Below are 54,993 nucleotides of genomic sequence, written 5' to 3'. Positions count from 1 at the left end.
CCAACTGTTCGCTGGCGGTAATATCCAGTACCACTAAATCGTCATAAGGATGAGCGCGCATCCACAGGAATAATGACTCTTCATCCTGTTCCACCGCTTCATCATCAAAGAAAGCCAGCGCGCGACTGGCATCCAGCCCTTCATAGCTCAGCAGGCTACGGCGGCTATCCACTACACCCGCCAGCACAAATTCAAATCCGGTACGCGCAGAGAGCGTGCCCTGCTCGCGAGCAAACAGCTCCAGCCAGCGTGAACCAATATTGCCTTTACCAAACAGCACGAGGCCAATACGCTTTTCCGCTCGGAACAGCGACTGATGGAGTCCCTGAATAAGGCTTTCGGTCGGGCCTGCACGCAGCACGGCAACGAGGCTAATGCCCTCTTCCGATTGCCAAGTAAACTCTACCGGCTGGCCTTTCAACTGCTGCCAGAAACGGTGGCAGTGCAGCGGGTTACGGGTGACGCCTGCGCCAACCATCGCTACCAATGCCAACCCCTGACGCAGACGCAGTTCGCCCGGCAGGCCGGCTTCATCGAGAATTTTCAGCGCGCTGTCAGCGACTTCTGAGGTGTAGCAGAATTGCAGCAGTTGATGATCGGCATGTACGCCCACCGCCAGCGGGCGGATTTGCGCGCGCTTAAGCAACTGGTCAATGTCTTTATATGCCAGCTTGAAATCTTGGCTGGCGGGTACGCGAAATTCAATAAGGCAAACATCGTCATGGCTGGTGACAATACGTGCGCCGGTGCCGGAAGCCAGTACGCGCTCTATGCGCGTGGAACCTTGATCCGGCGTGTAGCTACAGCGCAATTGCAGGTCGATGTCGCTGCCGGAAACCGGCTGCAGTGTACGCGTGTGCAGTACTGGTGCCGCCAGACGCGCCAGCTCGCTGGCTTCGTCCAAACGCAGCAGCGGCAGCAGGCAGGCATCTTTCACTTTGCGCGGGTCGGCGCTGTAGACACCGGCGACGTCGCTCCAGATGGTGACGCGGGAAACGCCCGCCAGCGCACCAATTTGCGTCGCCGAGTAGTCAGAGCCGTTACGCCCCAGCAGTACGGTTTCACCCGCATGGTTGCGGCTGATAAAACCGGTGACAACCAAGCGCTTACCAGGATGCTGGGCCAACAGTTGTTGCAGCAGTGGATAAGAGAGACCTTCATCCACCTGCGGCTGGGCGCTGCGTTCGGCGCGTAAAAAAGCGCGCGCATCGAGCCAGGCGGCATCCAGGTTTTGCAGCTTGAGGACTTCAGCCATCAGGCGTGCAGACCAGACTTCACCGTGGCCGACCACTTCGGCATAGACTGCGTCGTTCACACCCGCGTCCAGCAGACCGGCCAGACGTTCCAGATCGTGGATAAATTCAGCAATCAAGCCGTCAGCAATTTCGGCAGGCAGCAGGCCACTAATCAGATCCGACTGATAGCGGCGCAGCGCTTGCTGAACCTGATGCGCAGAGAGGCGATCGGTCTGGCTGAGCTTCAGCCAACTGATCAGTTGGTTAGTGGTGCTACCGGCGGCGGAAACGACCATCATGTCGCCGGGCTGCGAGTACTCGACCATAATGCCGGCAACGCGCAAATAACACTTCACATCCGCCAGGCTACTGCCACCAAATTTATGCAGCTGACGCTCTTTCGCCCCTGCCTGCGCAATCACACTCATTTTTACCCCTCGGCTGCGATCCGGAATCCATTTTCCAGATCGGCAATTAAGTCTTCACTATCTTCGATACCGGTTGAGATACGCAAGAGCGTCTCAGAAATGCCCGCAGCGGCGCGCGCTTCCGGCGCCATACCTGCGTGCGTCATAGTTGCCGCATGAGAAATCAGGCTCTCTACGCCACCCAGCGATTCCGCCAATGTGAACAGCGACAGCCCGCTCAGGAAGCGACGCAATGTTTGCTCATCGCCGCCCAGCTCAAAGCTCAGCATCGCACCAAAACCTTTCTGCTGACGCGCGGCAATTTCGTGGCCCTGGTTTTCCGGTAAAGAAGGATGATACAGCTTTTTCACCAGCGGCTGCGTCTTCAGGAAATCGACAATGGCATAAGCATTACGCTGCGCCACTTCCATACGCGGAGAGAGCGTACGCAGGCCGCGTAACAGCAGGTAGCTGTCGAATGCGCTGCCGGTGACGCCGATATTATTCGCCCACCATGCCAGTTCTGTGACCGTTTCCGGATCTTTTGCAATCACCACGCCGGCCACCACGTCCGAATGACCGTTCAAGTACTTGGTGCAGGAGTGCAGCACCAGGTCAGCGCCTAAGGCCAGCGGATTTTGCAGCGCCGGGCTCAGGAAGGTGTTATCCACCACGCTTACCGCACCCGCTTCGCGGGCCAGCTGGCAGATTTTCGCAATATCCACCACGCGTAACAATGGGTTACTTGGGCTTTCCACTAGGACCAGTTTCGGTTTTTCCGCCAGCGCCGCTTTTAATGCTTCTTCATTGCCTTGGTCAACAAACAGCACGCGATAGCAGCCGCGTTTGGCCAAGCTATCAAACAGACGGTAGCTGCCGCCGTAGCAGTCGTGCGGTGCAACCAGCAGATCGCCAGGTTTGAGGAAAACGGTGGTCACCAGATGAATCGCCGACATCCCCGTATTGGTCATGACCGCGCCTGCCCCCCCTTCCAGCTCGGCCAGCGCCCGCTGAACAACATCACGCGTCGGGTTTCCACGACGAGAGTAGTCATGCGCACGCGGCTCATTAAAGCCGGTAAAGTTATAGGTGCTGGAAAGATGAATGGGCGGGACAACACAACCATACTGCTCGTCGTCATTTAATCCGCTACGCACTGCGATGGTGGCCTGTTTACGGGTCATGAGGATTCGTTCCTGGCAAGGTCTGTGAAAAGTCAGGCTCCAGAGTAAACATTGTTATCATAGCCGTCAATACATCTAGACTTCTAAACTTCTTTGCGTATAGATTGAGCTATTGGCAAATAGCCGTTAAAATTATATGCATTAGTGCACATCTGTGACGGCTAAACTCGTGCCAGAACGGGGCCGCTGCGGTAAACTGCGCGCGATCATGGCCGTGACCCGGCCTGTTAACTCATGACTAGAGGATTAAAGGTATCTCATGGCTGAATGGAGCGGCGAATATATCAGCCCATACGCTGAGCACGGTAAGAAGAGTGAGCAAGTAAAAAAAATTACGGTTTCCATTCCTCTGAAGGTGTTGAAGATCCTCACCGATGAACGCACGCGTCGTCAGGTCAACAACCTGCGCCACGCCACCAACAGTGAGCTGCTGTGTGAAGCGTTCCTGCATGCATTTACCGGTCAACCGTTGCCTAACGATGAAGACCTGCGTAAAGAGCGCAGCGATGAAATTCCAGAAGCGGCGAAATTGATTATGCGTGAGCTGGGGATTGACCCAGAGACGTGGGAGTACTGATTACCGATCGGTAGGCTTAAAAAAAAGCAGAAATGATTTTCTGCTTTTTTTCGAATTTTTTCCGCGCAAGACCGAAATTCGGACACAAAAAAAGCGCCCTAAGGCGCTTTTTTCGCTTGGCAACTTACTTGCTGCCTGGGATGCTGAAACGCTTGTTGAAGCGGTCAACACGGCCACCGGTAGCAACATCACGCTGCTTGCCAGTATAGAACGGGTGGCATTTACCGCATACGTCCAGGTTCAGATCGTGACCTACGGTAGAGCGGATTTTCATGATGTTACCGCAAGAGCAAGATGCAGTAATTTCTTCGTATTTCGGGTGAATATCTTTTTTCATGGGGAAAACCTCGGTTAAGGCCGCGTCGCTCTTCCAGCCCTAACGCCAGACACCACGCGATGTTAATAGTATATTTCCTGATGCCAAAATGCATCAAAGGCGGCGAATCATACAGAATTTGACCAGCATATGCAAACTGATCCGCACTCCTGTAATGTGTATACTGTCTCGCCAGATTTCAAGTCAGGAACAAAACATGCCCGTTGCTCACGTTGCCCTGCCTGTACCACTGCCCCGCACATTCGACTACCTGCTGCCTGATAACTTCAGCGCCAAAGCAGGCTGCCGCGTGCGCGTGCCATTTGGCAAACAAGAGCGCGTGGGCATTGTGGTCGCAGTCAGCGAAAACAGCGAGCTGCCGCTTGGTGAACTCAAAGCCGTTGCCGAAGTGCTGGACGCTGAGCCGGTCTTTTCAACCTCCGTCTGGCGTTTACTGCTGTGGGCGGCGGACTACTATCATCACCCGATTGGCGACGTACTGTTCCACGCGCTGCCTATTTTGTTGCGCCAAGGAAAACCCGCCAGCGCAACGCCGCAATGGTTCTGGTTTGCCACCGAACAGGGTCAGGCTGTTGATATCAACAGCCTGAAACGCTCGCCGAAACAGCAGCAGGCGCTGGCGGCGTTGCGTCAGGGGAAAATCTGGCGTCATCAGGTTGCGGAGATGGAGTTTAACGAGAGCGCCATGCAGGCGCTTCGCGCAAAAGGTTTTTGCGAGCTGGGTAGCCTAGCGCCGGACACCATCGACTGGCGTGCCACCTACTCCGTGCCGGGCGAACGACTACGTCTGAACACCGAACAGGCCACGGCGGTAGGCGCCATCCACAGCGCCAGCGATGAATTCTCCGCGTGGCTGTTGGAAGGGATAACCGGTTCAGGTAAAACCGAAGTCTATCTCAGCGTGCTGGAAAACGTGTTGGCGCAGGGAAAACAGGCGCTGGTGATGGTGCCTGAAATCGGTCTAACACCGCAGACCATCGCACGTTTTCGCGAACGCTTTAACGCGCCGGTTGAGGTTCTGCACTCCGGGCTTAACGACAGTGAGCGCTTGGCGGCATGGCTAAAAGCCAAAAACGGCGAAGCGGCAATTGTTATCGGCACCCGCTCTTCGCTGTTTACGCCGTTCAAAAACCTCGGTGTTATTGTCATTGATGAAGAGCACGATAGCTCTTATAAGCAGCAGGAAGGTTGGCGTTATCATGCGCGCGACCTCGCCGTCTGGCGCGCTCACAGCGAACAAATCCCGATTATCCTCGGCTCGGCCACGCCTGCGCTGGAGACATTGCTTAACGCCCGTCAGCATAAGTACCGGATGCTGCGCTTAACCCGCCGCGCCGGTAACGCACGTCCAGCGCATCAGCACGTGCTCGATTTAAAGGGTCAGCATTTACAGGCCGGGCTTTCTCCCGCCCTCATCAACCGCATGCGTCAGCACTTGCAGGCCGATAATCAGGTTATTTTGTTTCTAAACCGCCGCGGTTTCGCGCCAACGCTTCTGTGTCACGATTGCGGCTGGATTGCGGAATGCCCGCGCTGCGACAGCTACTACACGTTGCATCAGGCGCAGCATCATCTCCGCTGCCATCACTGCGACAGCCAGCGCCCGATTCCGCGCCAGTGTCCTTCCTGCGGCTCCACGCATATGGTGCCGGTGGGTCTTGGGACCGAACAGCTTGAGCACGCGCTGGCCCCGATGTTCCCCGGCGTACCGCTGTCGCGTATCGACCGCGATACCACCAGCCGTAAAGGCGCGTTAGAGCAGCATCTGGCAGAAGTCCATCGCGGCGGCGCGCGCATTTTAATTGGCACCCAGATGCTGGCGAAGGGGCACCATTTCCCTGACGTTACGCTGGTTGCCCTGCTGGACGTCGATGGCGCACTGTTCTCCGCCGACTTCCGCTCAGCTGAGCGCTTTGCCCAGCTCTACACCCAGGTTTCTGGCCGTGCAGGACGCGCAGGGAAACAGGGCGAAGTGGTATTGCAAACGCACCATCCAGACCACCCGCTACTGCAAACGCTGCTGTACAAAGGCTATGATGCCTTTGCCGAACAGGCGCTGGCTGAACGCCAGACCATGCAACTGCCGCCGTATACCAGCCACGTGCTGATCCGGGCGGAGGACCACAACAGCCAACAGGCCCCGCTATTCCTGCAGCAGTTACGCAATCTCATTCAGGCAAGTCCGCTTGCTGACGATAAGCTGTGGGTCATTGGGCCGGTGCCCGCCCTCGCCCCCAAACGCGGTGGGCGTTACCGCTGGCAGATTTTGTTGCAGCACCCTTCACGCGTGCGGTTGCAGCACATTGTCACCGGCACGCTGGCGCTCATCAACACGCTTCCGGAGTCCCGCAAAGTGAAGTGGGTTCTCGACGTTGACCCTATTGAAGGTTAATGCAGAGTTGAGAGCCGGATCGTGAAATAAAACAATCATCACACTTTTGATGAAAATTCTGTAACAGATCCCCCTAACTATCTGATAAAAATGTGTCAGATGTCAGGTCACAAAGGATGTGCCTGCGCCAGTGAGTGAGGAGAGGATCAGGTGAAGGCTAAAAAATCGGTTGTTGCCGCAACCATGAAAGATGTTGCCCTACAAGCGAATGTCTCTACGGCAACCGTATCTCGTGCATTAATGAATCCCGAAAAAGTTTCGCAAGCCACGCGCAACCGCGTCGAGCAGGCGGCGCTGGAGGTAGGTTATCTCCCGCAGCTGCAGGGACGTAACATGAAGCGCAATGAATCGCGCACCATTCTGGTCATCGTTCCGGATATCTGCGATCCCTTCTTTAGTGAAGTGATACGTGGGATTGAAGTTACCGCAGCGGCGCAGGGTTATCTGGTACTGATTGGCGATTGTGCGCATCAGAATCAGCAGGAAAAAACCTTCATCGATTTAATCATCACTAAGCAGATTGACGGTATGCTGCTGCTGGGTTCTCGTCTGCCGTTCGACGCCAGCATCGAAGAGCAACGCAATCTGCCGCCGATGGTCATGGCTAACGAATTTGCTCCTGAACTGGGCCTACCAACGGTACACATCGACAACCTCACCGCCTCATTCGACGCCGTTAACTATCTGCACGAACTCGGGCATCAGCGCATTGGCTGTATCGCGGGTCCCGAAGAGATGCCGCTTTGCCATTATCGTCTGCAGGGATACGTTCAGGCGCTGCGTCGTTGTGGCATTACCGTTGACCCTCACTACATCGCTCGCGGTAACTTCACTTTTGAAGCCGGGGCTACTGCGCTCGAACAACTGCTCGCCTTACCACAGCCGCCAACCGCGGTCTTCTGTCACAGCGATATCATGGCGCTGGGCGCGCTCTCCTTTGCGAAGCGCAAAGGGCTAAAAGTCCCGGAAGATCTGTCCATCATTGGCTTCGATAACATTTCGCTGGCGGAGTTTTGCGATCCCCCGTTGACCACCGTTTCTCAGCCGCGTTTCGATATTGGCCGGGAAGCGATGCTGCTGCTGTTGAACCAGCTCAGCGGGCAGGTTGTTGATAGCGGTTCGCGTCTACTGGATTGCGAACTGGTGATCCGCGGCAGCACAAGCAAAATATGATGCAAAGCCGGGTGCTTTAGGACTTGCTTGTCTGGTCAAAGCCCCGCCGCTTAAGTAACATGTCGGGCTAACTAACGGAAAAAGACAGCGAAACGATAGTGGCACAACGAGACTATGTACGCCGCAGCCAGCAGGCACCTTCGCGGCGAAAGAACGGCGCTTCACGGAATACACGGAAAAAGCAGAATAACTTTCCGGCGGTCTCTCCTGCCATGGTGGCAATCGCGGCTGCGGTAGTGGTCGCTTTTATCGGCGGTTTATACTTCATTACGCATCACAAAAAAGAAGAGTCTGAATCGCTGCAGAACCGCCAAATAGCGGGGAATGGACTGCCGCCAAAACCGGAAGAACGCTGGCGTTACATTAAAGAGCTGGAAAGCCGCCAGCCGGGCGTCCGTGCGCCAACCGAACCGTCTGCAGGCGGGGAAGTGATCAACCCAAGTCAGCTCACCGACGAACAGCGCCAACTGTTGGCACAGATGCAGGCGGATATGCGCCAGCAGCCGACGCAGCTCACCGAAGTACCGTGGAATGAGCAAACGCCTGCGCAGCGTCAGCAAACGCTACAGCGTCAGCGTCTAGCCCAGCAGCAGGTACAGCAGCAGCAGTGGACGCAAACGCAGCCGGTACAACAGCCGCAAACCCGCGCTACTCAGCCGGTTCAGCAACCGCGTCAAACGCAAACTCAGCAGCCGGCAAAATCTACCGCCGCCAACTCGGCGTATCAGGATCTGCTGCAAACGCCTGCGCACACCACCGCTTCACAGCCAAAAACCCAGGCCGCCGCGCCGGTTGTTCGTGAAACAACGCCGCCAAAAGCGACCGAGAAAAAAGATGAACGTCGCTGGATGGTACAGTGTGGTTCATTTAAAGGCGCCGAGCAGGCTGAAACCGTCCGCGCCCAGCTGGCGTTTGAAGGTTTTGACTCCAAAATCACCACCAATAACGGCTGGAATCGTGTGGTTATCGGCCCGGTTAAAGGCAAAGACAACGCTGATAGCACCATTGCCCGCCTGAAGATGGCCGGTCACGCAAACTGCATTAGGCTCGCTTCTGGGGGTTGAAACCCCCAAAAACCCCCCCATCTATAGTTACATTCTGCCCCGTACGCGGTACGGGGCCTCTTTATTCGTAGCTGCAACAAAGGGGTCTGCTCGTGACAACAATCGTAAGTGTTCGCCGTAACGGCCACGTAGTAATCGCCGGTGATGGTCAGGCCACATTGGGCAATACCGTCATGAAGGGCAACGTGAAAAAAGTGCGTCGTCTGTACAACGACAAAGTGATCGCCGGTTTTGCGGGCGGTACTGCGGACGCCTTCACGCTGTTCGAACTGTTTGAACGTAAACTGGAAATGCACCAAGGCCATCTGGTGAAAGCCGCCGTTGAGCTGGCGAAAGACTGGCGTACCGATCGTATGCTGCGCAAGCTGGAAGCCCTGCTGGCAGTCGCGGATGAAACCGCGTCGCTTATCATCACCGGTAACGGTGACGTCGTGCAGCCTGAAAACGATCTGATTGCTATCGGTTCTGGCGGCCCGTACGCCCAAGCCGCTGCCCGCGCACTGCTGGAAAACACCGAGCTTAGCGCGCGTGAAATTGCTGAAAAGGCGTTGAATATTGCAGGCGATATCTGCATTTATACCAACCATTTCCACACCATCGAAGAATTACCGTCTAAGGCGTAAGGATCTCCCATGTCTGAAATGACCCCACGCGAAATCGTCAGCGAGCTGAACAAACACATCATCGGTCAGGACGCGGCTAAGCGCTCCGTGGCTATCGCCTTACGTAACCGCTGGCGCCGTATGCAGCTCGATGAAGAGCTGCGCCACGAAGTGACGCCAAAAAATATTCTGATGATCGGCCCAACCGGCGTCGGTAAAACCGAAATCGCCCGTCGTCTGGCCAAGCTTGCTAACGCGCCGTTCATCAAAGTTGAAGCCACCAAGTTCACCGAAGTTGGCTATGTAGGTAAAGAAGTTGATTCCATCATCCGCGATCTGACCGATTCGGCGATCAAAATGGTGCGCGTACAGTCGATTGAAAAAAATCGCTACCGTGCCGAAGAGATGGCGGAAGAGCGCATTCTCGACGTGCTGATCCCACCGGCAAAAAATAACTGGGGCCAGTCTGAACAGCCGCAGGAACCTTCTGCTGCGCGTCAGGCATTCCGCAAGAAGCTGCGCGAAGGCCAGTTGGACGACAAAGAGATTGAAATCGATCTCGCTGCTGCACCGATGGGCGTAGAAATTATGTCGCCTCCAGGTATGGAAGAGATGACCAGCCAGCTGCAGTCCATGTTCCAGAACCTGGGCGGCCAGAAGCAGAAGCCGCGTAAGCTGAAAATCAAAGACGCGATGAAACTGCTGATTGAAGAAGAAGCGGCGAAGCTGGTAAACCCGGAAGAGCTCAAGCAAGACGCTATCGATGCGGTTGAGCAGCACGGTATCGTGTTCATCGATGAGATCGATAAAATCTGTAAGCGCGGTGAATCCTCCGGCCCAGACGTCTCCCGTGAAGGCGTACAGCGCGACCTGCTGCCGCTGGTTGAAGGCTGCACCGTCTCCACCAAGCACGGTATGGTCAAAACTGACCACATCCTGTTTATTGCTTCTGGCGCATTCCAGGTGGCGAAACCGTCTGACCTGATCCCAGAACTGCAGGGTCGTCTGCCGATTCGCGTAGAGCTGCAGGCGCTGACCACCAGCGACTTCGAGCGCATTCTGACCGAGCCAGATGCGTCCGTCACCGTACAGTACAAAGCGCTAATGGCGACCGAAGGCGTGAATATCGACTTCACCGAAGACGGGATTAAACGTATCGCCAAAGCAGCATGGCAGGTTAACGAAACCACCGAGAACATCGGCGCCCGTCGCCTGCACACCGTCCTTGAGCGTCTGGTGGAAGATATCTCCTATGACGCCAGCGAGATGAGCGGCCAGAGCATCACAATTGATGCGGAATACGTGAGCAAACATCTAGATGCATTAGTCGCAGATGAAGATCTGAGCCGTTTTATCCTATAATCGCGTTCACTGCATTTTCATCTTTAATTGATGGGGCTGAAAAGCCCCATTTTTATTGGCTAATTACTATGACAAATACACCTGTAAGCCGCTCTCAGGCCTGGCTGGAAAGTCTGCGCCCCAAAACGTTACCTCTGGCCTGCGCAGCGATCATCGTTGGCACCGCGCTATCTTGGTGGCAAGGGCACTTTAACGCGGGCGTTGCCGTGCTGGCGCTTATCACCGCAAGCCTGCTGCAAATCCTTTCTAATCTCGCCAACGATTATGGCGATGCGGTGAAAGGCAGCGATAAGCCGGACCGTATCGGGCCATTGCGTGGTATGCAAAAAGGGGCGATCACCCAAGAGCAGATGAAGCGCGCGTTGATTATCACCGTCGGGCTTATCTGCATCTCTGGCCTTGCCCTGCTATTTACCGCCTCGCAGACCACCGGTGACTTTATCGGTTTCTTGGTGCTGGGTTTGTTGGCGATTATTGCCGCCATCACCTACACCGTCGGAACGCGCCCGTATGGCTACATCGGCCTTGGCGACATCTCGGTGCTGATCTTCTTCGGCTGGCTGAGCGTGATTGGCAGCTGGTACTTGCAGACGCATACCCTGAGCAGCGCCATTATTCTGCCGGCCACCGCCTGCGGCCTGCTGGCAACGGCGGTGCTTAATATCAATAACCTGCGTGACATCGACAGTGACCGGGAAAATGGTAAAAACACGCTGGCCGTGCGCTTGGGGCCGGTTAACGCTCGCCGCTACCACGTCTGCCTGCTGATGGGGACGCTGGTCTGTCTGGCGCTGTTCAACCTGCTTTCACTGCACAGTCCGTGGGGCTGGTTGTTTATCCTCAGCGCACCGCTGCTGGTGAAACAAGCGCGCTTTGTGGTACGCGAGCGCTCGCCGCTGGCGATGCCGCCAATGCTGGAACGGACGGTAAAAGGCGCGTTATTAACTAACCTGCTGTTCGTCATCGGGATTGTGCTAAGCAAGACGCTGGCTTAACTGACAAATATCAATTAACAATTGATGATTTTGCCAACAATGCGTAGAGCGCGATATACTAAAATCACTCGCAGCAACTGAGCGTTAATCCTATGAAATACGATACTTCCGAGCTTTGCGACATCTACCAAGAAGATGTCAATGTAGTGGAACCCCTGTTCTCTAACTTTGGCGGACGGCTGTCGTTCGGTGGGCAAATCATCACCGTAAAATGTTTCGAGGATAACGGGTTGCTGTACGATCTGCTCGAACAGAACGGCCGGGGCCGCATTCTGCTGGTCGATGGCGGCGGTTCTGTCCGTCGTGCGCTGATCGACGCCGACCTCGCCCGTTTAGCCACGCAAAACGAGTGGGAAGGCATTGTGGTGTACGGCGCGGTGCGTCAGGTTGATGATTTAGAAGAGCTGGATATCGGCATTCAGGCGATTGCCGCTATTCCGGTTGGCTCAGCGGGCGAAGGCGTTGGCGAAAGCGACGTGCGCGTCAATTTCGGCGGCGTGACCTTCTTCTCCGGCGACCATCTCTATGCCGATAACACCGGCATTATCCTGTCGGAAGATCCGCTGGATATCGAGTAACCCACACCAATAAAAAAGCCTTCTCATTGAGAAGGCTTTTTTTTGCTCGTCATCTGCCCGTTTCCGGGCAAGTGGCAAATTAGTACAGCTGCTTAGCGCATTCCAGCCAGTCACCTTTGAACGGACGCTTCATGCTTTCGATAGCGTCGATGATGTCATGGTGAACCAGTTTTTCGTTCTGAATACCGACGCAACGACCGCCGAAGCCCTGCTGCAGCAGTTCAATCGCATATGCGCCCATACGGGACGCTAGGATGCGGTCGTAAGGAACCGGGGAGCCGCCGCGCTGAATGTGACCCAGAACGGTTGCACGCGTCTCACGGCCCGTCTCAGCTTCAATGAAGTGCGCCAGCTCGTCGATGTCACACATGTGTTCGGTGATCGCCACAATCGCGTGTTTTTTACCTTTGGCGATGCCCGCTTTGATTTCAGAAACCAGATCGTCACGCTTGAATTCAACTTCCGGCACCACGATAAACTCACAGCCGCCTGCAATTGCTGCCGCCAGAGTCAGATCGCCGCAGTAACGCCCCATCACTTCAACAACAGAAATACGCTGGTGGGAAGAAGAAGTGTCGCGCAGACGGTCAATCGCTTCTACCACGGTGCTGAGCGCCGTAAAGAAGCCGATGGTGTAGTCGGTACCTTTGATATCGTTATCGATGGTGCCCGGCAGACCGATGCATGGGAAGCCCATTTCGGTCAGACGTACGGCGCCCATGTAAGAACCGTCACCGCCGATAACAACCAGTGCATCAATACCGCGTTTCTTCAGGTTTTCGATAGCCACTGCGCGAATGCTTTCATCGCGGAATTCCGGGAAGCGCGCGGAGCCTAGGAATGTGCCGCCACGGTTAATCATGTCGGACACGCTGTAACGGTCTAGCGGAACCATACGGTCTTCGTACAGGCCTAGGTAACCGTCATAAACACCCATGACTTCAATACCTTCCGTCAACGCCGCGCGTACAACACCGCGGATCGCGGCGTTCATGCCCGGCGCATCACCGCCACTTGTCAACACACCGATTTTCTTAATCATGACTACCTCTGAACTTAGGAATGCTAAAAATTAATTCTTCTGCCCGAAGCGCTCCCAAATATAACGGGAGAGAACGACTCTATACAGAGATAGTATATCAAGCGCTTCTTGCTGAATTGATTCAGGTCAGGCTAAACGGCGGTTATTTATACAAATAATGCCAGTCCAGCTCACGTTTTGTACAACCACTGCGAAAGTTCAAATTCCTCTGTTTCCCTGCGGGACAACAGAGCAGGGATCCTGATGAATAATCACATCGGACCCTGGGAAGCGACGCAAAATGGCCTGCTCAACCTGGTCCGCGATGTAATGCGCTTGAACCAGAGGCAGGTTATCTTCCATTTCCAGATGGATCTGAATAAAGCGGGTCGGCCCTGACTGCCGCGTTCGGAGATCGTGAGCACCGCTTACGCCAGGCCAGGCGTTCACGATGTCGAAAATTTCCTGTCGTTCTTCATCGGGCAACGCACGGTCTAATAACGATTGAACCGCTTCGTACCCCATGCGTAGCGCGCTATATAGAATATAGATGCCAATCCCTAATGCAAACAGCGCATCCGCACGATGCCAGCCGTACCAGGAGAGGCCAAGTGCAACAAGAATCGCACCGTTCATCATAACATCAGACTGATAATGAAGCATATCAGCACGTACGGCCTGACTTTGCGTTCTTCTTACCACCCAACGCTGAAACGTAACAAGAACCAATGTGCTAATGAGCGCAATCACCGTAACTATTACGCCAATGCCAGGCTGGCTCATTGGCGTAGGCCGAGCCAAATGCTGAAAGCCGGTTAAAAACAGGAACAATGCCGATCCTGAAATGAACATACTTTGCGCCAGCGCCGCCAGCGATTCGGCTTTTCCGTGGCCGAAAGTATGCTCTTCATCCGCCGGCTGCAATGAGTAACGCACCACTAGCAGGTTGGTCAGCGAGGCGGCGATATCCACCAAAGAATCCACCAATGCCGCCAGAATACTGACCGAACCGGTGTACCACCACGCAAAAATTTTTATCACCAGCAGCAGCGATGCCATCACCGTTGCCGCAATCGCCGCACGACTGACCAGTCGGCCATAAGTTTGATTCATAAACACTCCCGCCTTCAGATCTGCGTAGTATAGCGGAATGTATGAGGGGTGCGCGGTGACGAATTTAAGACAAAAAAAACCCCCACATCATGTGGGGGAAGACAGGGATGGTGATTTATTTATCGCCATAACCTCATGAAACAAAAGGATTTGTTTCATATGATGTCCACACATCGTCCACATCGAAAAAAAGCCCCGCGTCTGCGGGGCCTTCATTATATCGCTAAATTTAGCTGATCGCGTCCGTAATGCGAGGCAGGAAAAACACCGGCAGGGATAAAATCAGGGGATAACTCTTCGCGGCGCTCACGTTTAGTGACTATCTTTTCAACGCTGTTAAGCGTGGTGAATGACAATCCGCATTCCATGTTCTGGCACTGGTGATACTGCCTGTATATGGTTTGCTCTTCGTTTAGTGGCTTACTGGTACGTGTGCGGGCCGTAGCGCCGCAATGTGGGCATCTGAACATAATGGTGACTCCCCTGGGGAGTTGAACTCATCGCCATTCTATTCAGTTTCTGCGATCCAGTCAGATATTTTTGCTTCAAAGTTAAGCTGTGTAGTAAATCCATTGCTATCAACGTCATGCTGTACCTTGCTGATTATCCAGTCCTGGGCGTCAATATCTGCCTTAAAACCGGTCACCGTCGAATGCATTTCCGGGTACAACTCCGCACGCCCGCGCGCCAGGGTGATCGAAAACTCCGCCGCGCCGCGCTGTAACTGCTGCCACTTTGCCGCCGCTGCGCGCCTGGCGGCTTCTTCGTTCTGGAAGGTTTTACGCATAATAAAAACGTTACCTTCAGCGCCTTCAATGTAGTCACCTTCCCTGCTGCTGCTCTTATCCTTTTTTTTCGTTGTAGCACGGCGATGAACGCTAACCTTTTTCTTTTTCCCGTAGTTCAGATCAAGCCAGTACGCGCGGACGCCGGTATAAGCGTCACGATCAGCAACCCGGAAGCGGTGCCGGTCTCCACTGCTGCGAGTGATGGCAATCGACGGAATAGCCTTCCCTGATGCAGTGAAACCACCACCCGGCACGATAAACAGCAGACTTCCATTTTTTACCGTGGCGATGGCCCCTAACATTTCCGCCATTCTGGTCAGAAATGACATATCGCTTTCCTGAGTCTGATCGGCATGGTCAATTTCCACATCCATCAACATATCGCTGATTTGCGGCATCAGGTCATACCGTTTTGCGATAGCAGACACAACCCGCTCCACAGTCACATCATGCCAGGAGACTTCACGCTTAACGTTAAACTCTTCTCTGAAATCTGCACTTCTGGCGGTCACGGTGATACGGTCGGGCGGCCCGTCGTGCGCCACTTCATCAACCGTGTAGATGCCCTTATAAACCAGCGCTTCACCCATCCACCCCAGCCAAAAAGACAACTCAGCGCCACGCGGCGGAAGAGCAACGCTTCCATCAGTGTCATCCAGCTCTAATGTCAGCTGATCGGCGTCAAAACCCCGGTTGTCCGTCAGGCTGATGGATATCACGCGATCTGATAATTCTGTTAACACCTTCCCGCCTTGCCGGACGCTGAATGCTGGTATTTTTAACGCCTCAGTCAGGATGTCATCGACACCGCCAGCCGCGCCCGAAATCATACTGCTGATCACTGAAACACTCATATACCCTCCCGTTTTGCTGAATAATTCCACGCGGGCGCGCGTGGGAGAATTCGTTTTAGTTGTCAGAGAGATAGCACAACCAGAAAGGCGTGAAGCCGTTACGTCAATCAGCAATCATGGTGGCGAACTCAACAAAACGTAATGGTGACAAACATGTCTGAGACACGTTTTCACGGTGCTCGCACCAAAGAAGAAACCGACATCACGAGGGTAATTAACGACATTGACTCCAGCGTCATTGGCGTGATTGTCGTCGCTGATGACGCAGACGAAGACGCTTTCCCACTTAACATCCCAACGCTTATCACGCGGCCTCAGTCGATGCTCGGCAAGGCAGGGAAAACAGGGACGTTGTACAAAACACTGAAAGCTATTTCAGACCAGGCAAGCGCGAAAATCATTGTTGTTCGTGTTGCCACGGCTAAACCGCCGGAGGAAGGGAAAACAGCGGAAACACAGTCGCAGTTGATTATTGGTGGCTCTGATGCTGACGGTAACTACACCGGCATGTATGCGCTACTGACCGCCGAACAAAAAACGGGATATCGCCCGCGCGTCCTGGCAGTGCCGGAATACGATACCGAAGAAGTAACATCACAGCTTTGCGTGATCGCCAAACAGCTTCGCGCCTTTGTTTATGCTGGCTGTAACGGCTGCAACACACTGGCAGAGGCCCGGCAATATCGTGAAACCTTCGCATCACGTGAACTCATGCTGATCTGGCCTAACTACATTGCCTATAACCAGGTGTCTGGGGCAAATGAAGAGTTTCCCGCCCCAGCCTATGCGGTAGGGCTGCGCGCGTTTATTGACAACCAATACGGCTGGCATCGCTCTCTGTCTAACATCGCCGTCAGTAACGTGCTTGGCATGTCGAAGGACGTTTTCTGGGCACTCCAGGCTGAAGACAGCGACGCCCAGACACTGAACAACGATGAAATCACCACCATCATCAAGCGTAACGGCTTCCGCTTCTGGGGCAACCGTACCACTGACACCAATGAATTTACTTTTGAGGTGTACACCCGTACGGCGCAAATCCTAGCGGACACCATCGCAGAGGCACAGTTTGAAACCGTTGACGGGCCACTTACCCCAACCAACGTGAAAGACGTGGTGAGTGCAATTAACAAGAAACTCAGCGCACTTGTGACCGCTGGCAAGCTGCTTGGCGCGGAGGCGTGGTTTGACATTGTGGACAACCCGACCGCAAACCTGATTCAGGGAAAAGTGGCGATCCGTTACAAGTACACGCCAGTGCCGCCAATGGAAGATTTAACGCTGATCCAGACGTTCACCGATGAATATTTTGAAGGCGCGTTTTCGTCTCTGGGGAGTAACTAAATGGCGATTCCAGCAAAATTGCGGCTGTTCACCTGCTTCGTGAATAGCGTAAACAATATCGGCAAAGTGACATCTGTGACGCTGCCAAAACTGACCCGGAAAACGGAAGACTACCAGGGCGGCGGCATGATTGGTTCCGTTGCCGTCGATCTCGGACTGGATAGCGGCGCACTTGATGCAACGATGGTTGTTGGCGGTCTGGTTCAGGCACTGCTTCTGGAGTACGGCGGCGATCTGGACGGTACGCTAATCCGCTTTACAGGGGAGTATTACACGTCTGGCGAGAGCCAGATCGTTGATGTGGAAATGCGCGGCAAGTTCACTGAAATCGACGGCGGCGAAAGCAAACAGGGTGAAGACACATCCGTGACCTACGCCATTAAAAACACGTACTACAAGCTGTCAATTGACGATAAACCCCTATGGGAAATCGACCTGCTGAACTTCGTGTACAAACGCAACGGCGAAAATATTTATCCTTCCCGCGTGATGTCTGCGCTTGGCATGGGTAGCTAACAACCACTACAGGCGCGGCATCGTGGTGATGCCGCCCGGAGATTAAAACGATGACCGAACAAAACACCGTAACACTGACCCGCCCGATTACCCGCGACGGCAACGAAATCAAAACCATCACGATCACTGACGAAGTAAAACAGGCTGGCACCCTGCGCGGCCTTCGCCTGGTGAACGTCATGAATATGGACGTGGACAGCATCAGCACCCTGTTAACCCGCTGCACCTCCCCACGCCTGAAGCTCAAAGAAATCAGCGAAATGGAAACGTCTGACTTTGTTGAACTTTGTGAGGTGCTAACGCCTTTTTTAGCACCGAAGGAGCCTGGCACGAAGAGCGAGACGGAGACGGAGAGCGAGTAATCGCACCCCACTTTGACCTGATCGATGATCTGGTTGCTGACATTGCAGTTATTTTCAACTGGCCGCCCTCAGAGGTTTTCACTATGTCCCTGAGTGAGGTGATAGCCTGGCGTGAACGGGCGGCTATCCGAAGCGGAAACAGTGAAGATGAAAGACCTTAATATTCGCGTTGCCTTCAGTGCGATTGATAAGTTAACCCGCCCGGTAAATGCCGCCCGCAACTCAGTGGGCGGCTTATCAGAATCCCTCAAAAAGACACAGTCCTCTATCAAGGATCTGGAAACGCAATCCCAGGCATTCAACCGCCTGAATGAGCGCGTTAAAAAGACATCCCAGCAACTCGCCACAACACAGCGCGCTTTTGACGGCCTGAATAAAGCCCAGAAGACCGGCACCGTTCTGACCGACGCACAGCGCGAGCGCATGACAGCGCTGGCGGCAAAACTTGATCGCCTGAATGCCAGCCGGTCACAGGAAACCGCAAAACTCCAGCAAGCATCCCAGGCACTGCGCGCGCACGGCGTCTCGCTGGCTGGCGGTGATCGCACAATTCAAAGCGCCATCAGACGCACTGAGCAATACAACCAGACGCTTGAGAGAGAACGGCGACAACTTGCCGCCGTGACCAATGCGCGCGCCCGTTACGACCGACTGAGCACCACAGCGGGCAAATTACGCTCCGGCGGCGCAATGGCAGTTGGCGCAAGCGCGGGGGCGGGTTACGCCGCCGGACGCTTCCTGGCCCCTGCTGTTGGTTTTGATGAGGAAATGTCGCGCGTAGGCGCACTGACCCGCCTGGACAAAGGCGATGAACAATTTGCCGCCCTCCGCGCCCAGGCCAAAAAACTGGGCGCTGAAACCGCATTTACCACGCGAGACGCCGCCAGCGGGCAAGCCTTCTTAGCAATGGCTGGCTTTACACCACAGTCAATTCAGGCCGCGTTGCCTGGCGTTCTGAATATGGCGCTAGCCGGTGGCATGGATCTGGGTGAATCCGCTGATATCGGTTCAAACATCCTGACCCAATTCAAGCTGTCATCAGATCAGATGGACAGGGTTGGCGATACGTTAACCGCCGCTTTTACCCGTACCAATACCGACCTGCGCGCCCTGGGTGACACAATGAAATACGCGGGGCCGGTGGCGGCTAATCTGGGGATTAGCCTTGAACAGGCTTCAGCGATGGCGGGTATGCTTGCCAATAACGGTCTGCGCGGCAGTGACGCGGGTACAGCATTGCGTTCCAGCCTATCCCGTCTTGCCTCACCACCAAAAGCCGCCGCTGATGCCCTGAAAGAGCTAGGCGTGTCGGTTGCCGACGCCAACGGGAAAATGCGCCCGATGGAAACGGTACTGTTAGACCTTTTCAAAGCCACGCAGAAATACGGGCAGGTTGATCAGGTATCTTTCTTCAAAAATATCGCCGGTGAAGAGGCCTTTGTGGGCCTTCAGACACTGGTACAGGCAGCAGGTTCGGGAGAACTACAAAAGCTCACAAAAGAACTTCAGGGCGCTGCCGGTGAATCCGCTACCGTCGCAAAAAAAATGGCTGACAACCTCGGCGGCGATCTGAAAGAACTCGACAGCGCCTGGGAAGCATTCCGCATCCAGATTGAAGAACTGGCGGACGGCGCACTGCGAAAACTCACCCAGACACTGACCGGCACGATCGGCGTGATGACTGAATGGGCGAATAAGAATCCGCAGCTATCAAAAACCCTTCTGGCTGTTGGCGGCAGCGCGCTGGCCCTCACCGCCGGGATTGGCGCAACGTCCCTGGCTATTGGCTTACTTCTGGGGCCACTGGCAAAACTTCAACTCGGCTTTACCCTGCTAACCAGCGGGAGCGGGCTGGGTGGCGCGGTGACACTGTTCAGCCGCATGTCTGGCGTTATATCCGGGCCGCTTGGCGGTGTCCGGGGCTGGGGCATCGTCTTCAGTAGCATGACCGGCAACGCCGGGAAACTGGCTGGCGCGCTTGCCCCATTGCGCGGGCTGCTTGCCGCCGCGTTTATCTCGCCAGGTGCCGCCCTGGGCGGAATTGTAAAAGGGCTTGGTAGTCTACTGCTCCGCCTGACCGGCATACCGGCAATCATGGGGATCGCTAGTTCGGCCCTCTCAATGCTCGGCGGCACGCTATCATTGCTGTTAAGTCCGATCGGGCTGATTGGCGCGGCCTTCATTGCCACAGGGTTGCTTATATGGCGATTCTGGGAGCCGATCAAAGCCTTCTTTGCGGGCTTCTTTGCCGGTGTGATGCAGGCGCTTACACCGTTCCGGGATGCCTTTGCCGGGCTGGCCCCCGTCTTTGATGTGATCTCGAATGCCGTTTCACAATTGTGGCAGTGGTTCAGCAACCTGCTTTCACCAATGACGACCAGCAAAGAGACGCTTGATAAATGCGCAAGCGCTGGGGAGACATTCGGCAAAGTGTTTGGCTTGGCAATTCAGGGGTTAATGTTGCCTCTGACCGGGCTAGCCAAAATGGTTGGATGGATACTTGAAAAGCTGGGGCTGATTCCGTCCGGGATTGAAGCAGCAAAAGCAAAAGCTGAGAAGTTACAGAAGGAACTAACACCGGCAGGATTGGCTATGCTGCAGGACAAAGTTGGCGCGCTCACTGGTGATGTAAAAGCGGTGACCGCACCACCTATCGCACCGCCATCACCGGTGATTGCCGCAGATACAGGAACACAACGACGCTTACAGAAAATTGCCGACAACACCGGCGGGATGCTGGATGAAACCAAAAAACGGATCGGCCCCGGCGATATCGTGTTTAAAAACCTGCCCCGCGCATTAGCCGTCCACGGCGCATGGCAGGAAGCACAATCAACCCAAGGCGCTAACCTGACCCAACTGAGCGGGCGACCGGTTATCGCAGCGGCATCAGCCCCGATTAAACCGGCGGCTGAAATACAGGCTATTGGCGGACAATCCAGTAAACAAATCAGCAGATCGGCGCAAAACACCACGCCTGATGAAATGCATATTCACATTCATATGCACGGCAATTTCAGCAACGACGCCCGCGACATTGCGCGCATGACCGCCGACGCAGTACAGGCAGAATTTAATAAGCGCTTCCGCTCACGTAGCAGCTTCAGTGACAATGAATAGGAGAGCAAAACAATGATGATGGTTTACGGAATGTTCGTCTTTGAGTTAAAAACCGTTCCCCACCAACAGTTACAGCAGTCTAAGACCTGGCGGCATGTGAAGAACGAACGCATAAACCGATCGGCAAAGTGGCAATACATTGGCGCGGGTGATGATCAAATCACCCTATCCGGCGTTTTGTACCCATCAGTGACCGGCGGCAAGGTGAGTCTAACTGTGCTCGATACACAGGCATACACCGGACGCCCCTGGCCTCTTATCAGCGGCACCGGGCGGATCTATGGCATGTATTCGATAACACAGCTTCAGACCACCGATACTGAATTTGACCAGTATGGGGAGCCGAAGAAAATAGAGTTTACGATCACGTTTCAAAGGCAGGATGAAGACCTGCGCGAAAGCCTCCAGTCTTCATCAGTGAGTGATTTACTCGGCAACCTGCAAAACACAGCCAACTCAGCACTGAATAATATCAGCGCCGCTGCATCAAGCCTATTCTAAACAACTGCATTACTGGCTTTCATTTCCCCGTCTCAACCTTCACAGTGGCGGGGAATTTTTTATATAACGTCGATATCCCGACATCAAAAAGCAAGGCAACCCGCTGGCGAGTCTCACCGGCAGCAATCAACCGCCCCGCTTGCGCCCATTGATCATCAGATAGCTTTGGGCGACGCCCGCCAATCCTCCCCTGTTCCCTAGCAGTCTTCAGGCCCGCTCGCGTCCTCTCAACAATCAATTCACGCTCCATTTCAGCCAGCGCCCCATAACATGAAAGAAAAAGCGCCCCATCGGGGTTGATGTATCAATGCTATCTGTCAGGCTTTGGAAATTTACCGATCGCTGGCGCAACTCCTCCACAAGTACAACCAGGTGCCGCATACTGCGCCCAAGCCGATCCAGCTTCCACACAACAAGCGTATCCCCCGGAGACAGGTTTTTTAATAGCTTCTTAAGCCCCGGCCTATCTGATGTTTTACCACTGATTTTATCCTCAAATATCAGCTTACATCCCGACCGTTCCAGCGCGTCACGCTGTAATGCGGTGTTTTGGTCATTTGTTGATACGCGCACATAGCCAATCTGCATCGACTTTCCCTCATGCAAAAGCCGGGATGATGCCAGTCAGGGCGCAAATTCGCATTTTCTTAAACGTTGGTTTTGGAGAAGGTGCTAACTGGGTTATGTTACCTGGAGGAATGATAATTCAGCGTGCTTATCTTGGATTTCCTGTCGGCACCAATGTAAGACACATAACTTTCCCCCGGTCGTTTACAACAACGAACTATTCCATCTCAATTAACTGGAATGATATCGGTACTGTAACAACTGAAACACAATCGCCAGCAAATGTGGCGGTTGTTCATCAAACAAAATCATTAACAGGGGCCAGCATCTGGCAGGCAGGTCCCGGGGGATTTAATGTGGACATTATAGCGGTGGGGTATTGATATGTACGTATGGAGCGCTAAAGCAAATGGCTTTTTCCCCATATCGGAGAAAGAAAAATTTGAGGTATCAGGTCTGTGGCCTGATGATGGTGTAATAGTCAGTGAGGAAGAACATAAAAAGTTATTTACGGATATTCCACCAGGAAAACAGATTGGAACACTGAATGGAAAACCAGCACTGATAGATATTCCTCAGCCGACCAAAAAGGAATTAATAGCTATTGCTGAAGTTCAAAAATCCCAATTACGGGAAAAAGCTGACAGTGAAATATCCTGGCGTCAGGATGCTGTTGATGCTGATATCGCAACTGATGAAGAAACTTCAACTCTCACCGAATGGAAGAAATACCGTGTGCTGCTGATGCGTGTTGATACTTCAACAGCACCCGATATTGAATGGCCTACGCCTCCGGCAGTTCAGGCCAGATGACATCCGGCGCGGTGCTGGTATCTGTTGCCGTCACCGCGTCAATGTAATCAAGCACGGCGTTAAGGCGGGTTGTTTCTGCCTGCGTCAGCTTCCTCCCGGCCTGCAATTTCAGTTGAATCAGACTAATGGAAGCCATTGCAGTATCAATCAGTGACTGACGCTGTGCTTCTGCCGCGTCTACTGCGGCACTATGCTGTGCCTCGGTATCCGTCACCCATTTCTCACCATCCCATTTATCGTATGGCGTTAACGGGGCGATAGTGGTTGTATTTTCAGGGTAATCACCCAGATCTGTGATTTCTTTCGATTCTCCTGTTTCGGTGCTATAGATGATTTCACCGCGATGGTCTGGCACATATTCCCATGAGTTAAAATCTGCAGAACGGCAGATTGCATAACCAGCTTTATGTGTAACTGGTGCATCTAAACAAGAACATGCCGGGATACCGACGCCAACGGCAAGATATTCTGTTGATGATGAAATGTATTCCCGTGTCGTGTTGTCATAGTTATAGACGGTAATATCACCCGCTACTGTGGCAATAAATTCACTGTTTAATTTTGCCTGTGTCATTATGCGGCCCTCACGATGAAGTTAAATGCGATACTGCGTGGACGGTTTTCGCTTGACGTGGGTACCGATAACGATAAATCAATTTTGATAGCGTTTCGCGTACTCCCCCCTCCAACCCCGATATTTTCTGATATTTCCGGCGCAGAAAATTTAACAAACGGAGCTTTAGCCACCACTGTGCTGTGCGCACCAAACCAGCCTGTAATATTTCTAATAGCATCCCCCTGAGCAGACAGAATTTCGCGCCCCGCGTCAATACCGCGCCCGTCATCCCAGCCACGAATAAACTCACCACGTAAATCTGGCAATTCATTTGTCGGATAAACTTTTGCCAGTTCCGGATACTCTTCGGCAGAAAAAGGCGCACCATTGCATTTCAGCCAGCCTGTTGGCGGAGTGACTGAAGGCCACGGAACAGGCACCCCAACCGGTAATGCAGAGCCTTCTCCCAAGCCAAGGCTTTTGAGAACATCGCCAACCAACCCGGCCTCAGCTAATTCTTTAAGGGCATTTTCAATCAACAGGTACTGACTATGCGGATTAGCAGCGGCAACGTGCTTTTTCATCGCGTTGTCTGTATAGGTTTTCACCTCAATAACAGCACTATCAACATACTGCCGGGTTGCCAGCACAACCGATGGATCAACTTTCAGGGTAACGGCGTCTGTGCTCGATACCGTGAGCATCATCCTGATAACCTGCGTACGGCCTGATCCTTCCTCTGTTGTGGCCTTGTACGTCTCCGGGCAGTTAGCCACAGCGATCAAGATACCATCAGCGTCAAAGAGTCCGATTTCACGAATCCACCACCCGCCAGAGGATTCAGGAATAATCTGTTCCGCAATAATCTGACTGGCGTTTTTATCGTCCACTGACAGCGAGTTAAGCTGGGCGCGGCGTACCTCGTTAACCAGCGCTGTCTGTGCCTGGTTTGGCGTTGGAGATATGCCGCCGCCGTCACCAACTGCGAGCGAAGTGATCTCTAACTTCTCACCCAGCGCAGCCATATTTGATAATTTTGCCGCCCCCTGATTAGTCAGCAGAGCAAAGAATTTAGCCGCCATTTGTTACCTCTAACGTATCAATAATATGAATTGCGCCCCCGGAAAAATACCCGCCACTGACTTCTACGGCTTCAGGCATATAGGGATAAATAGTCATCACGTCACCGCCATAACACCCGGCGTGGGCGTATACCTCTCCCTTAGCCTGCATACTGATTGCAAGACCGGTCAGGTGGCGTGAACATGGTTTTGCATCAGCGATCAGGCGCTCAAGCTCGAGATAGGTTTCTTCTGTAATCCCTGAGTCAGAAACGCCAATTTCAAGTTGAAATGTTCCCCGCTCGCCTCCGTTCTGCCACCATTCAACGACTTTTATCAGGAAGCCGAACGGTTCAACGACACGGCGCAGCGCCGCAATAGTTCCCTTTTGCCGGTGTACCAGCCAGGCGGATTTAATCACCTGTCGCTTTGTCTGTTCTGACCAGCCTTTATCCCAGCGATCAACCGATAACGCCCAGGCCAGATAAGGCAGTAAAGCAACCGGGCATTCATCAGGGTTCCACAGCGTTTTCAGGTCTACGGGTAAATCACTCACGCGCCAGGTTGCGGCCTCGGCACCGCGCATAAAATCACTGGCTGAAGGTGGCAACAGACTGTTATTCATCGGTTCCGCCTCTCGTGATGGTGACCGAAGCGCACCGCGCCGCCTGTGTATCGCTGATAATCAGCCGTTCAGGTAAATCCAGTTCCACACGCTGCACGCCCTGCACGTGTAACGCCGCCAGAATTGCAGACCTGGCAACATCAAGCCCGATCCGCCATTGGCTTTTGAGCCACTTCTGCAACGACGCCTCAGCAGCGTTCACAATGGGTTCTGACTCTGGGCCAGGGTAGAGATACAGCGTTGCATTGATGTCATAACTGATAATCTCAGCGCTCTGGACTGTCAGCCGGTCACCAACGGGGCGAATACTCTCGTCTGATAACTTTGCATTGACCGTTGCGATCAGCTCGTCTGAAGCCGTTCCGTCACCCTCAGCAGAGAGCACAGAAACGACAACTTCAGCCGGTGCCGGACTTGACGCCTTAACATCAGCAACTTTCCCCGATGCGCTTTTAGCAAAATATTCATAAGCGCCGGTAGGCCCAGCAACGCTTAACCCTTCAAATGCCGATTGTGCCCGTAAGCGCAGCGCGGCATCACTTTCCATTACCGCATCTGTTGTATCTGTCGCCTCCGTAACCACTAGGCGAACTGTGTTGTTATTGGCAACCAGGTTATCCAGATTGCCGCCGTTGGCGTGACTCAACATACAAGCGCCAGCACCGTCATTGATCGTTTGTCGAAACATCAATTCACGGTAGGAAAACACCTGAGCGATCACGGTCAGGGGTTCTGACTCCAGCGCCATTGCCGCCGCTATTGCCGGTTGTTTTTCTTCCGGGTATGCGGCAATGATCATCGCCATGACATCACTCAGAATGGTTTCATAATCCAGCGTCGCGATAATCTCCGGCGGTGGAAGTTCAGATAAATCAACCGTTGCCATTGCCTGACTCCTTCACTTTTACCGCGCCGCTTACCGGCTGCATTGTTGTGGTAACCAATCCGCTTAACTCAACCGTCACGGCCCCGGCGTCTGAATACGTAATATCGACCTGGTTAAGTGCTATCCGTGGTTCCCATTGCGTCAGCGCAATCACCGTGGCGCTCATTAGCTGAAGGCGTGTTGTCTCGTTTTTCGGCGCGTCCAGCAAATCAGGTAACAAACTGCCGTAGGCGCGGCGCATGACGCGTGACCCCAGCGGCGTCAGCAAGACATCTTTCACGGATTGCCACAGGTGATCGCTATCTGAAACCGTCCCTGTGCCGCCCTGGTTCATTCCCGTATATTTCGCCGTCACTATTTAATACCCTCCGTCCATGCATCGCCGCGCTGCACTTTGCCGTGGTCATGATCATCAACCTGGACGCCGTTTGACTTCAGTGCGCCGCCGCTGTGATTTACATCGCCGGTCATCTTGCCGCCTTCAGTGAAATCAAAGGTTTTCGCTTTCAGATGGTTGGTACATTCCACCTCTGGCACATCAAGCGTGACTTTCGTTGCTGCCTGGATAGTGGCGGTTTTCATGCCGCCGGCACTCAGTGCGCCCACCTTCGCGTCATAGCTAAATTCAGCCCCATCAGGTGCTGTGATCATCATCTGCATCAGACTGCTGGCGGGGGCGTCGTTGTCGTTGCTGTAGAGGCTACCCAGCACAACGGCTGTTTCAGGATTGCCGCCCATACATCCCAGCAAAACCTGCTCACCAAGCGATGGCGGGCACCAGAATTTAAAAGCACCGGCGCGCGTCGTCGTCCAGCGAAGCCAGGTTGTCTGCAAATCATCGCTCTGCACCCGCACACTCTTGCCATCTTCCGATATGGCAAAAACCACGCCTACGCGGAGCACGTTAGACAGGAGGCGCAACAGTTCGGCACTCATGCCCCGGCACTCCCCAGGCTGTTAATCACCGCGCTACGGATCAGCACTTCATCGGCCTTAGAAATCCCCAACAGGACACGCGGCGCATACTTCGCAAACGACCCCGGCCCCACCTGCTCACGCAACCCGTACTGATGAATGCGGGCGATACGGGCCGCCATACCGCTGTAACCCACTTCAGCCCCCTCACTGGATGACTTCGCTTTCATAAAGCGGGCGGTTCTCAGCTTTACAAACATCGGAGCTTTAACCACTTTTGGGCGCTGGCCCGCGCGGGTATTAATCTCCGTATAGCGCTCAATATCGGCACGGTAGAACGTGCGGATCTCATTACGGTCTTCATCAAATCCGGTAATAGTCCGCCCGTACTTACCGCGCCCGCTGTGCCAGTTTTTCAACCGGCGCAACTGCCCTTCCCAGATAAAAGCGATCCCCTGCTGGGTGCGCAGCGTTTTACGACGGCGTGACGGGTACTGGCTTCCGTCCGGGTTGCGCTGTGCGCGGATGCGCTGCTGCTGGCTAATCCGCAAAACCTTACCCACGGCGCGCGCTGTTCTGGCCCGCCCGCTGGATGACACGCCCGCCAGGATGTCGGCAAAATATTGATCCAGCGCGTGAACATCACCGGCATTCATTGACTGTCACTCCCCGGCGCGCTAAACATCGCGCCCCACTCCGGCACCATGCGTGGGCGTGGCTCTGGCTTATGTTCAGCAGTTAACTTTCCAGCCTCATTGCGAGACACGATCACGCGCTCGTTAATGGGCAACTCGAAGAAGAGATCGGCGGTGTCGTCGTTATTGATTGCCGTTGTGAACTTAATTTCTTTGTTCTTCTCCGGGTTCAACAACAGTTGCGGCTGTTCCTGCCACAGCCAGGCCATCAGCGGTAACGTGAAATCATCCAGATCACCGGCAAAATTCATCACAAAGAGACACAACGTATAGGCGTAAACAAAGTCAGCCGTTTCGCCGGTCGTCTCAACATGCCCGGATTCAATAAAAACGCTGAAGGCTTCAGGGTTGGCACGACACCACGGATTAGCCCTGGTGAGCGCGCTACGCAATGAGTTAATTTTCAGCATGTGGTTCCCCTCCCTTCTGGCGCGACAGGCGCAACAGATTTAGCGCCCGGATATCACTTTTATCCGCATTGCAGGTATCAAGCGCGTCATGCAACTGATCCGCCCAAATCCCAATACCACCCCACGTCACCGGCTTTTTCAGCACCGGCGTGGGCGTTTCATCGGTCAGGCTTTCCGGTATCGGCTCGTGAATCAGCCGCGTTTGCACTCTGATTTTTTCTGAGCAACCCATCACTGACAGCAACAGGAGCAAGAGCACTGGCACACGAATCATCACGCATCCCCTCAGTTATGTTTTTACGGCGTTCTTCACCCGCCTGGTTGCGTGTTTGATTCGCTTTTTTGGCCTCTGCCAGCACCGCTCGCGCATCAGCAGACAGATCACGCATTTCGCCTATCACGGCTTCACTTTCATTAAACATGCGCTGTAACTTCTGTTCGTTGTCATCCGCCACGTCGCTTGTATATCCCCGGTAATACCCGGCCCCGTAAGTAAGAGCGGTTAGCACCAAACCCCATAAAATTGATTTCATTGCGCCCCCGCATCCATCCTGCACCACGCCTGAAAGTCAGTGCGCCGATTGACCAGCCCTTGCGACCGCTTACCGGCACTGTTTACAAAGTCAGTTAGACGATCACAGACGCCGCCCCAGTTGTGAGCCTGGGCATTTTTCCAGATGGTTGTGCGCTGTTTGCGACCCTGCTTATCGGTAAACCACATCAAGCCCGTACAACCCACATTCAGCCCACCATCAACCATGCTTTCGAACACCTTTTGCGGCATCGCTTCGCCGTTGAAGTTCTGATTTACGCAGCGTTCAGAATGCTGCATATCACTAACCCACCGGCGCGCTACTTCAGCGTTGCTGTACTCGCGTTTTTCCACACTACCGGTGGAGCCGATCCCCACGGTCAACACTCCGGCGGTGCAGTAATAAGGCGTGTTACGGCAGTCTTCCCAGGAGGCTATTTTTTGCTGTGCTTCCGGCGACGTTCTCAGCGCATCGGGCGACATTGATAAGCCTAGAGCAACAATAACGGCGATAGAACAACGCTTAATAACCGTCTTCATCGTCACCCGCCTGGAATTGCGCCAGCCTCACCCGCTCAAAATCGGTAAGCCCCCGGCGCTCGGCCTGATCAAGAATTTGCTCAATCAGCGAGTTTCGGCGGGCCTGTGCCTTCTCCACCCGCGCACGATGTACCCAGGCGCGCCAGCCGGACAGGACACCCAAAACCAGACCGGCAACCCCCAGTTTTTCATTCCACGTCATCACACCAACACCAACGCTGATGGATGAAGAAACCCAGGTGATCCAGTCCCACAGCCGGTGAAACGAATTTAACTCCATAACTGCACCATCTCTTGTGCGGGCTGGGTATCAATGTCCGGCATTTCAACCACCTGCCCTGCGTTTAAAAAAACCTGTCCACTCAGGCCCGGATTGGCGGTCAATACTTCTTCAGTAACGCCTTTGGTTTTTCCGTAGTGCCGGTGGCATAGCTGATCCAGCGTATCGCCCTGTAACGCGGTGACCTTCATCAGCACAACTCCGCATAAACGCGCGGCTTGCGCTGGATGTCTGCAATACCCCAGCGCGCATCACGCCAGAGATCTTCGCGTTGCAAATCCAGCGCGGCGGCGTCTTTGTCGCCTTTTGGCGTGGTATCAACGTCCCGATAACCTTCAATCACCAGGGCGCGGGCAATGGAATAAACCGCGCGACGGTAGCGGTACACCTTCACGCTCTCGCCGTTTATCTCCACGGCGGGCACGTTCTTCAGCGCCTCATAGCCCAGCCCCTGCTGATTGATCTGCCACTCTTCAAGCTGCTCAATGACATGTGCAACGGCCTCAGTAGTGACGTGCATCAGTCGCGAAGTAGTGACGCCGCCGGTAATACGCGCGGCAAGGCGCAAATCCTTCAGGTTAATGACAGGCCAGAAACTTCCCGCCGTTACCGTGGAATCACCGTCATCAACATCAGTTACGTCACTGCCAGGCGGAAACGGCGTTTTTGTAGCAACCAGGCTACTCATGAGCGCTCCTCAAAAAGTCAGGAGGTGGACACGCGGTGAAAAGACCAGTTACGGGCAGATCTCCGCGCGTGCCTCCTGTCGGTCGGGGCCGAAGTCGTTAAGATTCTTTTTTATCTTTCGCCGTTTTACGCGGTGCGCGTTTTTTTGCTGCCGGTTTCTCAGCTTTATCCGCGCTCGGCTTACGTTTGGTTTTCTTCTCTGCGACAACCGGCACAGGCTCCGGTTGTGCTGTCGCTTCCGGTTGCGGGGCCGCCAGCTTCTTCAGTTCGCGTGAAATAGACTGCATTTCACGTTTCACGCCCGCTGCGGGGTTCAGCTCTGTCGCGCGGCGAAACAGTTTTAGCGCTTCGCCTTTTGTCTCATTGTCAGCCGTTCCACGGCGTGAGAAGGCGCGGGCCTTGCAGAGCTTGGATTGCACTTCGTCCGGCATATCAGCCCCGGCGACAATCTCCGCCAGTTCATCCAGCACGGTGATATAAGCCGACATATCCGCCTCAGCGTCAGTCGTCGCCACGTTCAGCGCCTGATTGCTGATTTCTTCAGCCAGCATCACCGGCGCAGTACGTTTGAAGTCGTCACGCATAGACAGGCCATGCTTCACCACATAGCGCCCAATCTTCAGCGCTTGCGGGTAGTCCTGGCAGTCAATCGCCCACAGCATCATCGTGGTGATCACTTCATCCTGTCGCCCGCTGTCGCCCTCCAGAGTCCCATCAATCCAGCCCTGGTAGCCCGGCAACATGTCACGCTTCATCACAGCTTTTGTTTCAGTGGACTGCACCGCTTTAAGAGAGGCCTGATCGAGGCGTAGACGATGCAAAATTTGCTCATGCGCGGTGCGCACAACGCTATGCTGTGCAGCACTGTCTCCGCGTCGATCAGCCATCACTTTCTGAAAGTGTTTTTGCGCTGGGGTTAACATTTTTGTCTCCAGGTGGCGGGCGCATATGCGCCCGCAATTGCAGTTACGCGCCCGCGTTCTCGTCAGGCTCTACGGATAACGATGCCGGGGCGGCCTCCGCGAAGGTGATCCCGTCAATGAATGCGCATTTGCCGTAGTCTTCTACAACGAAGTCATCGTTTGAGGACTGGTAGTTAGCCACGCGGTTATATTGCGGTTCCTCTTTGATGGTTCGACGCAGTGCGCCCAACTGGTAATACACAGAGAGGTTTTTCAGCGACGTGATCAGCACACAGTCATCAGGCATGTACGGTGCGAAAACCACCGGCAGACCGCCAACTTTTTCACTGGACACAATCAACTGTGCCGCGATCAATTCGCTGTTCGGGTTGGTCTGGCTCAGGGCGTTCAGTTTCGGGAAATAGCTACTGGTCAACAGATCAGAAGACAGGATCACAACCAGATCAGGCGCTTTGCGGTGCCACGAATCCAACAGCGTGTTTTTGGCGTCAAAAACAGCCGCGTCCAGGTTGCCATAAGTACCTTTGGCGACAATTTTGTTATCTTCATCGCGCGCAGTCAGCGTGACTTTGCTGATGATGCGGTGCGGGGCGTCATTGCGGATTTTCTGAAGCCAGCCAACGCCGCAATCCTGCAACAGTGGATTGGCTGCACGGTCAGACACATCCGCGTAAGACGTACCGTTAAAACCAATCATAATGCGGTCCAGCGCAATCTGGCGGGCGTTTGCTTCGCTGATCAATGACTGGAAATTAGGCTGCATAGACCAGGCGTCCAACTGCGAATAACTCACAGCGGAGTCGTAGTTTGTTTTGCGGCAACGGTAGTCGCTCGACTCTTTAGAGTAATTGTCTACAGGGTTACGGCGGGCCGAACCATCGCTGCTGTTATTGGTGCTGGCGATCGGGCCTTTACTACCGATCAGGATTTTCTGGCCTTCCTGGGCTTTTACCGGAAAGACGTTAATTTTCTTCAGAAAATCATCACTTTCCATTGATGCCTTTTCCATGCGCTGTTGCACGGACGGCTCAACGCTGAAGGACTTGGCGACATCATCTGCACGAACGCCACTTAAATTGGCCTGGCGATCGATATAGCCGTTAAAAAGTACGCGGGTACTGTTTTCCATGTGTTTTATTCTCGCTTGCGTGGTTAGTAATCGGCCTGTTCGACGCCGGTGTTACCGCCCTGTGCGGGCTGGCGGCTGAAGGTGCTGGCATCTTGTTTAGCCAGCGTGGTTTTCAGGTCGGTCAGCTCACTGGTCAGCTTCTGAATTTCCTTTGCGTCGTCAGCGCGCTGGCTTGTCAGCGTCACCACCTGATCGATAAGGTCAGCCTGAGACGTGGCGACACCTTCAACCACTTCGCGAACCTGGCTGAATTGCTCACTTTCCGTCTTATGGCTTTTGGTCAGAATGCCCATTACGCGGCTAAACCACTGTTTACCTTCATCACCGCGCTGTTCCGCCAGTTCGACAACGTCCGCTTCAATGACATCGGTAATCATCGGCGCTTCGCCCTGCTGGTTATTGAATTTCATAACCTGAGCGCGCTGCTCAGCGGTGAATTTCAGGCGGTCAGTTCCGAGGCTTGCGGGAGTATCAGTCATCGCAATGCCCGCCACGTAAGGCCCGCCGTTTAAGGCGAAACGCGGATAAAGCTCAATACTGGTATGTACTTTTTTACCTTCATCGGTGAGCTTCTTCATTCGCTCGGAAGGTTCAATTTCGGCATAAAGGGCAACGCGTCCGGTCAACGGCCCTTCTTTGATGTCTTCGGCGCTCATCGATACCACTTCACCCATAGCGCTAAATTCGCTACTAGGGAGAGGTGACAAATAGTGTTCCATGTTCACTGGCGCTTTGTAGACGCTGGGGCTGTAGTTCGCCGCTGCATCCTTCAGGTGCTGCCCGCTAATTTCACGACCATCGACGGTCGTTCCTGAGACAGCAACACGGAATTTCTTCCGGGTTGGCTTGCTGGATTCACTCATGTTATTTCCTGCCGGTTGGTTTCTGTTTTTCCATGATGTCAGTTGCTAAGTCATTGTCTCAACGCGTTTTAGTTGTCAGAGACGGCCCACAACCCAAACAGCGGGAACGGCCCACGCGCGCGGGTTAATCTCTCCATCGAAACGAGAGGACACCGCATGATCCAGGACGCATTTGTAAGACAGAGAGCAAAGCAGCTTTACTGGCAGGGCTACCCGCCAGCAGAGATCGCACGCCTGATGGGTATCAGTCAGAACACGGTTTATTCGTGGAAAAAGCGCGACGAATGGGACGAAACGCCCGCGATTCAGCGCGTCACACAATCTATTGATGCCCGGTTATGCCAAATCGCGATGAAACCAACAAAGACCGGCGGCGATCTGAAGGAAATCGACGCGCTCACGCGCCAGGTGAAGAAGCTGGCAGAAGGCCAACCGGCGCAACCCTTCAAGAAAGCGCGCGCGGGCAAGAAGAAAAACCACTTCACCGAAGCGCAGATCGCCGCGCTGCGGGAAAAAATTCAGGACTCTCTGGCCTGGCATCAGCAGGGATGGTTTGAACAGCGCCAGCAACGAAACCGCATGATCCTGAAAAGTCGCCAGATTGGCGCAACCTGGTATTTTGCCCGCGAAGCGCTATTACAGGCGCTGCGGGATGACGTTAAGCACGGATACCAACGCAACCAGATTTTTCTGTCCGCGTCACGCCGCCAGGCGCACCAGTTCCGGGGATTCATTCAGAAGATTGCCGAAGAGGTAGACGTAGAACTAAAGGGCGGTGACAAAATTTTGCTGTCTAACGGGGCTGAATTGCATTTTCTCGGCACGTCTGCCGCTACCGCGCAGAGCTACACCGGCAACCTGTTTTTTGATGAATTTTTCTGGGTAGGCAACTTTGCCAACCTTCGCAAAGTGGCTGGCGCTATGGCAACCCTGAAAGGGCTTACGCGCACTTACTTTTCAACGCCATCGAGCGAAAGCCACGAAGCCTACCCCTTCTGGACGGGCAAGCGCTGGAATGAGAAGCGGGCCAAGTCCAGCCGGGTAGACCTCGACACAAGCTGGAAAACGCTAAACAGCGGCCTGTTGTGCCCGGACAAAACCTGGCGGCAAATTGTCACCCTGAAGGACGTGATCGACCACGGCTGGGAGTTCACCGATCTGGAAGAAATCCAGGACGAAAACACCCCGGACGAATACACAAACCTGTACATGTGTGAGTTCGTCAAAGAAGGCGAAGCTGTTTTCTCACTCAACCAGCTACTGTCGTGTGGTGCGGACGGTTATGACGACTGGCAGGACTGGAAACCCTACGCACCCCGCCCGCTGGGCGATCGCGAGGTCTGGATAGGCTACGACGCCAACGGCAGCAGCGGCAACGGTGACAGCGGCGCTGTTTCCGTGGTTGCCCCTCCCCTTGTCAGTGGCGGCAAGTTCCGCACGATAGAGACGCGACAGCTACGCGGAATGGAGTTTGAAGAACAGGCCAAAGTGATCGAAGACCTGACGATGAAATATAACGTCCGACATATCGCAATTGACGGTACCGGCATCGGTGAAGCGGTCTGGCAACTGGTCAAAAAATTCTTTCCGGCTGCTGTCTGCTTCATCATGTCGCTGTCATCAAAGCGCACCCTGGTACTCAAAATGCAGCAGGTGATCCGCGCGGGCCGCTGGGAGTATGACCGCAGTGAACAGGCGTTAGTTTCAGCATTCAACGCTGTCAGAAAAATCACCACTGCCGGCGGACAAATCACCTATGACACCGATCGCGCGCGCGGCGTCAGCCACGGCGACCTGGCCTGGGCAAATATGCTGGCAGTCATCAACGAGCCGCTTGGACGCGAGAACGGCGGCGGCAGTAGTTTCGTTATGGAGTTTTAATGAACACAGCAACACATGAAAGCGGCCTGACTATGCTCACTGACAGCGCGCCGCAGACTGATATTGGCGAAGCACTGAAGCGCGATCCCGCCCTCAGCGCCTTCACCTTTGACGGGCCATACCAGGTCACTGACGCTTACGACCTACTCGACAATATGTATTGCGCCGACAACGGCAGATACTACGAAACGCCGGTAGACTGGTACGGACTTGCGCGCTCATTCGGCAAAGCGTCCTGGCACCAGTCAGCGCTGTATTTCAAGCGCAACGCGCTGGCGGGATGCTTTATTCCACACCCGCTACTGTCTCGCCAGACGTTCTCCGCCCTGGCGCTTGACTGGTTTGTGTTTGGCAACTTCTACCTTGAAGAACGAAAGAACCGGCTAGGCGGGCGGCTACCGCTTCGCCATTGCCCGGCGAAGTACACCCGGCGCGGCACCGACCTAGACACATACTGGTTTATCAGACAGTGGAAAGACGAATGCCCCTTTGAAACCGGCTCAGTTTGCCACGTGTTGAACCCCGATATTCATCAGGAGATTTACGGGATGCCGGAATATATGGGTGCCCTGTTGTCAGCCAGCCTGTCACACTCGGCGGATATGTTTCGCAAAATGTACTATGAGAACGGATCTCATGCTGGCTGCATTCTTTACATCGGCACATCACAGGTAGATGACGCCGGTGTAAAACAGATACAGCAAACGCTGGCAGGAGCCAGGAACAAAGGCGCATTTAAGAACGTAGTGATCCACGCCCCAGGCGGCGGCAAAGACGGGGTACAACTGATGCCCTTCAGCCAGATATCTGCAAAGGATGAGTTTTTAAATATCAAATCAGCTACGCGTGATGACATCCTTGCCGCTCACCGCGTACCACCGCAACTGATGGGGGCCATGCCGGACGGCAACGGCTCATTCGGTGATGTGGAGAAAGCCGCGCGCGTGTTTGCCATCAACGAACTAATGCCAGCAATGGAAGCGCTGAAGCACGTCAACGACTGGCTTGGCGAAGAAGTGATCCGCTTTAGACCTTACGCCCTGCTTGAATCCATCAAATAACCACACCGCCGCCACCCCGGCGGCGATCTCCACCTCACATCAACACACGGCGCGCCAGCGCCATTCTAAGCGCCCCATAATCTAAACACGCCATTACCCGCACACAACACACAGAACGCAGCAACGCGCCAGAATTGCGCCAATTTTCCTATATTTGAGGCACCCCCCCACCTACCCTGCCGCGCGGGCTTTCCCCCCGTCACCTGCGCGCAACGATCACGCGTGTTTTCGTGCACTTGCAGATCCACGCCCAGCCAGCAGAACTACAGGCGTTATCGCCCAAAATCAGTGATAATTTTTTTGTGCAAATTTGCGCACTATTGTGCGGGTAAAAAAGTGACCGTTTATTTGACTACCCATTACCTTTGAGGTAATTTTGTCACATAAAACCACTAAAAGTGGTGAGTACCGAATCTGAGGAGGTTGGTTATGAAAAATATGTTTGATGAATTTGACGGCTTCTAAGCCGCATGACCTCTACGAGGCGGGGATTTTACCCCGCCTTTTTTATGGATAAAATTTGATGACTATCGACGCAAACACACTTTCCATCATTAGCAGCGCCGTTGTTTTTCTCGGTGTTGTTGCCGCTATCGTAACGATTATCTACAACGTTCGAACGGCAAAGAAAACGCAGACCGCAAATTTTCTGTTTGAAAGCCGTCAAGATGCGCAATACCTAGAGTCGCTCCACGTTTTAAAACAGGTGCATCGTTCAGGAAAATCTTTTCGCGCTTATGTTTTCCCATGCAATGGCGGTGCAATCACTGAAGATGAAATGCTTGAGCGTCGAAAATTTCAGTACATCCTGAACTTTTACGAAAGGGTAGCGGTAAGTATTCGCGAGGGCATCTATAACGAGAAGATGATCAAACGCACATCTTACAACACTGTAATTGAAACGTTTGATATTGCCGAACCGCTAATCAAAGCCATCAGAGAACACATTAACTCAGACACCACCTATCAAGAATTCGAGTGGCTAGTTAAGCGATGGAAAGCGAACCCACTGAAAAAAAATAAGTAACTTCCATTACAGAAAAAGCCGCCCAATAAGGCGGCTTTTTCAATATCAGAGCTTCATCATGCTTTTGACATAAACGACCACAACGCCAGGGTTCTTCGCTTGAGCCACTTTCAAAAGCGCGGCGCTATGACTATCAAGAAACCCACCCGGATCAACGCAATCACCATCATCATACTCAACCGTGGCTGATCCATTACCAGCAAAAACAACATGACCTGTCGCATTACAGCCTTCAAAGTAACTGATATAACTTGCTTTCACTTTACTCACCTCTCGTCATAAAACTTGCCCACGTGTACCGCCATTGATTAACGCAACTCTGAGTCTTTCCAATAGCGCGTCATTTTCCTGTTTTCTTTCCGCCTTAATCATCTGCCTTGCCTCATTCTGACGCCGTTCAATGACATCGGGGCCGACCTGTTTTGTTGTACACGCCAGACACAGCCCTTCATCGCCGTAATCCTTGTCGTCTTTGGTTAACTCAGCGCAGCAATTTTTCGCCCTGCAATACGTTACCCGCTCCTTTTCCACCAGGTAGTCATCGTCCAGATAAACGAGTTGCCCACCAATAGAAATCGAAGCCCCGCGCCGAAGGGCATCAATTGCAGGTTTGGATTTAATCCCCCAGGAGGAAAGCTGATAACGAAGGTGATCAGTCATTGGCGCGGCCTCTACAACACTGCTCCGCCGGGTTGCTGATTCTTCACGGATAGCCGCCGCCACTTTCATGTAATTTTCAGCGCGCTCCTGATCTGCCTTATCGCAATCTGAAGCAGCAATAGCATTAGCAAGCGACTCAAACACATCAGCAGGTGATTTTTGCTGTTTTGGTTTGTAGTTTCTGATGCTCTCATTAAGCCGTTTTTTCTGCTCTCGGCTCATTTGACCAATTTCATACTGTTCTGGATCTTCAGGCGGTGGATTTACCCCCCCCGGATTTGTATGTTTTTTGTACTTAGTACAGTTATTGACACGAGTCCAAGAGGGCGCAGACGCGCCCTTAAGGTCAAAACCCGGATCGGCGCGGTCTGAAGATTTAGGCTTCATCTTCACAATGCGATAAGAATGGAGGCGCGTTTCTACGGGTGGAATGCTGGATGCTGGCATAACCAGACCCTTGATAGCTTTCTGATACTCGCCGTAACTGCTTGGCTCGTTTTTGTATTGATACCAGGCGCGCAGCACCAACTTGGAACGGGAAACAAAAGGGCCACCCTGTAAGGTGATGTAACCCTGCCAATCTCCTGCGTGAGCCGCGCGGTGCAACTCACCAAAAACAGGACTAACCCTGTCGGCTAAATCCTGATTTTTGAGGCGGCGAAGTTCACGCCAGACTGACACCGGCGCGCCCCCTAAAAACTGGAATTGACGTATGCCCCAGCATGACGCCCAGGCCGTTGCGTGCTTCGCGGTTTCCTTCAGCGGGCGTCCACTTTCGTGATCGCTCTCGCCGTCCAGGGCGTAACCATCAATATTTTTTGAGATGTATTTGACGACATAACCCGTAGCGCTACCCAGGGCCGGATCTATCGGCTTCAATTCAAAGCGAGGCTGCTTACCAGCCTTACCTTTCAACTCATCCTCGTCTTCACGCGTTGCGTAGTCTTCCATCACCTCTTGCAACTCTGCTGTATGCTCTGGGGCCGTAAACAGCAGGCCGTGCCAGTGCGGAGTGCCGTCATGATGGGATTCAGCAACGCGAAGACCAAAAACAGGAATTTCACGGCGTGCGAGTTCAGCGCGAATCTGTTGCCATATTTGATTTAAATAACGCTGTGTCCGGCGCGGGCTTGCACCGTTCCATTTGTGATTGCGATGTCCGAACGCTGTGTAAGCATGGTATTTAGACGGCGCAGTAAGCGTGAAGAAACTCCCGGCATATCCGCTTTCCGTTGCCACCTTCTCAAAGCCACCTATACGCGTCATCAATTCAACACGGCGTTTTTCTGGGTTTGAGACGCTTTTATCAATCTGCTCTATCAGCGACATGCGCTCACCCGTAACCTGATCTTCAAGCTCCAGGCGGCTCATGATTGCCCTGCTACGTTTGCGGCGCGCATCCCACTGTGTAACGTGGTTTTTACTGCAATATGGGGAAACGTCGCGGCGCACATCACCAAACGCAATATGCAGATGCTCACGCCAGCGGCGCGCGTACTTTCGCAGCAGTCGCGACCAAAAACGATCATCAAGCATTTTTCGAATCGACGCTGCCATTTCATCAAGTGGCATTTTGCGCCGTGAAGCCCAGGGCGCGATTAGCCTGAAGTAAGCAACCAGCCTTGAGCCTTCACGCAGCATTCGTTTGCTGTACTCCACAGGGCTAAGTGCAGCACAGTTTTCACTCACTTCAGCTAAGGCAGCATTTGCATAAATAGCGATATCCTGAGCAAGTAAATCAATATCTTCGTCCGTGCTGTCAGCCAACTGATTGAATCGGCGCGTTAACTCACGAAGGTTTTCAAACGTATGAAACAGCGGGTTTAATTCGGAAGAAATGATCCAGTCGCTGCCAACAGGCACGGCGTATTGCTCTGTAACTGCTCGCACGTGGGGAAGGTCACGCGCCACGATATTGCGAAGGGTTAACTTTGCGATGTGACGCCCTTTGTCAGCGTGTACGGCATTTATGCGAGAGGAAACGCGGCGGCGGATAAATGTAGGTAGTGGCTTGAGGGTATCTTCAACCCACGCGAAAAACTCCTGCTCTTGACCCAATTCATATAGATCAACAGCGGGAGTCTTATCGACAGCAATGGCCTGCTTGGGTTCATTCCACGGATAGGCGTACCGGGCAGACTCGTTAAAGCAGCCCGGTTTATCCGTAGTCATTGAGTGAACACGACGCGCCTGGGTCACCGGCTCACCCTAGATTGTCACTGTGTCGCCGGGCCTTACTTCCCGCGCGTCACGTTCGGAATAACTGACTATCTCGACGTTGCTGTAACCGCCCTCGCTGAGAACCTCGACGCGGATGATCCAGAAATTACGGCATGGGATAACGTCCAGAACCTTTGTCACCACGACCTCAACTAAGCTCATCAGAAGTCCTCCGGCGCGGTGTATGAGTCGCAGATCTCGCAGTTGCGACAGCAGAAGGTATCGCTTCCAGATTCATAGCCATCACCAGCAACGGCGGGGCAACAAGTAGCGCAGAAACCGCGCCCCACTTGCCCGCATTCATCACAAACACGCAGAGCGCCAATCACCTCGCCAGCCAGGTTGCGAGTTTTGGCCCCTACTGAGCGCCGAACGTCGAAAACTTTTAGGGTGAACGGGTAATAAATTTGGTGCGCCTCAGGTGTATCACTGCCAGATATGACAGAGGGTATTTGTGCGTTGTTGTAGAGGCGTGAAAGCAACGCAACCAGGGCGCGGTGATCTTCATCGGTAAATGGCTTGCCGTAAGCCGTAAAATTCGCAGTTTCGCTGGCTGGCAGATATGGCGGATCGCAATAAACCACGCAGCCCGAATGACCAATCGCCAGCGGGATTGTTTCTCTGAAATCACCATGCAGGAACATAGCGCCCTTTTCCCACGCTCTTTTAGCAAAATGCTGAATCTCAGCCACAGGGAAAATTGGTTTCTTACGAAAACCAAAAGGAACGTTGAATTCATTTTTCAAATTAACGCGATATACGCCGTTATAGCAATGGCGGTTCAAATAAAGGAACAGCGCCGCATATCTAACCAACGCTTCATCATCATATTTTCGGCGGTCATATTTAAATTCACGATTGATTACATTAAATTCGTCGCGATATTCATAATATGGAATCTCATTATTACCATTTTCGAATATCTTTGCGGAAGCAGTTAAAAGCGCCTCAGTATTACGCTTAACCATTGAAAAGAAATTAATCAGCGCTGCATTGCTATCGCAAAGAACATAGGTTTTGTAATCAGTGTTAAGGAAGACGCTACCGCTTCCCACAAAAGGCTCAACCAGACAATCACCGTGTGGCAAAGCATCAAGTACATGCGACATAGCGCGAGACTTGCCGCCCGCCCAGATAAGAGGGGAGCTAATCATTAGACACCTCCGCGATAGCACGGATTACGCCCAGCGTTAGTTGGCAGTCGCAAAGCGCGCGGTGTGGTGCGCCGTTGACGGGTGGGACGCCAAGAGCCTTTGCAGCTTCAGCGAGTTTTTTCCATTTGTACTTACGGCGGTAATCATCCCATTCGCCATTAAATTCAGCGTAAAGCTCCATTGCGCACTCTGGCGAACCCAGCAGGATAGGAAAATCACATTCAGGAATATGGGATGAAGACTGCTCAATCATCCGATCATCAAACTGAGCGTTATACGCAATCCAGCGATCGCCGATTAACTCGCTCACCTCCGGCATAAGTTCCGCCCATATTGGCGCATCGGCAACCATCTCATTTGTTATGCCGTGAATCGCCGTAGCTTCAGCGGGAATTTCGCACATCGGCTTAACCAAAGTGTTAAGCAATGTCCTCCCCATGCAGTCGATGATCGCGATTTCAACAATCCGCGCATCACGCCCCAGGCCGGTAGTCTCAGTGTCAACAATGACGTAATTTTTACGAATCCAGCGCTTTGCGCGTTGCTTCGGGCTTTCGACACGGTTTTCGTGATAGACCGCCATATCAGCCAAAGACCACACCTTACGGATCACATCATCCGCTAGCTCACCTTTAAGGTGGGGGTTAGCCGCATAGCCCGCTATTATCGCGGCAAAGAATTCATTGCGTTTATTCATGCTCATTTAATTAATCTCACTGTTGATTAATGATTCACGACTACTTATCCATGAATCGAGGGATTTAAAAATATCGTCAGTGGTGACGCTTTCATTTTTCAAGAGCATCAGTCGAATGCGTAAAAGCCCCAGCAAATGACTACGCTCTTTAGTTCTTATTTCCGTTGTCGCTGTTACGATTTTTCGCTTCATTATTTCCCCTCAATCTTTACTGATTGACATGAAAGCCCTAAAAAAATGCAAAGCGAAGCCCCGGCAAAATGCCGTAAATAAATAGATTCAGATTGCAGTTATTTAATTAGCGCGCGCCACTATTCCAGTACGCTTCTAATTCTGCGGTGAATAATTCGCAAATTGAGCCGCCCGGAAGAATTGAAAATTGAATACCCGTTTCCTTGCAACGCACCTCAAAACCATTTCGGGCAATATCAGACAGAGCCATACCCTGAACAACATTACGCGATCTGCTGTATTGATGATCGGGGCCGTAACCGCCACGCGATATATTGCGCGCACCATCTTGCCTGTTGGCATTCAAACGGTTTCGCGCTTCCATAACTGCTGCTGTTGAAGTTGTCATTAGTGCCCCCGATGTAGCTGATCGATAGTCTGTCGAGCCTGAGACAATCCGAAGTCCAGCCCCAGATAATTACCATCTTTGGTGATTTGGTAACGCTGGCGTGAATACGGCTTTTTGCGTGGCAGCTTCACAATAGTGAAGCCGCGATAGATTGCTGTTTTGCTGTTGATCTGGATAAGCATCATCAATCCCTTAGCTTCGGTTATTAAAGGCCCATCCAGAGCAACCAGGCATCACGCTGTTCAACCGGGCGGTTATAGAACGCCTCACGCACCCCGCGATTGAACTCAGGAACAAAGACCAGCTTTTCACCCGCGCGCGCTTTTGGCTTTGACGGATCACGAAACTCAATAACCGGCAGTTTATTTTTTTCAATCATGGTTTGTACGGCTGTGCGTGGCTTACCCAACAATTCCGCGAACTTATCAGGATGAACCGCATCAAGTGGATACTGAATTACATAATCACTTGCTTCCATAAAACCTCCAGTTAGTTACTTTGCAACTCCATGCTATGAGCATGGTTTTTGTGTTATTTTCTTTACACCTCATGCGGTTACAGGCATGAGGCGTAAACCTACATACAAAAGGAAATAACATGACCTCAGAAGAAAAAGTTCTCTTCTTATTCGCTCAGACTTGCACCGTGTTAAGCAAATCCGCGCCTGATTCTCAGATGTCCGCCATCAAAGCCCGCGTTATGGGTCCGGGGACACAAGTCAGCGCTAATTTCGATGATGTTTATGCTGTGCTTGAACAGAAGCTGAACGAAAAGCTAAACGCTTAATCAGCCAGCTCACCCCCAAGCATTTCAGTAAGAACCAAAACATCCGAGATGCTCTTGCCAGAGAGATTTTTACCAAGCTCTCTGGCTTTTTCTTGCATGAACACAGCCACATCAGCAGCCAACCCAATTTTTTCATGAGGGGTCAAAGGCGAACCCTTATCCTGATCAACCCTCGTGTTTGCATCCTGTGAACCACTAACAACATGCTCCGTCATCATTCATCCTCATTTGGTTACATGCTAACCTTGTAAGATCCAGCCGGTTTAAAACGGTTCGGGATGGTTCCTGAACTGGCTGGCTACATCCGTCTTGGTTTTAAAAGTAAAACCATTGACGGCGATTTTAGTTTTAGTTTTGGAACCTTGTCAAATGAAAATGGGCGAAAAAGTGAAGGCAATAAGGGCCGCTGAAAAGATTACGCAAAAAAATTTCTGTGAAATCACTGGTATACCGCTTAGTTCTTTAAAAAACTATGAAGGTGGGCACTCAGAACCAAGCCTAACGAATATGCTGATGATTACCTCTAAACCACGTTTTGAAAAATACACCCTCTGGTTAATGACCGGTAAGACAGCCCCCGAAGCCGGGCAGATTTCCCCGGTCGTCGCACACTCTGGGCAAGAAGAAACAACCTCGTCACGCTCAGGCCGCAAAACTGGCTAACGATTAACCGAGCCTATATTTATTACATAAGTTGTTTACTTGTAAGGAAATATAATTTCAGGCGTTACAACGAAGTAAGTAAGAAACCTCGGACAGTAACTACTAATCCGGGCAAGTTTGAAAGCTCTATTCGGAGGGTCTTATGACTATCAAAAGACTCGATGATGGGCGTTATGAAGTGGATATCAGACCGCGCGGGCGTGAAGGACGTCGCATCCGCCGGAAATTTGAAAGAAAAGCTGAAGCAGTTGCCTTTGAGCGCTACACATTAGCGAACGCTAATCAGAAGGAATGGGCGGGCCAGAGAGCAGATCGCAGATCTCTATCTGAATTACTGGATGCCTGGTGGAAGTATCACGGTCAAAACCATGAACACGGTGAGAAGGAATTTAACCACCTCACGAAGACGATCGGCGGCATCGGTGACATACCCGTTAGCCGCGTGAGCAAACGGCTTCTGATGGACTACCGTTCTATGCGACTTCGTGACGGTATCAAGGCATCAACAATTAACCGTGATATGTACCGTTTTTCAGGCATGTTCACCAAGTTGATTCAATTAGAAGAGTTTTCCGGCGTACATCCAGTGCATGGACTACCACCACTGGCAGAAGAAAACCCAGAAATGACATTTCTGGAAAAGGAAGAGATCAGCAGCTTACTAAATGCCTTAACCGGCGATGCAAGATTGATTGCCCTTCTTGGTGTCAGTACCGGCGCACGATGGTCTGAGTTGGCAACGTTAAAGCCTTCTCAGATCGTCAATTGCCGCGTGACTTTCCTGAAGACCAAAAACGGGAAAAAGCGCACAGTTCCAATTTCTGCGGAACTGGAAAAACTGATCAAGAAGGAGGCAAGCGCGAAACTGTTTAAAGTGGACTATGAAAAATTTTGTCTGATACTGAAGGCGGTAAAACCAGATATACCACCGAACCAGGCAACACATATTCTGCGTCATACCTTCGCTAGTCATTTCATGATGAATGGGGGAAATATTATCGCGCTACAGCAGATCTTAGGACATGCCAGCATCCAGCAAACGATGGTTTACGCGCATCTGTCGCCAGACTATCTGCAAAATGCTGTCTCACTAAATCCGCTTGCCGGTGGCGTATCGCTTTAAGATAGGAGTGACCCGGAGTGTCCACATTGTGTCCACACTCTGGGAAATTCAAAACGGCTCAGGCTGGCTCCAGCATTTTATAAGTAGCTGTTTTTACTTGAGGTTATACGTAAGTTATTGATAAAAAAAACCCCCACATCATGTGGGGGAAGACAGGGATGGTGTCTATGGCAAGGAAAAACAGGGTTGTTACTGGTTGCTACGGGTATTGCTACTAAACAGGGTTTTACTCGAACCTTGTTGCATCCGTGCAACATCACGCAGCTGCTCCATACGCTGCTGGTGCTTCTCGTTTAAAGCCGCTTGCTGCTCTGGCGTAAGCAGACGGTACATCTGGTTACGCACCTTCGCCATTTCAACTTGGCGGTTCACTTGCTCCTCGGCCATTTTTTCGGCCTGAGTGCGCACAGCGGCTTCATCAAATTTATCTGCGGTGACAAGGCGATGCATTGTCTCCATTTCGCTAACATTAACGGGTAGACGTTCGTGTCGTGCCCGGTGCATCAGATCGCGCATTTGCTGGCGCTGATGTTCGGTTAAACTAATACCGTCGAACATATGGCCCTGGCCACTACTTAGCGGATTAGCCTCCGCCGGGTGCCAGTTAACGCTGGTGACGACTTCATCTGCCTGGCTTAGTGCACTGAATGCCAGCGTTGAGGCCATGACGGCAGCGATAACATTGCGCATCACATGCTCCCAAAAACTTTTGTGTCGCGAATCAACGAGAGACAGTTTACGATTCAGGCTGCAAACATGCGTCAGGGGGTGTAAAACAACGTAAAGTCATGGATTAGCAAGCCCTGATGACGTAATTTCTGCCTCGGAGGGAATAAAATATGAATAAAATTTTGTTAGTTGATGATGACCGTGAATTGACTTCACTTCTCAAGGAACTTCTTGATATGGAAGGCTTTAACGTTCTGGTTGCCCACGATGGTGAGCAGGCGTTAGCGTTGATTGATGATAGCATCGACCTACTTTTACTCGACGTGATGATGCCGAAAAAGAACGGTATCGACACGCTTAAAGAATTACGACAGACACACCAGACACCTGTCATCATGCTGACTGCACGCGGAAGCGAGCTGGATCGCGTACTGGGCCTTGAACTGGGCGCAGATGACTATTTGCCTAAACCATTTAACGATCGCGAACTTGTTGCACGTATTCGCGCTATTTTGCGCCGTTCACACTGGAGCGAACAGCAGCAAAATAGCGATTCCAGTTCGCCAACCGTAGAAGTTGACTCCCTGAGCCTGAACCCAGGCCGCCAGGAAGCGAGCTTTGATGGTCAGACACTGGAACTGACCGGTACCGAATTTACCCTGCTTTATCTGCTTGCACAGCACCTAGGCCAGGTCGTTTCACGCGAGCATTTGAGCCAGGAAGTGCTGGGCAAACGCTTAACGCCGTTCGACCGCGCTATTGATATGCACATTTCCAACCTGCGCCGGAAGCTGCCTGAGCGTAAAGATGGTCACCCATGGTTTAAAACCTTACGTGGCCGTGGCTACCTGATGGTCTCCGCTTCATGATTGGAAGTTTAACCGCACGCATCTTCGCCATCTTCTGGCTCACGCTAGCGCTGGTGTTGATGCTGGTTTTGATGCTGCCAAAACTCGACTCACGCCAAATGACGGAGCTGCTGGATAGCGAGCAGCGCCAAGGCTTGATGATCGAGCAGCACGTTGAAGAAGAGCTGGCTAACGACCCTCCAAATGATTTGATGTGGTGGCGTCGCCTGTTCCGCGCAATTGATAAATGGGCACCTCCAGGCCAGCGGCTGCTGCTGGTCACCAGCGAAGGTCGCGTGATCGGCGCTGAGCGCAACGAAATGCAGATTATCCGTAACTTCATCGGGCAGTCTGATAATTCCGATCATCCACAGAAGAAAAAATACGGCCGCGTAGAGTTGGTTGGGCCATTTTCTATCCGTGACGGTGAAGATAACTACCAGCTATACCTGATTCGCCCAGCCAGCAGTTCCCAGTCCGATTTTATCAACCTGCTGTTCGACAGGCCGCTATTGCTGCTTATCGTGACCATGTTGGTCAGCGCGCCGCTGCTGCTATGGCTGGCGTGGAGCTTGGCAAAACCGGCACGTAAACTGAAAAATGCCGCCGATGAAGTGGCTCAGGGCAACCTGCGTCAGCATCCTGAGCTAGAGGCCGGGCCGCAGGAGTTTTTAGCCGCCGGTGCGAGCTTTAACCAGATGGTGATGGCGCTGGAGCAGATGATGACCGCACAGCAGCGTCTGCTTTCCGATATCTCCCACGAGCTACGCACGCCGCTTACGCGCCTGCAGTTGGGGACCGCGCTGCTGCGTCGCCGCAGTGGTGAAAGCAAAGAACTGGAACGAATCGAAACGGAAGCCCAGCGCCTCGACAGCATGATTAACGACATGCTGGTTATGTCGCGTAATCAGCAAAAAAATGCGCTGTTGAGCGAAACGCTGAAGGCCAATCAGCTGTGGGGCGAAGTGCTGGACAACGCCGCGTTTGAAGCCGAGCAGATGGGGAAATCGTTTAGCGTCGATTATCCGCCAGGACCTTGGCCGCTTTACGGCAACCCGAACGCGCTGGAAAGTGCGCTAGAGAACATCGTCCGCAATGCGCTGCGTTACTCGCATACCAAAATTGCCGTGAGCTTCTCCGTCGATAAAGACGGCATCACCGTCCATGTTGACGATGATGGTCCAGGCGTCAGCCCGGACGACAGAGAGCAAATTTTCCGTCCGTTCTACCGCACCGACGAAGCGCGCGATCGCGAGTCTGGCGGGACGGGGCTGGGGTTGGCAATCGTGGAAAGCGCGATTCAACAGCACCGTGGTTGGGTCAAAGCCGACGACAGTCCGCTCGGCGGTTTACGCCTGACGCTCTGGCTACCGCTCTATAAGCGAACCTAAAAAACCATCGGCCTGCTTATGCAGGCCGATTTTTTATGCGGCTAACGGCCGTAGGCCTGATAAGCGTAACGCCATCAGGCATTGCCGCGCACATTGCCGGATGGCGGCTATGCCTTATCCGGCCTACTTACCCCACAAACGTCGGGAATTATCTTCAATCTTGCCGCTTAAGCGACGCTTTTGCATCGTTCGACTCCAACTTGCCGACAGCCCCGCCGCGCTCAGCAAACGGTGGTACTGGTCATCATCAAACGGCATCGACCAAGCGATAACGCCCGCCTCATGCACCGAGATATCGCTCAGTCGTGACACCAGCTCAAGGGGGGCATCGCTGGACACGTTGCCCGGCGCAATCACCCGATACAACCAACCGGTTTTGCCACTGTTTTGCATCAGGGAGGCCATATCGCCGCTCGCGAAATGGAAATTGAGCTTAAAACACGGGGAGCGTGGCTGGGTCACCTGGATTAAAGTCTCGCCCCAGCGGTAGATATCGCCAATAAAGACATTATGTTCGGTCATCCCCTCGGCTGACAGGTTTTCACCAAACGCTGGCGCGCAAAACAGGGCCGCCTGCTCAGGGAACTCTCGCGACCACTCGGCATAATGTTCACGAGGATACTGGCATAACGCACGATCCGGGCCGCCGTGGATTTTCTTCTCGGCCTGTTCATCGCCCAACAGCCCCAGTTCGGTCAGCTCCAGCTCACCGTCTACCTGCACTTTGGCAATTGCGCTCGGGCGGCTACCGTCGTAGTCGCGAATCTTACCTATAAACACGTCAACCGGATGATGCATCTGCTGCTCCTTAGGCGGATACAAAAAAAGCGAGCCATCAGACTCGCTTCTACAGACCGGCAATGCAAATTATTTTTTAGCGGCGAAACGCGCTGCTGCTTCGTCCCAGTTCACTATGTTCCAGAACTCTTTGATGTAGTCCGGGCGGCGGTTCTGGAATTTCAGGTAGTAAGCGTGTTCCCATACATCCAGACCCACAATTGGGAAACCCGATGCGCCGGAAACAGCTTCACCCATCAGCGGGGAGTCCTGGTTTGCGGTAGAAACCACAGCCAGTTTGTCGCCTTTCAGCACCAGCCACGCCCAGCCGGAGCCGAAGCGGGTTGCTGCTGCTTTTTCAAATTCAGCTTTGAAGTTATCAACGGAACCGAAGTCGCGCTCGATAGCCGCTTTCAGGTCGCCCTGCAGGGTGGTGCCTTTTTTCAGGCCTTTCCAGAAGAAGCTGTGGTTAGCGTGGCCGCCAGCGTTGTTACGCAGAACGGTTTTCTTGTCAGCTGGCAGCTGATCCAGTTTGGCGATCAGTTCTTCTGCAGACAGAGAAGCGAACTCCGGCAGGCTTTCCAGCGCTGCGTTAGCGTTGTTGACGTAAGCCTGGTGGTGTTTGCTGTGATGGATTTCCATCGTCTGTTTGTCGAAGTGCGGTTCCAGGGCATCGTACGCATAAGGCAGTGATGGCAGGGTATAGCTCATAATCATCTCCATTATTGTCGGGCGGCAAACCTGTTAACGCCGCGTAATCAGTTGGTTCATTATAGTTATTTAAATGATATTGAAAATGATTATCAATGCCGTAGTTTTTATAAGGTTATAACGATTTGTTATGTCCGTGAAAATCTGGGCGCTTTTCGTTAACCGAATTGATGAATTCTTAAAATTTCACATTTTGACACCGATAGATGCAAACACGCCTTTTTTGCCACCTTAGCGCAACTGTTGGCAATAACCGCAAGGTCATCATAGGTATTAACAGGTAATTTCGCCCCAGAACTATCAAACGTTGAGGGTTATATGAAATTACTACGGACAGTCAAAATGCTCCTGCTCTGCTGCCTGTCACTGCCTGCCTTTTTGCATGCCGAGACCGTACTGCGTCTTGCCTATGCGGAAAACAGCCAGCCGGTGAAAGATGCGCTGCGCTTTCTGGGCAACCAGATCGAGGAGAAGACCCAGGGTGACATTAAGGTAATGTACTTCCCTGACGGCCAGCTAGGCGGCGAACGCGAGCTGGTTGAACTCACCCAGGTTGGCGTGGTGGATATCACCAAAGTATCTTCCGGACTGATGGAAAGCTTCTCCCCGATGTATGGAATTTTCTCCCTTCCCTACCTGTTTGCCGACCGCGATGAATATTACAAGGTGATGGATAACCCCGATGTAATGACCCCCGTTTATCAGTCCACCCAAGCGCAAGGCTTTGTGGGCGTCGGTTGGTACGATTCTGGCGCGCGTAACTTCTACATGAGCAAAGCGCCGGTACGCAGCATCGACGATTTAAAGGGCAAAAAAATCCGCGTGATGCAAAGCGACACCGCCATCCGTACGCTCAAACTGCTGGGGGCCTCCCCTATCGCCATGAGCCAGGCCGAAGTCTATACCTCCTTGCAGCAAGGCATTCTGGACGGCGCTGAAAACAACGAATTCGCCCTCACTATCGCCCGTCACGGCGAAGTTGCCCGCTATTACTCCTACGATATGCACACCCGTATTCCCGACATTCTGCTAATGAGCTCGCTGACGCTGGAAAAGTTAACGCCAGAGCAGCAACGCATCGTCAACGACGCTATCAAGGCCTCTATTGAATTTGAAAAAGCCGCATGGGATGCCGAAATAGAGAAGACCAAACAGCAGGCGGTGAAGGACTTTAACGTCGAATTCTTTGATATCGATATCAAACCCTTCCAGCAGGCGGTTCAGCCTATCTATGCCGAGCTGAAGAATCGCCCGCAGCTGGATGCGCTCTATCAGACAATTCAGGCCGCGAAACACTGATCTCTAAGGACAAAAAATGGAAATAATCAGAAAAGGACTCGATCGACTACTGGAAGTCGTCTGCTGCCTGGTTTTGGCAATGATGGTTGCCGTCTCCTGCTGGCAGGTTATTAGCCGCTACATTGTCGGCCAGCCCAGCACCATCACCGAAGAGCTGCTGCGCTTCTCGCTGGTGTGGATCTCCATGCTCGGTATGGCCTACGTCGCCGGTAAACAGCAGCATATCAGCCTGACCATCTTAGTCGACAAGGTCTCCGCGCAGGTCCGCAACGTGTGGATGATCATCCTGCAACTGACCTTTATGGCTTTCTCAATCTGGATTTTGATCATTGGCGGCCTGAAGATTTCCGCCATCTCAATGCTGCAAATCTCCCCCGCACTGGGTATTCCGATGGGCCAAGTCTACTACGCGCTGCCGATTGCCGGCGTGCTGATCATTGTTTACAGCGTGCTGAATATCGCCGACTCACTGCGCGCCCTGACCCGCTCTTCCCCGCTGCATGTGGAGAAACAACATGATTGATCCGATTACCGCTTCGTTAACGCTAATTGGCGTCTTCGTCGTCCTGCTAGCGATGGGCGCGCCTATTGGTATCTGCATCGTCATCGCGTCGTGCAGCACGATGATGCTGGTGCTACCGTTTGATATTTCGATGTTCGCTACCGCGCAGAAAATGTTCTCCAGCCTCGATAGCTTCGCGCTACTGGCAGTACCGTTCTTTGTGCTGTCCGGCGTTATCATGAACAGCGGCGGCATTGCTACTAGGCTAGTGAACTTCGCCAAACTGTTCACTGGTCGCCTGCCCGGCTCGCTCTCTTACACCAATATCGTCGGCAATATGATGTTTGGTGCCATCTCCGGCTCCGCCATTGCCGCATCAACCTCAATCGGCGGCGTGCTGGTGCCAATGAGTGCCAAAGAAGGTTACAGCCGCAGCTTCGCGGCAGCGGTGAATATTGCCTCCGCGCCAACCGGAATGCTGATCCCGCCCACCACCGCGTTCATCCTGTATGCGCTGGCCAGCGGCGGAACCTCAATCGCCGCGCTGTTTGCCGGAGGTATGGTGGCCGGCATTCTGTGGGGCGTGGGCTGTATGGCGGTGACGTGGGTGGTCGCAAAGCGCAATAACTATCGCGTCTTTTTTGCCTTACAGAAAGGCATGGCGCTGAAGGTCACGCTGGAAGCCGTACCAAGTCTGCTGCTCATCGTCATCATCGTTGGTGGTATCGTGAAGGGCGTCTTTACAGCAATTGAAGCCTCTGCCATTGCGGTGGTTTATACGCTGTTCCTGACCCTAGTGTGCTATAAGACGCTGAAACTCAAAGATATGCCGTCGGTATTTATTCAGACGGTAGTGATGACCGGCATTATTATGTTCCTGCTCGCCACCTCATCAGCCATGTCGTTCTCCATGTCGATAACCAATATTCCCACCGCGTTAAGTGAGATGATCCTCGGCATTTCAGAAAGCAAGGCGATGATTTTGCTGGTGATAACCGTCTTCTTGCTGATCATCGGCGCATTTATGGATATCGGCCCGGCCATTCTTATTTTCACGCCAATCCTGCTGCCGATTATGACCCAACTGGGCGTCGACCCGGTGCATTTCGGCATTGTGATGATCTACAACCTAGCAATCGGCACCATTACGCCGCCGGTGGGTAGCGGCCTGTACGTCGGGGCAAGCGTGGGCAAGGTAAAAGTGGAAGAGGTGCTGAGGCCATTAATGCCTTTCTATATCGCGATCATCACCGTACTGCTGCTGATCACCTATATCCCTGAACTGACGCTATTCCTGCCGCGTTTGCTTGGGGTGATGTAAAAACATGCGACGCCGGGATTGTATAGAGTGGGAACGACGCTACGCCGCAACCCGGCTGCGCTGCCGCCACTGTCCCGGCGTCACGCCAATTTCCCGGTTAAATACCACCGAGAAATAGTTGCTGTCCTCAAACCCGCACTGCATCGCCACTTCGCCAATCAGCATTTCAGTGTGCTGCAGTAAATACTGCGCGTGGCAGATGCGCAGCTGACGCAGGTAATGGTTCACCGTCATGCCGGTCTGACTGCGAAACTGTTGGCGCAGCGTGCGTTCGCTGCAACCATGGTGTTCGCAAAAAGTATCCAGCACAAAGGGACGATTGAGACTGCCTGCCAGCACCGTCAGCAGCTTATCAAGCAGCGCTTCGCTCTGCGTTGCGGCCTGATTATCCGTGGCATAGCGATGGCGCGTCAGGCACACCACCAACTGGGCAAACAGCAGCTCCGACATCTCGTTTGCCAGCGCATCGTCTTTACGGCTCTCCTGCTCAAGCTGGGTCATGATCTGTCGCGCCTGGGCCATACCGGTGCTGCCGATACGCCAGTGCGGAGCCCAATGCGAGCCGTGCAATCCAGGAATATGAGACACCCAGTCAAGATTGAGCTTTAAGCGCTCCGGACAATAGATAATATTCTGTAAAACCAGATCGTTAACAGAAGCGTAGGAGTGTTTGTCTTCGGCGCGAATGTAGAAGAGATCGCCGCGAGTAATGCGGTAGGGACGGTCATTTAGGATGTGCAGCCCGTTGCCACGCCAGACCATCACCAGTTCGCAAAAGTCGTGGGTATGTTCGGCAAAAACATTCTGCGGATAGCGGTCAGCCACCGCAACAGCCTGCGTCGGGCGAGCAAAAAAATCGGATTTTCGAAGAATTAACTGGCCTGACACGCGGATACCTCACGGCTAATAACTCTCTATTATTAGCCGTTTTTCGGTAAAAAACGGTGATTACCCTCGCGTTACTGAAGCATCGTATCTCGCCCCTGGCGGATGTCCCGCGGCGACCAGTTAAATTCCCGGCGGAACAACGTCGAGAAATGGTTGCTGTCACCAAAGCCGCAACGATAGGCAATATCGGTGACGCTGTCGTCACTGTGCCGCAGCAGATGACGCGCCTTGATTAGGCGCAGACGGTTGAGATAGCGCTGTGGCGTCAGGCCGGTACAGTGCTTCAACTGGCGGTGCAGGGTACGCAATGAGAGAGAAAAATCTTCAGCCAGCCCTTCCCAGCAAACCTCTTGCGCAAAGTTCTCTTCCAGCCATGCCATCAACTGATTGAGGCGGGCATCGTTATCCATTGCCCCTTGCTCCTGACTGCCCTTGCGCAGCACAACCAACAGTTGCATGAACAGAATTTCCCGATTCGCCAGCGACATCATATCGGTGCTGTCCTTCACCTCTTCCATCTGGCTGACAATGGCCCTGACCTGCTGCAGCGTACTCTGGTTCACACGCCAATGTGAAGGGTAATGGCCATCCTGCTCCTGCGGCAGCAGTTTATTGAGACCTGACAAAAACTGGAAAGCATCCGGCGCGCGGTACAGCACGTTGGTCAGACACAGGTTATCGGTGTGTTCATACAGGTGTCGGTCAAAGTGGCGGACGAAGCAAACCGTGCCTCCACAAATGGTATGCGGCTGACCATTAAATACATGGATACCTGACCCGTGTTCAACGATGACAATCTCATTGAAATCATGGTGATGCTCAGGAAAAGCGGCCTGCGGAAGTCGTGGTTCAATAGCGACGGGTAGCTGACCTGATGAGAAGAAATCCACGCTGTGTAGTACGGTCATAACGACTCCCGGCAGATGAGAAAGGTTATCAGAATAGTAATATCCGATGAGAGATCTGACCTTGACGTTTTGACAGCAAAGCTTGCAAACCCGGTCATTTTTTCAAGAAACAGCCGGAAAGATCGGGAAATGCGGTCACCATCACACCCCTCAATAACAGCCTCTTCGCAGCAATTTGTGAACTATCTCACGTTCATCTTTGCTTTCTTGCCAGCGCCCCATTTCGCCTGTCAGTGGCAAGAAGGTTGTGTCGTTGCCCTTTTTCTAGACTGAGCGGTAATGACTCATAGAAGGACTCTAACCATGACTTTTCGCCATTGCGTGGCCGTCGATTTAGGCGCCTCAAGCGGACGTGTAATGCTGGCGCGTTTCGACGCCGAGCAGCGTTCGTTATCACTGCGCGAAATCCACCGTTTCGTGAACAACCTGCACAAACAGGACGGTTTTGAGACCTGGGATATCGACGGCCTAGAAGCTGAGATCCGCACTGGACTCAATAAGGTGTGCGATGAAGGCATTCTTATCGACAGTATCGGCATCGACACCTGGGGCGTGGACTTCGTGCTGCTGAATAAAGATGGCCAGCGAGTGGGCCTGCCGGTGGCCTATCGCGATAGTCGCACCGATGGCTTGATGGCTCTCGCAATGGACCAGTTGGGCAAAAGCGATATCTATCGCCGCAGCGGTATTCAATTTCTGCCGTTTAACACGCTTTATCAGCTACGCGCGCTGGTTGAGCAACAGCCGGAGCTGGTATCACAGGCCGCTCACGCGCTGCTGATCCCTGACTATTTTGGCTATCGCTTAACCGGCAAGATGA

66 protein-coding genes and 1 pseudogene (2 of these 67 only partly in view) are annotated in these 54,993 nt (G+C 53.0%); 27 read left to right on the top strand and 40 right to left on the bottom strand.

The genetic code is table 11. The features are described 5' to 3' along the window. Positions 1–1,663 carry the 5' portion of a bifunctional aspartate kinase/homoserine dehydrogenase II gene (locus tag AB4K05_RS21625; protein ID WP_368481870.1) on the bottom strand. The gene continues 770 nt to the left of window position 1, outside the view, so only the first 1,663 of its 2,433 coding nucleotides appear in the window; its start codon is at positions 1,661–1,663; its stop codon lies off the left edge, out of view. Positions 1,664–1,665: 2 nt separating this feature from the next. Then, the gene (gene metB / locus AB4K05_RS21620; RefSeq protein WP_368481869.1) at positions 1,666–2,826 is read right to left on the bottom strand and encodes a cystathionine gamma-synthase; all 1,161 of its coding nucleotides are present in this window, start codon (positions 2,824–2,826) and stop codon (positions 1,666–1,668) included. A 259-nt stretch (positions 2,827–3,085) separates the two neighbouring features. Here metB and metJ point away from each other — a divergent pair, with 259 nt between their 5' ends. Next, positions 3,086–3,403 (top strand): met regulon transcriptional regulator MetJ, encoded by a 318-nt coding sequence (gene metJ, locus AB4K05_RS21615; RefSeq protein ID WP_052284227.1) that lies wholly within the window; start codon positions 3,086–3,088, stop codon positions 3,401–3,403. 124 nt (positions 3,404–3,527) lie between these two features. On the opposite strand, the gene rpmE is transcribed toward metJ, so the two are convergent. Next, the gene (gene rpmE / locus AB4K05_RS21610; protein WP_234507856.1) at positions 3,528–3,740 is read right to left on the bottom strand and encodes a 50S ribosomal protein L31; all 213 of its coding nucleotides are present in this window, start codon (positions 3,738–3,740) and stop codon (positions 3,528–3,530) included. Between the two features lie 196 nt (positions 3,741–3,936). Between rpmE and priA the strand changes: the two genes are divergently transcribed. The 7 genes from priA (at position 3,937) to rraA (ending at position 11,906) form a co-directional block, all read left to right on the top strand. Beyond that, entirely contained in the window at positions 3,937–6,132 is a 2,196-nt protein-coding gene (gene priA, locus AB4K05_RS21605) for a primosomal protein N' (protein WP_368481868.1), read from the top strand. A 150-nt stretch (positions 6,133–6,282) separates the two neighbouring features. After that, positions 6,283–7,305 carry a DNA-binding transcriptional regulator CytR gene (cytR, locus tag AB4K05_RS21600; protein ID WP_368481867.1) on the top strand — a complete coding sequence of 341 codons (1,023 nt, stop codon included), beginning with the start codon at positions 6,283–6,285 and terminating at the stop codon, positions 7,303–7,305. Positions 7,306–7,403: 98 nt separating this feature from the next. Further along, positions 7,404–8,369, top strand: a complete 966-nt coding sequence (gene ftsN / locus AB4K05_RS21595) for a cell division protein FtsN (RefSeq protein WP_368481866.1) — start codon at positions 7,404–7,406, stop codon at positions 8,367–8,369. Between the two features lie 92 nt (positions 8,370–8,461). After that, entirely contained in the window at positions 8,462–8,992 is a 531-nt protein-coding gene (gene hslV / locus AB4K05_RS21590; protein ID WP_052284220.1) for an ATP-dependent protease subunit HslV, read from the top strand. Positions 8,993–9,001: 9 nt separating this feature from the next. Then, positions 9,002–10,333, top strand: a complete 1,332-nt coding sequence (gene hslU / locus AB4K05_RS21585) for an HslU--HslV peptidase ATPase subunit (protein WP_368481865.1) — start codon at positions 9,002–9,004, stop codon at positions 10,331–10,333. Positions 10,334–10,401: 68 nt separating this feature from the next. Further along, a complete protein-coding gene (gene menA, locus AB4K05_RS21580; RefSeq protein WP_368481864.1) occupies positions 10,402–11,328 on the top strand; it encodes a 1,4-dihydroxy-2-naphthoate polyprenyltransferase in 927 nt (308 codons plus the stop codon). 92 nt (positions 11,329–11,420) lie between these two features. Continuing rightward, positions 11,421–11,906 carry a ribonuclease E activity regulator RraA gene (rraA, locus tag AB4K05_RS21575; RefSeq protein ID WP_368481863.1) on the top strand — a complete coding sequence of 162 codons (486 nt, stop codon included), beginning with the start codon at positions 11,421–11,423 and terminating at the stop codon, positions 11,904–11,906. Between the two features lie 79 nt (positions 11,907–11,985). Here rraA and pfkA read toward each other — a convergent pair whose 3' ends face one another. The 4 genes from pfkA to AB4K05_RS21555 form a co-directional block, all read right to left on the bottom strand. Next, positions 11,986–12,948 (bottom strand): 6-phosphofructokinase, encoded by a 963-nt coding sequence (pfkA, locus tag AB4K05_RS21570; RefSeq protein WP_368481862.1) that lies wholly within the window; start codon positions 12,946–12,948, stop codon positions 11,986–11,988. Between the two features lie 198 nt (positions 12,949–13,146). Next, positions 13,147–14,040 (bottom strand): CDF family cation-efflux transporter FieF, encoded by an 894-nt coding sequence (gene fieF / locus AB4K05_RS21565; protein WP_368481861.1) that lies wholly within the window; start codon positions 14,038–14,040, stop codon positions 13,147–13,149. 215 nt (positions 14,041–14,255) lie between these two features. Further along, positions 14,256–14,510 carry an ogr/Delta-like zinc finger family protein gene (locus tag AB4K05_RS21560; RefSeq protein WP_032174455.1) on the bottom strand — a complete coding sequence of 85 codons (255 nt, stop codon included), beginning with the start codon at positions 14,508–14,510 and terminating at the stop codon, positions 14,256–14,258. A gap of 38 nt (positions 14,511–14,548) precedes the next feature. After that, the gene (locus tag AB4K05_RS21555; protein WP_368481905.1) at positions 14,549–15,658 is read right to left on the bottom strand and encodes a phage late control D family protein; all 1,110 of its coding nucleotides are present in this window, start codon (positions 15,656–15,658) and stop codon (positions 14,549–14,551) included. Between the two features lie 177 nt (positions 15,659–15,835). Between AB4K05_RS21555 and AB4K05_RS21550 the strand changes: the two genes are divergently transcribed. From AB4K05_RS21550 to AB4K05_RS21525, 6 genes are read left to right on the top strand one after another with little or no spacing between them, the layout of a single operon-like run. Next, on the top strand, positions 15,836–17,026 hold the full coding sequence (locus AB4K05_RS21550; protein WP_032174454.1) for a phage tail sheath family protein: 1,191 nt from the start codon (positions 15,836–15,838) through the stop codon (positions 17,024–17,026). Further along, positions 17,027–17,542: a phage major tail tube protein gene (locus tag AB4K05_RS21545; RefSeq protein WP_368481860.1), complete on the top strand. Its 516-nt coding sequence runs from the start codon at positions 17,027–17,029 to the stop codon at positions 17,540–17,542. Positions 17,543–17,592: 50 nt separating this feature from the next. Next, positions 17,593–17,904, top strand: a complete 312-nt coding sequence (locus AB4K05_RS21540; RefSeq protein ID WP_368481859.1) for a phage tail assembly protein — start codon at positions 17,593–17,595, stop codon at positions 17,902–17,904. Continuing rightward, a complete protein-coding gene (locus AB4K05_RS21535; RefSeq protein ID WP_032174462.1) occupies positions 17,904–18,065 on the top strand; it encodes a GpE family phage tail protein in 162 nt (53 codons plus the stop codon). The genes AB4K05_RS21540 and AB4K05_RS21535 overlap by 1 nt, the downstream gene beginning before the upstream one ends. Then, entirely contained in the window at positions 18,052–21,024 is a 2,973-nt protein-coding gene (locus AB4K05_RS21530; RefSeq protein WP_368481858.1) for a phage tail tape measure protein, read from the top strand. Before AB4K05_RS21535 ends, AB4K05_RS21530 begins: the two co-directional genes overlap by 14 nt. A 12-nt stretch (positions 21,025–21,036) precedes the next feature. After that, positions 21,037–21,525, top strand: coding sequence for a phage tail protein (locus AB4K05_RS21525; protein ID WP_032174450.1), 489 nt, complete (start codon positions 21,037–21,039; stop codon positions 21,523–21,525). Positions 21,526–21,544: 19 nt separating this feature from the next. Here the strand turns inward: AB4K05_RS21525 and AB4K05_RS21520 are convergent, their stop codons facing one another. Together AB4K05_RS21520 and AB4K05_RS21515 are read right to left on the bottom strand one after the other, a co-directional pair. After that, on the bottom strand, positions 21,545–21,775 hold the full coding sequence (locus AB4K05_RS21520) for a helix-turn-helix domain-containing protein (RefSeq protein ID WP_368481904.1): 231 nt from the start codon (positions 21,773–21,775) through the stop codon (positions 21,545–21,547). Next, positions 21,770–22,113: pseudogene (locus tag AB4K05_RS21515) on the bottom strand (recombinase family protein); the annotation flags it as partial. The gene AB4K05_RS21520 and the pseudogene AB4K05_RS21515, both read right to left, overlap by 6 nt. A gap of 363 nt (positions 22,114–22,476) precedes the next feature. On the opposite strand from AB4K05_RS21515, the gene AB4K05_RS21510 reads away from it, so the two are divergent. After that, the gene (locus AB4K05_RS21510) at positions 22,477–22,905 is read left to right on the top strand and encodes a tail fiber assembly protein (RefSeq protein ID WP_368481857.1); all 429 of its coding nucleotides are present in this window, start codon (positions 22,477–22,479) and stop codon (positions 22,903–22,905) included. Here the strand turns inward: AB4K05_RS21510 and AB4K05_RS21505 are convergent. From AB4K05_RS21505 to AB4K05_RS21425, 17 genes are all read right to left on the bottom strand, one after another. After that, positions 22,877–23,479 carry a tail fiber assembly protein gene (locus AB4K05_RS21505; protein WP_368481856.1) on the bottom strand — a complete coding sequence of 201 codons (603 nt, stop codon included), beginning with the start codon at positions 23,477–23,479 and terminating at the stop codon, positions 22,877–22,879. The two genes, AB4K05_RS21510 and AB4K05_RS21505, sit on opposite strands and share 29 nt — an antisense overlap. Further along, positions 23,479–24,543, bottom strand: a complete 1,065-nt coding sequence (locus AB4K05_RS21500) for a phage tail protein (RefSeq protein WP_368481855.1) — start codon at positions 24,541–24,543, stop codon at positions 23,479–23,481. Before AB4K05_RS21500 ends, AB4K05_RS21505 begins: the two co-directional genes overlap by 1 nt. Then, entirely contained in the window at positions 24,533–25,147 is a 615-nt protein-coding gene (locus AB4K05_RS21495) for a phage tail protein I (RefSeq protein WP_181540171.1), read from the bottom strand. Before AB4K05_RS21495 ends, AB4K05_RS21500 begins: the two co-directional genes overlap by 11 nt. Beyond that, positions 25,140–26,033, bottom strand: a complete 894-nt coding sequence (locus AB4K05_RS21490) for a baseplate J/gp47 family protein (RefSeq protein ID WP_247799518.1) — start codon at positions 26,031–26,033, stop codon at positions 25,140–25,142. The genes AB4K05_RS21495 and AB4K05_RS21490 overlap by 8 nt, the downstream gene beginning before the upstream one ends. Beyond that, entirely contained in the window at positions 26,020–26,388 is a 369-nt protein-coding gene (locus AB4K05_RS21485) for a GPW/gp25 family protein (protein ID WP_181540173.1), read from the bottom strand. The genes AB4K05_RS21490 and AB4K05_RS21485 overlap by 14 nt, the downstream gene beginning before the upstream one ends. Next, positions 26,388–26,969 (bottom strand): phage baseplate assembly protein V, encoded by a 582-nt coding sequence (locus tag AB4K05_RS21480; protein ID WP_368481854.1) that lies wholly within the window; start codon positions 26,967–26,969, stop codon positions 26,388–26,390. The genes AB4K05_RS21485 and AB4K05_RS21480 overlap by 1 nt, the downstream gene beginning before the upstream one ends. Beyond that, on the bottom strand, positions 26,966–27,604 hold the full coding sequence (locus AB4K05_RS21475) for a phage virion morphogenesis protein (protein WP_368481853.1): 639 nt from the start codon (positions 27,602–27,604) through the stop codon (positions 26,966–26,968). Before AB4K05_RS21475 ends, AB4K05_RS21480 begins: the two co-directional genes overlap by 4 nt. Then, positions 27,601–28,053: a phage tail protein gene (locus AB4K05_RS21470; protein ID WP_368481852.1), complete on the bottom strand. Its 453-nt coding sequence runs from the start codon at positions 28,051–28,053 to the stop codon at positions 27,601–27,603. The genes AB4K05_RS21475 and AB4K05_RS21470 overlap by 4 nt, the downstream gene beginning before the upstream one ends. Next, entirely contained in the window at positions 28,040–28,261 is a 222-nt protein-coding gene (locus AB4K05_RS21465; RefSeq protein WP_368481851.1) for a peptidase, read from the bottom strand. Before AB4K05_RS21465 ends, AB4K05_RS21470 begins: the two co-directional genes overlap by 14 nt. Further along, on the bottom strand, positions 28,212–28,586 hold the full coding sequence (locus AB4K05_RS21460) for a hypothetical protein (protein WP_368481850.1): 375 nt from the start codon (positions 28,584–28,586) through the stop codon (positions 28,212–28,214). The genes AB4K05_RS21465 and AB4K05_RS21460 overlap by 50 nt, the downstream gene beginning before the upstream one ends. Then, a complete protein-coding gene (locus AB4K05_RS21455) occupies positions 28,583–29,125 on the bottom strand; it encodes a lysozyme (RefSeq protein WP_368481849.1) in 543 nt (180 codons plus the stop codon). The genes AB4K05_RS21460 and AB4K05_RS21455 overlap by 4 nt, the downstream gene beginning before the upstream one ends. Beyond that, entirely contained in the window at positions 29,109–29,405 is a 297-nt protein-coding gene (locus tag AB4K05_RS21450; RefSeq protein ID WP_247799510.1) for a phage tail protein, read from the bottom strand. The genes AB4K05_RS21455 and AB4K05_RS21450 overlap by 17 nt, the downstream gene beginning before the upstream one ends. Then, complete coding sequence (locus tag AB4K05_RS21445; protein WP_032237387.1) at positions 29,396–29,596, bottom strand: tail protein X; 201 nt, start codon at positions 29,594–29,596, stop codon at positions 29,396–29,398. Before AB4K05_RS21445 ends, AB4K05_RS21450 begins: the two co-directional genes overlap by 10 nt. Next, a complete protein-coding gene (locus AB4K05_RS21440; RefSeq protein WP_032237388.1) occupies positions 29,596–30,093 on the bottom strand; it encodes a head completion/stabilization protein in 498 nt (165 codons plus the stop codon). Before AB4K05_RS21440 ends, AB4K05_RS21445 begins: the two co-directional genes overlap by 1 nt. A gap of 97 nt (positions 30,094–30,190) precedes the next feature. After that, entirely contained in the window at positions 30,191–31,015 is an 825-nt protein-coding gene (gpM, locus tag AB4K05_RS21435) for a phage terminase small subunit (RefSeq protein WP_368481848.1), read from the bottom strand. Positions 31,016–31,058: 43 nt separating this feature from the next. Beyond that, on the bottom strand, positions 31,059–32,144 hold the full coding sequence (locus AB4K05_RS21430; protein WP_368481847.1) for a phage major capsid protein, P2 family: 1,086 nt from the start codon (positions 32,142–32,144) through the stop codon (positions 31,059–31,061). A gap of 23 nt (positions 32,145–32,167) precedes the next feature. After that, positions 32,168–33,007, bottom strand: a complete 840-nt coding sequence (locus AB4K05_RS21425) for a GPO family capsid scaffolding protein (protein WP_368481846.1) — start codon at positions 33,005–33,007, stop codon at positions 32,168–32,170. Positions 33,008–33,163: 156 nt separating this feature from the next. On the opposite strand from AB4K05_RS21425, the gene AB4K05_RS21420 reads away from it, so the two are divergent. From AB4K05_RS21420 to AB4K05_RS21410, 3 genes are all read left to right on the top strand, one after another. Further along, positions 33,164–34,888, top strand: a complete 1,725-nt coding sequence (locus tag AB4K05_RS21420) for a terminase family protein (RefSeq protein WP_368481845.1) — start codon at positions 33,164–33,166, stop codon at positions 34,886–34,888. After that, positions 34,888–35,949 (top strand): phage portal protein, encoded by a 1,062-nt coding sequence (locus tag AB4K05_RS21415; RefSeq protein ID WP_368481844.1) that lies wholly within the window; start codon positions 34,888–34,890, stop codon positions 35,947–35,949. The genes AB4K05_RS21420 and AB4K05_RS21415 overlap by 1 nt, the downstream gene beginning before the upstream one ends. 529 nt (positions 35,950–36,478) lie before the next feature. Beyond that, positions 36,479–36,976, top strand: a complete 498-nt coding sequence (locus tag AB4K05_RS21410; protein ID WP_368481903.1) for a DUF4760 domain-containing protein — start codon at positions 36,479–36,481, stop codon at positions 36,974–36,976. Between the two features lie 45 nt (positions 36,977–37,021). Here AB4K05_RS21410 and AB4K05_RS21405 read toward each other — a convergent pair whose 3' ends face one another. The 8 genes from AB4K05_RS21405 to AB4K05_RS21370 form a co-directional block, all read right to left on the bottom strand. Next, positions 37,022–37,237, bottom strand: a complete 216-nt coding sequence (locus tag AB4K05_RS21405) for a hypothetical protein (RefSeq protein ID WP_368481843.1) — start codon at positions 37,235–37,237, stop codon at positions 37,022–37,024. A gap of 15 nt (positions 37,238–37,252) precedes the next feature. Next, the gene (locus tag AB4K05_RS21400) at positions 37,253–39,835 is read right to left on the bottom strand and encodes a replication endonuclease (protein WP_368481842.1); all 2,583 of its coding nucleotides are present in this window, start codon (positions 39,833–39,835) and stop codon (positions 37,253–37,255) included. 182 nt (positions 39,836–40,017) lie between these two features. Beyond that, complete coding sequence (locus AB4K05_RS21395) at positions 40,018–41,010, bottom strand: DNA adenine methylase (RefSeq protein WP_368481841.1); 993 nt, start codon at positions 41,008–41,010, stop codon at positions 40,018–40,020. Continuing rightward, positions 41,003–41,713, bottom strand: coding sequence for a 3'-5' exonuclease (locus AB4K05_RS21390; protein WP_368481840.1), 711 nt, complete (start codon positions 41,711–41,713; stop codon positions 41,003–41,005). The genes AB4K05_RS21395 and AB4K05_RS21390 overlap by 8 nt, the downstream gene beginning before the upstream one ends. Further along, positions 41,714–41,899, bottom strand: a complete 186-nt coding sequence (locus AB4K05_RS21385; RefSeq protein WP_251859133.1) for a hypothetical protein — start codon at positions 41,897–41,899, stop codon at positions 41,714–41,716. 106 nt (positions 41,900–42,005) lie between these two features. Further along, entirely contained in the window at positions 42,006–42,287 is a 282-nt protein-coding gene (locus AB4K05_RS21380) for a hypothetical protein (RefSeq protein ID WP_251859134.1), read from the bottom strand. Further along, entirely contained in the window at positions 42,287–42,469 is a 183-nt protein-coding gene (locus AB4K05_RS21375) for a hypothetical protein (RefSeq protein ID WP_048249677.1), read from the bottom strand. Before AB4K05_RS21375 ends, AB4K05_RS21380 begins: the two co-directional genes overlap by 1 nt. Before the next feature lie 23 nt (positions 42,470–42,492). Continuing rightward, the gene (locus tag AB4K05_RS21370; protein WP_130970788.1) at positions 42,493–42,765 is read right to left on the bottom strand and encodes a Cox family DNA-binding protein; all 273 of its coding nucleotides are present in this window, start codon (positions 42,763–42,765) and stop codon (positions 42,493–42,495) included. A 119-nt stretch (positions 42,766–42,884) separates the two neighbouring features. On the opposite strand from AB4K05_RS21370, the gene AB4K05_RS21365 reads away from it, so the two are divergent. After that, positions 42,885–43,073 carry a hypothetical protein gene (locus AB4K05_RS21365; RefSeq protein WP_368481839.1) on the top strand — a complete coding sequence of 63 codons (189 nt, stop codon included), beginning with the start codon at positions 42,885–42,887 and terminating at the stop codon, positions 43,071–43,073. On the opposite strand, the gene AB4K05_RS21360 is transcribed toward AB4K05_RS21365, so the two are convergent. Beyond that, positions 43,070–43,291, bottom strand: coding sequence for a hypothetical protein (locus AB4K05_RS21360; RefSeq protein ID WP_368481838.1), 222 nt, complete (start codon positions 43,289–43,291; stop codon positions 43,070–43,072). The genes AB4K05_RS21365 and AB4K05_RS21360 overlap by 4 nt on opposite strands. Before the next feature lie 151 nt (positions 43,292–43,442). Here AB4K05_RS21360 and AB4K05_RS21355 point away from each other — a divergent pair, with 151 nt between their 5' ends. Together AB4K05_RS21355 and AB4K05_RS21350 are read left to right on the top strand one after the other, a co-directional pair. Beyond that, complete coding sequence (locus tag AB4K05_RS21355; protein ID WP_368481837.1) at positions 43,443–43,736, top strand: helix-turn-helix domain-containing protein; 294 nt, start codon at positions 43,443–43,445, stop codon at positions 43,734–43,736. A gap of 142 nt (positions 43,737–43,878) precedes the next feature. Beyond that, a complete protein-coding gene (locus AB4K05_RS21350) occupies positions 43,879–44,859 on the top strand; it encodes a tyrosine-type recombinase/integrase (RefSeq protein WP_368481836.1) in 981 nt (326 codons plus the stop codon). Between the two features lie 189 nt (positions 44,860–45,048). Here AB4K05_RS21350 and cpxP read toward each other — a convergent pair whose 3' ends face one another. Continuing rightward, positions 45,049–45,549 (bottom strand): cell-envelope stress modulator CpxP, encoded by a 501-nt coding sequence (cpxP, locus tag AB4K05_RS21345; protein WP_368481835.1) that lies wholly within the window; start codon positions 45,547–45,549, stop codon positions 45,049–45,051. Positions 45,550–45,698: 149 nt separating this feature from the next. Between cpxP and cpxR the strand changes: the two genes are divergently transcribed. Then, on the top strand, positions 45,699–46,397 hold the full coding sequence (cpxR, locus tag AB4K05_RS21340) for an envelope stress response regulator transcription factor CpxR (RefSeq protein ID WP_368481834.1): 699 nt from the start codon (positions 45,699–45,701) through the stop codon (positions 46,395–46,397). Further along, positions 46,394–47,767 (top strand): envelope stress sensor histidine kinase CpxA, encoded by a 1,374-nt coding sequence (gene cpxA / locus AB4K05_RS21335; RefSeq protein ID WP_052284212.1) that lies wholly within the window; start codon positions 46,394–46,396, stop codon positions 47,765–47,767. The genes cpxR and cpxA overlap by 4 nt, the downstream gene beginning before the upstream one ends. A 123-nt stretch (positions 47,768–47,890) precedes the next feature. Here cpxA and yiiM read toward each other — a convergent pair whose 3' ends face one another. Both yiiM and sodA read right to left on the bottom strand, forming a co-directional pair. Beyond that, complete coding sequence (yiiM, locus tag AB4K05_RS21330; RefSeq protein WP_368481833.1) at positions 47,891–48,565, bottom strand: 6-hydroxyaminopurine reductase; 675 nt, start codon at positions 48,563–48,565, stop codon at positions 47,891–47,893. Between the two features lie 69 nt (positions 48,566–48,634). Continuing rightward, positions 48,635–49,255 (bottom strand): superoxide dismutase [Mn], encoded by a 621-nt coding sequence (gene sodA, locus AB4K05_RS21325; protein ID WP_368481832.1) that lies wholly within the window; start codon positions 49,253–49,255, stop codon positions 48,635–48,637. A 342-nt stretch (positions 49,256–49,597) separates the two neighbouring features. Here sodA and AB4K05_RS21320 point away from each other — a divergent pair, with 342 nt between their 5' ends. The 3 genes from AB4K05_RS21320 to AB4K05_RS21310 are packed head-to-tail and all read left to right on the top strand — an operon-like array spanning position 49,598 to position 52,377. After that, the gene (locus AB4K05_RS21320) at positions 49,598–50,554 is read left to right on the top strand and encodes a TRAP transporter substrate-binding protein (RefSeq protein WP_368481831.1); all 957 of its coding nucleotides are present in this window, start codon (positions 49,598–49,600) and stop codon (positions 50,552–50,554) included. Between the two features lie 16 nt (positions 50,555–50,570). After that, complete coding sequence (locus AB4K05_RS21315; protein ID WP_368481830.1) at positions 50,571–51,077, top strand: TRAP transporter small permease; 507 nt, start codon at positions 50,571–50,573, stop codon at positions 51,075–51,077. Beyond that, positions 51,070–52,377, top strand: a complete 1,308-nt coding sequence (locus tag AB4K05_RS21310; protein ID WP_368481829.1) for a TRAP transporter large permease — start codon at positions 51,070–51,072, stop codon at positions 52,375–52,377. The genes AB4K05_RS21315 and AB4K05_RS21310 overlap by 8 nt, the downstream gene beginning before the upstream one ends. Positions 52,378–52,416: 39 nt before the next feature. Here AB4K05_RS21310 and rhaR read toward each other — a convergent pair whose 3' ends face one another. Together rhaR and rhaS are read right to left on the bottom strand one after the other, a co-directional pair. After that, complete coding sequence (gene rhaR / locus AB4K05_RS21305; RefSeq protein ID WP_368481828.1) at positions 52,417–53,265, bottom strand: HTH-type transcriptional activator RhaR; 849 nt, start codon at positions 53,263–53,265, stop codon at positions 52,417–52,419. 71 nt (positions 53,266–53,336) lie between these two features. Further along, positions 53,337–54,173, bottom strand: a complete 837-nt coding sequence (rhaS, locus tag AB4K05_RS21300) for an HTH-type transcriptional activator RhaS (protein WP_368481827.1) — start codon at positions 54,171–54,173, stop codon at positions 53,337–53,339. Positions 54,174–54,476: 303 nt separating this feature from the next. Between rhaS and rhaB the strand changes: the two genes are divergently transcribed. Then, positions 54,477–54,993: the 5' portion of a rhamnulokinase gene (rhaB, locus tag AB4K05_RS21295; protein WP_368481826.1), read on the top strand. It continues 953 nt past the right edge of the window; the window shows 517 of its 1,470 coding nt (coding positions 1–517); the start codon lies at positions 54,477–54,479; its stop codon lies off the right edge, out of view.

This window comes from Kluyvera sp. STS39-E (assembly GCF_040932435.1).
In the GTDB taxonomy this organism is placed as follows: Bacteria; Pseudomonadota; Gammaproteobacteria; order Enterobacterales; family Enterobacteriaceae; genus Kluyvera.
Note: the sequence above shows the minus strand (reverse complement) of the source record. Positions and strands in the feature narration are given on the sequence as shown.

Bases quoted from the DNA above. Each gene is read 5' to 3' on its own strand.
- cpxP (WP_368481835.1), bottom strand. From the start codon at position 45,549: ATGCGCAATGTTATCGCTGCCGTCATGGCCTCAACGCTGGCATTCAGT.
- AB4K05_RS21380 (WP_251859134.1), bottom strand. From the start codon at position 42,287: ATGACAACTTCAACAGCAGCAGTTATGGAAGCGCGAAACCGTTTGAAT.
- AB4K05_RS21545 (WP_368481860.1), top strand. From the start codon at position 17,027: ATGGCGATTCCAGCAAAATTGCGGCTGTTCACCTGCTTCGTGAATAGC.
- AB4K05_RS21395 (WP_368481841.1), bottom strand. From the start codon at position 41,010: ATGATTAGCTCCCCTCTTATCTGGGCGGGCGGCAAGTCTCGCGCTATG.
- AB4K05_RS21475 (WP_368481853.1), bottom strand. From the start codon at position 27,604: ATGAATGCCGGTGATGTTCACGCGCTGGATCAATATTTTGCCGACATC.
- cpxA (WP_052284212.1), top strand. From the start codon at position 46,394: ATGATTGGAAGTTTAACCGCACGCATCTTCGCCATCTTCTGGCTCACG.
- AB4K05_RS21320 (WP_368481831.1), top strand. From the start codon at position 49,598: ATGCTCCTGCTCTGCTGCCTGTCACTGCCTGCCTTTTTGCATGCCGAG.
- metB (WP_368481869.1), bottom strand. From the start codon at position 2,826: ATGACCCGTAAACAGGCCACCATCGCAGTGCGTAGCGGATTAAATGAC.
- AB4K05_RS21425 (WP_368481846.1), bottom strand. From the start codon at position 33,007: ATGAGTGAATCCAGCAAGCCAACCCGGAAGAAATTCCGTGTTGCTGTC.
- metJ (WP_052284227.1), top strand. From the start codon at position 3,086: ATGGCTGAATGGAGCGGCGAATATATCAGCCCATACGCTGAGCACGGT.
- pfkA (WP_368481862.1), bottom strand. From the start codon at position 12,948: ATGATTAAGAAAATCGGTGTGTTGACAAGTGGCGGTGATGCGCCGGGC.
- AB4K05_RS21420 (WP_368481845.1), top strand. From the start codon at position 33,164: ATGATCCAGGACGCATTTGTAAGACAGAGAGCAAAGCAGCTTTACTGG.
- AB4K05_RS21525 (WP_032174450.1), top strand. From the start codon at position 21,037: ATGATGATGGTTTACGGAATGTTCGTCTTTGAGTTAAAAACCGTTCCC.
- AB4K05_RS21520 (WP_368481904.1), bottom strand. From the start codon at position 21,775: ATGGAGCGTGAATTGATTGTTGAGAGGACGCGAGCGGGCCTGAAGACT.
- AB4K05_RS21460 (WP_368481850.1), bottom strand. From the start codon at position 28,586: ATGAAATCAATTTTATGGGGTTTGGTGCTAACCGCTCTTACTTACGGG.
- AB4K05_RS21355 (WP_368481837.1), top strand. From the start codon at position 43,443: ATGAAAATGGGCGAAAAAGTGAAGGCAATAAGGGCCGCTGAAAAGATT.
- hslU (WP_368481865.1), top strand. From the start codon at position 9,002: ATGTCTGAAATGACCCCACGCGAAATCGTCAGCGAGCTGAACAAACAC.
- AB4K05_RS21430 (WP_368481847.1), bottom strand. From the start codon at position 32,144: ATGGAAAACAGTACCCGCGTACTTTTTAACGGCTATATCGATCGCCAG.
- AB4K05_RS21510 (WP_368481857.1), top strand. From the start codon at position 22,477: ATGTACGTATGGAGCGCTAAAGCAAATGGCTTTTTCCCCATATCGGAG.
- sodA (WP_368481832.1), bottom strand. From the start codon at position 49,255: ATGAGCTATACCCTGCCATCACTGCCTTATGCGTACGATGCCCTGGAA.
- AB4K05_RS21540 (WP_368481859.1), top strand. From the start codon at position 17,593: ATGACCGAACAAAACACCGTAACACTGACCCGCCCGATTACCCGCGAC.
- AB4K05_RS21445 (WP_032237387.1), bottom strand. From the start codon at position 29,596: ATGAAGGTCACCGCGTTACAGGGCGATACGCTGGATCAGCTATGCCAC.
- AB4K05_RS21490 (WP_247799518.1), bottom strand. From the start codon at position 26,033: ATGGCAACGGTTGATTTATCTGAACTTCCACCGCCGGAGATTATCGCG.
- AB4K05_RS21450 (WP_247799510.1), bottom strand. From the start codon at position 29,405: ATGGAGTTAAATTCGTTTCACCGGCTGTGGGACTGGATCACCTGGGTT.
- AB4K05_RS21350 (WP_368481836.1), top strand. From the start codon at position 43,879: ATGACTATCAAAAGACTCGATGATGGGCGTTATGAAGTGGATATCAGA.
- AB4K05_RS21310 (WP_368481829.1), top strand. From the start codon at position 51,070: ATGATTGATCCGATTACCGCTTCGTTAACGCTAATTGGCGTCTTCGTC.
- AB4K05_RS21360 (WP_368481838.1), bottom strand. From the start codon at position 43,291: ATGATGACGGAGCATGTTGTTAGTGGTTCACAGGATGCAAACACGAGG.
- AB4K05_RS21315 (WP_368481830.1), top strand. From the start codon at position 50,571: ATGGAAATAATCAGAAAAGGACTCGATCGACTACTGGAAGTCGTCTGC.
- AB4K05_RS21470 (WP_368481852.1), bottom strand. From the start codon at position 28,053: ATGCTGAAAATTAACTCATTGCGTAGCGCGCTCACCAGGGCTAATCCG.
- rpmE (WP_234507856.1), bottom strand. From the start codon at position 3,740: ATGAAAAAAGATATTCACCCGAAATACGAAGAAATTACTGCATCTTGC.
- rraA (WP_368481863.1), top strand. From the start codon at position 11,421: ATGAAATACGATACTTCCGAGCTTTGCGACATCTACCAAGAAGATGTC.
- AB4K05_RS21375 (WP_048249677.1), bottom strand. From the start codon at position 42,469: ATGCTTATCCAGATCAACAGCAAAACAGCAATCTATCGCGGCTTCACT.
- AB4K05_RS21385 (WP_251859133.1), bottom strand. From the start codon at position 41,899: ATGAAGCGAAAAATCGTAACAGCGACAACGGAAATAAGAACTAAAGAG.
- AB4K05_RS21455 (WP_368481849.1), bottom strand. From the start codon at position 29,125: ATGAAGACGGTTATTAAGCGTTGTTCTATCGCCGTTATTGTTGCTCTA.
- AB4K05_RS21500 (WP_368481855.1), bottom strand. From the start codon at position 24,543: ATGGCGGCTAAATTCTTTGCTCTGCTGACTAATCAGGGGGCGGCAAAA.
- rhaS (WP_368481827.1), bottom strand. From the start codon at position 54,173: ATGACCGTACTACACAGCGTGGATTTCTTCTCATCAGGTCAGCTACCC.
- AB4K05_RS21415 (WP_368481844.1), top strand. From the start codon at position 34,888: ATGAACACAGCAACACATGAAAGCGGCCTGACTATGCTCACTGACAGC.
- AB4K05_RS21550 (WP_032174454.1), top strand. From the start codon at position 15,836: ATGTCTGAGACACGTTTTCACGGTGCTCGCACCAAAGAAGAAACCGAC.
- menA (WP_368481864.1), top strand. From the start codon at position 10,402: ATGACAAATACACCTGTAAGCCGCTCTCAGGCCTGGCTGGAAAGTCTG.
- priA (WP_368481868.1), top strand. From the start codon at position 3,937: ATGCCCGTTGCTCACGTTGCCCTGCCTGTACCACTGCCCCGCACATTC.
- AB4K05_RS21505 (WP_368481856.1), bottom strand. From the start codon at position 23,479: ATGACACAGGCAAAATTAAACAGTGAATTTATTGCCACAGTAGCGGGT.
- AB4K05_RS21495 (WP_181540171.1), bottom strand. From the start codon at position 25,147: ATGAATAACAGTCTGTTGCCACCTTCAGCCAGTGATTTTATGCGCGGT.
- fieF (WP_368481861.1), bottom strand. From the start codon at position 14,040: ATGAATCAAACTTATGGCCGACTGGTCAGTCGTGCGGCGATTGCGGCA.
- AB4K05_RS21370 (WP_130970788.1), bottom strand. From the start codon at position 42,765: ATGGAAGCAAGTGATTATGTAATTCAGTATCCACTTGATGCGGTTCAT.
- yiiM (WP_368481833.1), bottom strand. From the start codon at position 48,565: ATGCATCATCCGGTTGACGTGTTTATAGGTAAGATTCGCGACTACGAC.
- AB4K05_RS21530 (WP_368481858.1), top strand. From the start codon at position 18,052: ATGAAAGACCTTAATATTCGCGTTGCCTTCAGTGCGATTGATAAGTTA.
- AB4K05_RS21440 (WP_032237388.1), bottom strand. From the start codon at position 30,093: ATGAGTAGCCTGGTTGCTACAAAAACGCCGTTTCCGCCTGGCAGTGAC.
- AB4K05_RS21480 (WP_368481854.1), bottom strand. From the start codon at position 26,969: ATGAGTGCCGAACTGTTGCGCCTCCTGTCTAACGTGCTCCGCGTAGGC.
- cpxR (WP_368481834.1), top strand. From the start codon at position 45,699: ATGAATAAAATTTTGTTAGTTGATGATGACCGTGAATTGACTTCACTT.
- gpM (WP_368481848.1), bottom strand. From the start codon at position 31,015: ATGTTAACCCCAGCGCAAAAACACTTTCAGAAAGTGATGGCTGATCGA.
- AB4K05_RS21365 (WP_368481839.1), top strand. From the start codon at position 42,885: ATGACCTCAGAAGAAAAAGTTCTCTTCTTATTCGCTCAGACTTGCACC.
- AB4K05_RS21390 (WP_368481840.1), bottom strand. From the start codon at position 41,713: ATGAGCATGAATAAACGCAATGAATTCTTTGCCGCGATAATAGCGGGC.
- AB4K05_RS21560 (WP_032174455.1), bottom strand. From the start codon at position 14,510: ATGTTCAGATGCCCACATTGCGGCGCTACGGCCCGCACACGTACCAGT.
- AB4K05_RS21555 (WP_368481905.1), bottom strand. From the start codon at position 15,658: ATGATTTCGGGCGCGGCTGGCGGTGTCGATGACATCCTGACTGAGGCG.